Genomic DNA, 56,228 nt, shown 5'->3' on the forward strand with positions numbered 1-56,228 from the left:
GCACGGCCGCGGCGCCGTGCGCCACCGCGGAGGCGAGGGCCTCGGGTCCGCTGCCCCCGGCGATCAGGAACCCGGCGAGGGAGGAGTCCCCCGCGCCGACGTTGCTGCGGACGGCGTCCACGCGGGCGGTGCCGAACCAGGTGCCGGCGTCGTCCACCAGGAGCTGCCCGTCGGCGCCCAGGCTGGCCAGCACCGCGCGTGCGCCCATCGCCCGCAGTTCCTCGGCCGCCTTGACCACGTCGCCGACGGTGAGCAGCGGGCGGCCGACGGCCGCGGACAGTTCCTCGGCGTTGGGCTTGACCACGTCGGGCCGGGCGCGCAGCGCCTCCAGCAGGGCGGGGCCCGAGGTGTCCAGGGCGATGCGGGCGCCGCCGGAGTGGGCGCGGGCGACGACGTCCGCGTACCAGGAGGGGGCGAGGCCGAGCGGGAGGCTGCCGCAGCAGGCGATCCAGTCGGCGTCGGCCGAGTGGGCGCGCACGGTGTCGAGGAGCGACTTCTCCTCGGCGGCGGTCAGTTCCGGGCCCGGCGCGTTGATCTTGGTGAGGACGCCGTCCGTCTCCGCGAGCGCGATGTTGGAGCGGGTGGCCCCGGCGACCGGCACGGGCGCGACCTCGATGCCCTGGGCGTCGAGCAGTTCGGCGACGAGGGCGCCGGGCGCGCCGCCGAGCGGCAGCACGGCGAGGGTGCGGCGGCCGGCGGCGGCGACCGCGCGGGAGACGTTGACGCCCTTGCCGCCGGGGTCCATGCGCTCGCCGGAGGCGCGGATGACCTCGCCGCGCTCCAGGGCGGGCACCTCGTAAGTGCGGTCCAGGGACGGGTTGGGGGTGACGGTGAGGATCATGCGCGTACCACTTCCGTGCCGCCGCGCTCGATGACGGCCGCGTCTTCGGGGCTGAGGCCGGTGTCGGTGATGAGCAGGTCGACGTCGCTCAGGTCGCCGAAGCGGGCGAAGTGCTCCTGGCCGTGCTTGGCGGAGTCGGCGAGCAGGACGACCCGGCGGGCGGCCGCGAGGGCGGCGCGCTTGACGGCGGCCTCGGCGAGGTCGGGGGTGGTCAGGCCGTGCTCGGCGGAGAAGCCGTTGGCGGCGACGAAGGCCACGTCGGCGCGGATCTCGCCGTAGGCGCGCAGGGCCCAGGCGTCGACGGCGGCGCGGGTGCGGGTGCGGACGCGGCCGCCGACCAGGTGGAGCTGGAGGCCGGGGTGGTCGGCGAGGCGGGCGGCGGTGGGCAGGCTGTGGGTGACGGCGGTGAGCGTCGCCTCCAGCGGGATCGCCGCGGCCAGCCGGGCCACCGTGGTGCCCGCGTCGAGGACGACCGTGCCGTCCACGGGGAGTTCGGCGAGGGCCGCCTTGGCGATGCGGTCCTTCTCGTCGGCGGCGGTGGCCTCGCGTTCGCTCAGGTCGGGCTCGAAGTCGAGACGGCCCGCCGGGATGGCCCCGCCGTGCACCCGGCGGACCAGGCCGGCCCGGTCGAGCGCCTTCAGGTCACGGCGGATGGTCTCCGCCGTGACCTGGAACACCTCCGCGAGCGACAGCACGTCCACCCGGCCGCCGTCCCGGGCGAGCCGGAGGATCTCCTGCTGCCGCTCCGGTGCGTACATGTCCGACTGCCTCCGAGTCTCCGTCCCTCGCCCGGAACTCATGCCCGAACGTGTGGTTTCTCTGGAGACTACGACCGGAGGTCCGGAAAGTAAACGGGTTCGGACTTCATTCGGACATGAACGGAACTCGGGCGGGTGTGCCCCTCAGGACACCAGCTCCGGCTCCCGCGCCCCCTCGGGCAGCTCGGTGCCGCCCTCCACGTGCTGTGCCGGGTGCTTGGGCAGCGCGGACATCAGCAGGAAGATGACGCCCATCACCCCGGCCACCCACCACAGCGCGTGCTCGAAGGCGTTCACGAAGGCCGGGCCCACCTGCTCCCGGGTCAGCCGGTCGGCGATCTGCCCGAAGAAGACCACGGACACCAGGCCGAGGCCGAGCGCGTTGCCCATCTGCTGCACGGTGTTGATCAGGCCGGAGGCCGACCCGGCGTGCTCGCGCGGCACCCCGGAGAGGATCGCGTCGGTCAGCGGGGCCACGATCAGGCCCATGCCCGCGCCCATGACGACCAGCGGGAGCGCCATCTGCCAGGAGGTGATGGCGAGGCCGTACCGGTCGGACTCCCAGATGTAGACGAGCACGCCGAGCCCCATCACCAGGGCGCCCGTCTGCAGCACCTTGCGCCCGAAGCGCGGCACCAGGAACTGCACCGACATCGCGGCGGCGGTCGACACCGCCAGCGAGAAGGGCACCCCGGTCAGCCCGGCGCGCAGCACGCTCCAGCCGAGCCCGATCTGCATGTACAGCGTCCAGACCAGGAAGAAGACGCCGAGCGCGACCCCGAACACGGTCTGTACGGCGATACCGGCGGCGAAGCTGCGCACCCGGAACAGGGACAGCTCGACCAGCGGGGAGCCGTCGCGGGCCGCCTTGCGCCGCTCGTACGCCACCAGCACGGCGAAGACGAGGAGGGAACCCGCCATCAGCAGGTGGCCCCACAGCGGCCAGCCCAGCTCGCGGCCGCGGGTGAGCGGGTAGAGCAGCATCAGCAGGCCGAGGGTGACCAGGGCGACGCCGACGAGGTCCAGCTTGAGGGCGCGCGGGGCGCGGGACTCGGTGATGTAGCGGCGGCCGAGCAGCACGGCGGCGATGCCGACGGGCAGGTTGATGAGGAAGATGGGCCGCCACTGGAGGCCGAACAGGTTCCACTCCGTCAGCAGCGCGCCCAGCAGCGGCCCGGAGACCGCGCCGAGGCCGACGACGGCGCCGAACAGGCCGAAGACCTTGCCGCGTTCGTGGGCGGGGAAGGTGGCGTGCACGATGGACAGCACCTGGGGGACCATCATCGCGGCCATGCCGCCCTGCAGGATGCGGGCCGCGACCAGCATCGCCGGGTCGACGGCGAGGCCGCACAGCGCCGAGGCGATCGTGAAGCCGCCGACCCCGAGCAGGAACAGCCGCCTGCGGCCGTGGATGTCGCCGAGCCGGCCGCCCGTGATGAGCCCGGCCGCGAAGGCCAGCGCGTATCCCGCGGTGATCCACTGGATCTGGCTGAACGAGGCGCCCTCGTCCCGCTCGATGGAGGGGATGGCTATGTTCACGATCGTCACGTCGACGAGGTCCATGAAGGCCGCGGTCATCACGATCGCGAGCGCGAACCAGCGGCGGCGGTCCGCGCCGGAGGTCTGTTCCGTTGAGGTCATGTGCTCCACGCTAGTGACCCAGTAGGACAGAACATGTCCTAGATGTGGGGCATGCTCGGACGCATGACGACGGACACCCCGGCTCGGCTGCTGACGCTCCTGTCCCTCCTCCAGACCCCCCGCGAATGGCCCGGCGGCGAACTGGCCGGCCGTCTCGGGGTGTCCCGCCGCACGGTCCGGCGCGACATCGACCGGCTGCGCGAGCTGGGCTATCCGGTGCAGGCCAGCAAGGGCGCGGAGGGCGGGTACCGGCTGGTCGCGGGCAAGGCGATGCCGCCGCTGGTGCTGGACGACGAGGAGGCCGTCGCCATCGCGGTCGGCCTGCGCGCGGGCGCCGGGCACGCGGTCGCGGGCGTGGACGAGGCGTCGGTGCGGGCGCTGGCCAAGCTGGAGCAGGTGCTCCCGGCCCGGCTGCGCCGCCAGGTCGCCACCCTCCAGGCCGCGACCACCCCGCTGACCAGCGGCGACGGCGCGACGATCGCGCCGGAGACGCTGACCGTGATCGCGTCCGCCATCGCCGGCCACGAGCGGCTGCGCTTCGCCTACCGGGCCGGTGACGGCAGCGACTCGCGCCGGCTGACCGAGCCGCACCGGCTGGTGTCCACCGGGCGGCGCTGGTACCTCGTCGCCTACGACCTCGACCGGGAGGACTGGCGCACCTTCCGCGTGGACCGGGTCGGCGACCCCTTCGCCACCGGCGCCCGCTTCACCCCGCGCGAGCTGCCCTCCGGCGACGCGGCGGAATTCCTGCGGCGCTCGATCCAACGGCGCAGCGAGACCTGGGAGTTCAGCGTCCGCTTCGCGGCCCCCGCCGATCTGGTCGCCGCCCGCCTCCCCCACTGGTTCGGCGCCCCGGAGCCGGACGGCCCCGGCCACTGCGTCCTGCGCGGTTCCACCGGGGACCCGGTGGAGTGGCTGGCGATGCGGCTGGCGACGGCGGGGCACGCGTTCACGGTCCAGGGGCCGGACGCCCTGGCCGGGGCCGTACGGGAACTGGGGGCGCGGCTGCTGAGCGCGGCCCCTCAGCCCTGAGGCGCTTCCCAGCCGAAGTCGCCGAGGGCCACCAGGTTGCCGAGGGCCAGCGCGGCGGGACCGGCCGGGCCGGTGGGCGGCGCCTCGGTGAGGGCCCAGGTCTCCACGGCGACCCGCACGGCCGCGCCCGCGACGGCGGCGGCGAACCGGAGGTGGGGAGTGGCCGCCTCGGCGGTGTCGTCCTCGGCGGTGCCGTCCGCGTCGGTGCCGGGCGACAGCCGGGCGGCCAGCGCCTGCGCCAGTTCCGTCTCGGACGCCTGGCAGACCTCCGCCCAGACCTTGCGCAGGGCCGGGCTGGTGTGGGCCATGCGGATGAGGGTGCGGGCCCACTCCCAGGCGGACGCGGAGACTCCGACCCCGGGGGCGAGGGTGCGGTCGACGGCGTGCCGCAGGGCCTCGGGGAGGGCGAGGTGGGCCGGGGCCTCGCGGACGGCCTCGGTCCAGAGCTGGGCGCCCGCCGCGTACAGCGGGGCCACCGCCTCCTCCTTGGAGGCGAAGTAGCGGTAGAAGGTGCGCGGCGCGATGCCGGCCGCGTGGGCGATGTCCTCGGCGCGGGTCGCCCGCAGGCCCTGCCGGACGAAGAGGGTCGCGGCGGCGGAGGCGATCTCCATCCGGGTCTCGGCCTTACGGCGTTCGGTGAGGGAGGCCGCCGGAGACGCCGGGTAGGAGCGCCTTCGGGCGGTGGTGCCGGTGTTGCCAGAGTTACGGGTGGTACGGGGGGTGCTCACCTCGGCAGGCTATGCCCCTGTGGCACAATCTGCCATTCGGCGGGTCACCCCGTGGTTCAGGTGCGGGGTGGCCCGCTCTGTCATGCCCGCGGTCATGCCCCCGCGGCCCTGCACGCGGCCTTGCCCGCAGTCGCGCACGCGGCCCTGCCCGCGCCCGAGACGCTCCCGGCACGAAAAAGCCGGGCTCCGGCGCCGGGGGGGTGGCGCCGGAGCCCGGCGGGAAGTCCCGACGCCGGGGGGGATGTGACGTCGGAACTGGTCGGTGACCCGCCCCGGAGGGCGGGTGCGCACGGCGGTGGGGACGCCGTGCGGTACTCGGCGGGAGTGCGGCCTCCGGAGCCTCGGCCCCGGTGCCCGCAAGGGTTGTTCCCTCGCACCGGGGCCTTGAAGCGACGGGACCACGCCATGTTGGCGCCGCATTCCGCCATCATCGCGCCGCCGCACCACCCCGGGCGCCCCCCCTGGGGGCCCTGGGGGCCTACGCCGCCGCGTCGAACCCGGTGTCGCGGGCCAGCTTCTTCAGTTCCAGCAGCGCGTGCTTCTCGATCTGCCGGATCCGCTCGCGCGTCAGTCCGTGCTCCTTGCCGACCTCGGTGAGGGTCCGCTCGCGGCCGTCCTCGATGCCGTACCGCATCTTGATGATCGAGGCGGTGCGCTCGTCGAGGCGGCCGATCAGGTCGTCCAGCTCCTCGCGGCGCAGCAGGCTGAGCACCGACTGCTCGGGGGAGACCGCGGAGGTGTCCTCCAGCAGGTCGCCGAACTGCGTCTCGCCCTCGTCGTCCACCGACATGTTCAGCGAGACCGGGTCACGGGACCAGTCGAGCACGTCCGTGACGCGCTCCGGCGTGGACGCCAGCTCGGCGGCGATCTCCGCGGGCTCCGGGTCCCGGCCGTGCTCCCGGTTGAACTCGCGCTGGACGCGGCGGATGCGGCCCAGCTCCTCCACCAGGTGGACGGGGAGCCGGATGGTGCGGGACTGGTCGGCGATCGAGCGGGTGATGGCCTGGCGGATCCACCAGGTCGCGTACGTGGAGAACTTGAAGCCCTTGCGGTAGTCGAACTTCTCGACCGCGCGCACCAGGCCCGCGTTGCCCTCCTGGATGAGGTCGAGCAGGGGCAGGCCGCTGCGCGGGTAGCGCCGGGCGACGGCCACGACCAGGCGGAGGTTGGAGCGGATGAAGACGTCCTTGGCCCGCTCGCTCTCGTCGAACAGTGCCTGAAGCTCCTCGCGGGACGCCTCGGCGGCGGTCTCCTCCTGGCCGTCGAGGACCTGGCGCGCGAACACGCCCGCCTCGATCGTCTGGGACAGCTCGACCTCCTTGGCGGCGTCGAGCAGGGGCGTACGCGCGATCTCGTCGAGGTACATGCCGACCAGGTCGCGGTCGGCTATCTCGCCGCCGCGGACGCGGACGCTGCTTGCCCTGTCTGCCGTCTGTCCCCCAGAGCCCGGAGCCTGGGAGGTGCCCCCATTGGCGGACTTACGACGGGCGACGGCGCGGGTTGCCATGCGTGCTCCCTTGCGGTGGTGGCTGGCAGGTGGTCCTGACGAACGCTCGGCACTCCGGACCCTCCCTCGGGACTCTCCTCGGGTGCCCTGCATCCGTGGGAAACAACGACTGGAATCCGGACAGAATTCCCAACCCGCCCCCCGATTTTTCTGATCATGCAGTACCCTGTGGCGCCACATGGGGAGGTGCGATGCCGTCCAGTCGTACAGAGGTGCAGGTCAGGCCAGGGACCGAGGCCGATCTGGATGCCCTCACGGCGCTCTACAACCACTACGTACGTGAGACGGCCATCACATTCGACACGGCCCCTCTCACCCCGACGGAGCGCCGCCCCTGGCTGCTCTCCCACCCGGAAGACGGCCCGCACCGCCTCCTGGTTGCCACGGAGGCGGATTCCCGCCGCGTCCTGGGTTACGCCACCTCGGGTCCGCACCGCCCGAAGGCCGCCTACGCCCCCTCGGTGGAGACCTCCGTCTACCTCGCCCCGGACGCCACCGGCCGCGGCGTCGGCACGCTGCTCTACGCCGCCCTCTTCGCCGCACTGGCCGACGAGGACGTGCACCGCGCCTTCGCCGGCATCGCTCAGCCCAACGAGGCGTCGATCCGGCTGCACGAAGGCTTCGGTTTCCGGCACCTGGGCACGTTCGGCGAGGTGGGCCGCAAGTTCGGCCGCTACTGGGACGTGGCCTGGTACCAGAAGGACCTGAAGTCCGGCTGAGTCGCCGACCGGGTTTCAGCCGAACTGGACGGACCGCTTGGCGAGCCCCATCCAGAACCCGTCGATCACCGACCGGTGCGCGTCCGCGCCGGCCGCGCCGAGCGTGACGAACAGTGGCGCGAAATGTTCGGTGCGCGGGTGCGCGAGCTTCCCGGCCGGCGCCTTGGTCTCGAAGTCCAGCAGCGCGTCGAAGTCGCCCGCGTCCAGCGCGGCGCGGCCCCAGTCGTCGAACTCGGCGGACCAGCCCGGCACGCCCCCGGCGTGCCGCAGGGCGGCCAGGTTGTGGGTGAAGAATCCGGAGCCGACGATCAGCACACCCTCGTCACGCAGCGGCGCGAGCCTGCGGCCGATGTCGAGCAGGCGGGCCGGATCGAGGGTGGGCAGGGAGATCTGGAGGACGGGGACGTCGGCCTCGGGGAACATCTCGACGAGCGGGACGTAGGCGCCGTGGTCGAGGCCGCGGTCGGGGACGTCCTGGACCGGCATGCCGGGGGCACGCAGCAGCTTGCGCACGGAATCGGCCAGTCCGGGGGCGCCGGGGGCCTCGTACCGCACGCGGTAGTAGTGCTCGGGGAAGCCCCAGAAGTCGTAGACCAGCGGGAGGGTGCGGGTGGCGCCGAGGGCGAGGGGGGCCTCCTCCCAGTGGGCGGAGACCATCAGGATCGCCTTCGGGCGGGGCAGCTCCGCGGACCAGGCGGCGAGCTGGCCGGGCCAGACGGGGTCGTCGGCGAGCGGCGGGGCGCCATGACTGAGGTAGAGAGCGGGCATGCGTGCGGCGGCGGACGGCTCGGCGGTGTCGTGCATGGCGTCTCCTCCCGGGCGGGCCTCGGGGCGACCCACCGTGGCCCGAACTTTGCTTTAACTCTCAAGCATTACGCCTCAGGTTACGCCCAGCTTGTTCAATTTTCAAGAAGGTGGCTCGTACAGTGGAAGACATGAACTCGGCATCCACCCCGGCAACGGCGCCGGCCCCCGGCCACCGCTGGCTCACCGACGAGGAACAGCGCGTCTGGCGGGCGTATCTGCACGCGACGACCCTGCTGGAGGACCATCTCGACCGGCAGCTCCAGCGCGACGCGGGCATGCCGCACATCTACTACGGGCTGCTCGTCACCCTCGCCGAGGCGCCGCGCCGCCGGCTGCGGATGACCGAGCTGGCCCGGAAGTCGAAGATCACCCGCTCCCGGCTCTCGCACGCCGTCGCCCGGCTGGAGAAGAGCGGCTGGGTGCGCCGCGAGGACTGCCCCTCGGACAAGCGCGGCCAGTTCGCGGTGCTCACCGAGGACGGCGCCGAGGTGCTGCGCCGTACCGCGCCCGGTCATGTCGCCGCCGTACGGCAGGCCATGTTCGACCGGCTGACCCCGGCACAGCAGAAGGCCCTCGGCGAGATCATGGAGATCGTCGCCGAGGGCCTTCAGCCGAGCGAGGCGGGCGCGGACCTGCCCTGGCTCCGCTGAACTACCGCGAGGTCAGTGGGCCACCACCGGCACCGGGACCTCGTCCTCGGCGCCGTCACCGGAGGCGACCTTGGTGGAGCCCGGCCTGCCCGCGTTGACCATGGTGAACGCGATCAGCGAGGCGACGGCCAGGATGCCGACGGCGAACCAGATGGCCGAGCTGTATCCGTGCACCATGCCCTGCAGCTTGACCAGCTGCTGCTGCGGCGCGGCGGTCGCGGACGCGATGTGGTCCTTGACGTACGAGGTGGTCGCGGACGCGGCGATGGTGTTCAGCAGGGCGGTGCCGATCGCGCCGCCGACCTGCTGCGAGGTGTTGACCATGGCGGAGGCGACACCCGCGTCCCGGGGCTCGACGCCCTGGGTCGCCAGCGACATCGCCGGCATGAAGGCCGTACCCATGCCGAGGCCGAGCAGCACCATCGCGGGCAGCAGCAGCGCCGCGTAGGAGGAGCCGATCTCCAGCTGGGTCAGCAGCAGCATGCCGACCGCGGCGAGCGCGAAGCCGGGGCCCATGAGCAGCCGGGCCGGGACCCGGATCATCAGGCGGGCGCCGATCTGGGTGGAGCCGGTGATCATGCCCGCGACCATCGGCAGGAACGCGAAGCCGGTCTTGACCGGGGAGTAGCCCTTCACGACCTGGAGGTAGTAGGTCAGGAAGAGGAACAGGCCGAACATGCCGATGATGGCGAGGCCGAGCGAGAGGTAGATGCCGCCGCGGCTGCGGTCGGCGACCACGCGCAGCGGCAGCAGCGGAGCCTTGACCCGCTGCTCGACCAGGACGAACGCCAGCAGCAGCACGACGGAGGCGACGAACATCGAGATGGTGACCGCGTCGCTCCAGCCGTCGGACTCGGCGCGGGTGAAGCCGTACACCAGGGCGACCAGGCCGAGGGTGGACAGGACCACGCCGGGGATGTCGAGCGGGGAGCGGTTGCGGCCGCCCTCGGGCTCACGGATCACGAACCAGGCACCGGCCGCGGCGGCGATGGCGAACGGGACGTTGACGAAGAAGGTCCAGCGCCAGTCGAGGTACTCGGTGAGGAAGCCGCCGAGGATCAGGCCGACGGCACCGCCGCCGCCCGCGATGGCGCCGTAGATGCCGAACGCCTTGGCGCGCTCCTTGGCGTCGGTGAACATCACCGCGAGCAGGGACAGCGCGGCCGGGGCGAGCAGGGCGCCGAAGACACCCTGGAGGGCGCGGGCGCCGAACATCATCACGCCGGTGGTGGCGGCGCCGCCGAGCGCGGAGGCCGCGGCGAAGCCGGCGAGGCCGAGCAGGAAGGCCCGCTTGCGGCCCCACAGGTCGGCGATGCGGCCGCCGAAGAGCAGCAGACCACCGAAGGCGAGGGCGTAGGCGGTGACGACCCACTGCCGGTTGCCGTCGGATATGCCGAGGTCCTGCTGGGCGGAGGGCAGCGCGATGTTCACGATGGTGGCGTCGAGGACGACCATCAGCTGGGCCAGCGCGATGAAGACGAGCGCCTTCCAGCGGTTGGCGTCGCCGCCGGGCGCGGCGGCCGCGGGCGGCTTGGTGGCTGTTTCGGACATGGGGGTACCCCGTTCGGGACTTCGGTCGGACGTATCGGTCATGCGGGGCGCGGCCGTACGCGGCACTGCGTACGCGCACAGGGCGTGCGGGGCCCCGCCGGCTCGCCCTCGTCGGCGGCCGGGTGGCAAAGAAGAGGCTTCTGGTTCCGGGGTGCGGGCCCGGCGGACGTGCGGGTCTGGCGGTCGGGCGGTCAGGTCGGTCGGGTCAGGACGTGCGCAGGTCCTCCATGGTCACGGCCGTGCCGGGCAGGACGGAGCGGGCCGGTGCCCGCAGTCCGTCGAGGAAGAGTTGGAGATGGCGGTGCACGAACCGGTCGGCGTCGAAGCAGGCCGTACCGGCCGGGGGCCGGCTGAGCTGCGCCGCGGCGACCATCAGGTCACCGACACCGACGTCGCCGCGGAGCTGGCCGGCCGCCTTGGCGCGGTCCATGACCTCGGCGATCAGCGCCTCCACCCGCTCCCGTGCCGCCTCCAGGTCGGGGTGGCTGTGGTCGAAGGTGCTGGAGACCATCGGGCACAGCGCGCTGATCCGCTCCTCGGCGGCGGCGTGCGCGAAGCGCTCCAGCGCGGCGAAGGCGTCGCCGGTCTCGGCGAGCGCGCATTTCGCCGCCTCGGCCGTGCGGTCCATCACGGAGCACAGGACCTCCCGGACCAGGGCCTCCCGGTCCGGGAAATTGCGGTACAGCGTGGCGTTGCCGACGCCCGCGCGGCGGGCGATCTCGTCGAGCGGCACCTGGGGGCCGTGTTCGACGAGCATCTCCCGTGCGGCGGTGACGATCCGCTCCCGGTTGCGGAGCGCGTCGGCACGGGGCCGGGGCGACGCCCTGCGGGCGGGGGGTGCGGTGCGCACGGCGGACACGGCGGACTCCACATCTGTACGGGTCGGGAAGCGGACGGTGGGCGTCCGGTGATCCGGGGAGAAGCTCCCCGTTTCGCGCGGACACAGGTCTAAACGGGGAGACCCTCCCCGCTTATTTCCCGCTCCGGCGAAATCGCGTGTGACCTGGCTCACAGCATGACTCGGCGCGTCACTGCCCCGCCCCCGGCCGGACGATTCATCCCCACAGTATGCGATTCACACCCACTCCTGCCGAAATCCCACGATCGGCCTCCCTCAGCGCGCGGCACCGGCCCCGGCGACACAGGGTGAGGCCAAGGACGCAGCCGGGTAACGGGGGCTGCCGTGGAGCGGGAGGTCCGTGTATGCAGCCGCCATCGCCCCGCCGCCGCATACGCCCGCGCCGCGTGGCCGCCCTCGCCTCGGTGACCGCGCTGACCTTCGCGGTCAGCACCTCGGCCGGGTCCGGGCAGCTCACGGCGCGCACCACCTCCGGGCCGATCGGCCTGATACGCACGGCCGCCCTGGCTCCCTGCATGATCCAGGGGGCGGCGGAGGTCCAGATGACCGAGGGCTTCCCCACCTCCACCGGCTACTCCCGCTCCACCGGCACCGTCCATGCCCTGACCCTCATGGTCGACTTCCCGGACACCCCCGGCGAGGGCAAGGCGATGGACCGCTTCCACGAGTTCTTCCCGAAGACCCAGGAATGGTTCGCCAAGGCGTCGTACGGCCGGCTCGACTACCGCGCCGAGACCCCGATCACCTCCTGGCTGCGGATGCCCAAGCCGTTCGAGGACTACGGCATAGAGCGCGGCGCCCCCTTCGACCCCGGCTACCGGCAACTGGTGCGCGACATCGTCTCCGCCGCCGACCCGGACGTGGACTTCCGCTCGTACGACCTGCTGAACGTGCTCGTCACTCCGAACGCCGGCCCCTCCGCCCTGGACACGGTCCTGTCCGTGACCTTCGCCGGCAACGGCGAGGCCCCGGTGGCCGACGGCACCCCGGTCGCCAACGCCTCCTTCGTCTACTCCCGCCAGGACGACGGCTCCGGCGCCTACGCGGAGACGGGCTACCGGGTGCTGCCGCACGAGAACGGCCACACCTTCGGACTGCCGGACCTGTACACGCAGGAGGGCGGCAGCGCGGTCGGGCACTGGGACATCATGAGCGAGGACTGGGGGGCCAACAACGACCTGCTGGGCTGGCACAAGTGGAAGCTGGGCTGGCTGCCGGCGGGCCAGGTCGGCTGCGCGACGGCCGCGGGCAGCCAGGAGTACACCCTCTCCCCGCTCTCCCGGAAGGACGGCGGCAAGCTGGTGATGGTCCCGATCGACGACCGCACCGCGTACGCGCTGGAGCTGCGGGCGGAGGGCGGGAACGACGAGGCCGTCTGCAAGCCCGGCATCCTCGTCTACAAGGTCGACGCCGCCGTCGACACCGGCCGCGGCCCCATCACCGTCTACGACGCCCACCGGGACAGCGGCGGCTGCACCCGCAGCCCCAACGTCCACGCCGAGCTCTCCGACGCACCTTTCTCCCCCGGCGAGACCTTCAAGGACCCGGCGCACGGCATCACCGTCCACGTGGTGAGCGCGGACCTGGACGACAGGTACCGGGTACGGGTGACCCGCACGCACGCGGCGAAGAACAGCACGGCGGCGGCAGGGCCGGTCCGGCCAAGTGACCGCTGAACCGGCCCCTTTGACCGCCCGCGCCCCGCTCGCCCACCACCCCACCCCTGATCCGCTACCCTGTCAGGGGCAGCCACCCAGGTGGCCGTCGTACCCCGCCTTCGTAGCTCAGGGGATAGAGCACCGCTCTCCTAAAGCGGGTGTCGCAGGTTCGAATCCTGCCGGGGGCACAGAGAAAGACCAGGCCAGAGGCCCTTTCGTTCGGTGAGCGGGAGGGCCTTCGCGCTGCTCGGGGTCACTTCTTCGCGGCGGGGCGCCGCACGCCCTTGCCCGTGCCGCCGCGGGCCGGCTTCGCGGGCTCGCTCTTGCGCGCCGGGGTCTGCGCCGCGGGCGCCTGCGCCGGCCGTTTCCGCGTGGTCGGCCACTTGAACTCGATCTCCAGCTCGACCTCGCCGTCGCCGATCTCGATCTCCACCTCGCTGCGGAGGTCGTCGGGGATGCGCAGGCTCAGCGTCGCGGAGCCGAGTTCCAGTTCGGCCTCCCCGCCGTCGCGCAGCGCGGCGGCGAGTGCGGCGAGCTGGTCGGCCGCCTCGCGGCGGGAGAGCGAGCGCTTCTGCTCGAACCTGAGGTCCTTCATGGGTGTCTCCCGTCCCGGGCGAAGACCGGCGGTCACTGCCGCGACCGGTCCGCTCCGGCCGGTCGGGCTACTTCCAATCTCGCCGTCCCGGATGCCCCGCGCACCTCGGCACGCCTGCCGGTGAGCGCGCCATGCAGACGGCCCGGATGGGTCCTACGGTGGGAAGAAGGCGCCCGTCGGCGGAAACGCGGTCCGCTTCCGCCCCATCTCCCCCGGGCCCGACTCACCAGGAAGGCAAGCGCCATGTCCACCGCATCGGACACCCCTGTCCTGGACACCCTCGCCGCCATGACGGTCGATTCGATCGAGCGCTGCGGGCTGCCCCCGGACATGCTCATCCTCACGCGTATCGCGGCACTCGCCGCCTCGGACGCCCCGCCGCTCTCCTACGCGGCCCATATCGATCCCGCCCTGGAGACGGGGGTGACCGCCGAACAGCTCCAGGACGTCCTGGTCGCCATCGCCCCCATCGTCGGCACCGCCCGCGTCATGACGGCGGCGGCCAACATCGCCACGGCTCTCGGCATCGCCATCGCGGTCGCCGACGCCGACATCTCGGCCCGGGGCTGAGAGCGGACTCCCGTCCGGCCCGGTGGTCAGCGCGGCCGGACGGGAGCGACGGCCGCCAACGCGACGTACAGGTAAGCCACTTGCGTGAACGGCGGCCTCTTCGGCCGCGCACCGGCCGCCTTCGCCGAGCCGTACGCCGGTCACCACGAGCGCGACCACCGGTCCCCGAGCAACGCCGCCGGGCCGGGTGCGCCAACCGGTCGATGTGCACGGCGGGTCACGGAGCGGCCTCCGGAGCTGCTGGGACGATGCGCGCATGGCATCCGGAGCAGGTACCTCCGAGAAATCGGGCACGGCGCGCATCGTCCTGCTGGCACTCGCGGCGGGGCAGTTCCTGATGGCGCTCGACAGCTCCGTCATGAACGTCTCCATCGCCACGGTGGCCGAGGACGTGGGCACGACGGTGTCGGGTGTGCAGGGCGCGATCACGGCCTACACCCTGGTCATGGCGATGTTCATGATCCCCGGCGGCAAGGTGGGGGCGCTGATCGGCCGCAAACGCGCGTTCATGATCGGCTGCGTCGTCTACGGGTGCGGTTCCCTCATCACCGCGCTCGCGCCGAACCTGCCCGTGCTGCTGCTCGGCTGGGCGTTCCTGGAGGGGATCGGAGCCGCCCTCATCCTGCCCGCGATCGTGGCGCTCGTGGCGAGCAACTTCGCCGCCGAGCGCCGCGCCGCCGCCTATGGTCTCGTCGCGGCCGCGGGAGCCGTGGCGATCGCGGTCGGGCCGCTCGTCGGGGGTGTCGCGACGACGTACTTCTCCTGGCGGTGGGTCTTCGCCGGTGAGGTCGTGATGGTGCTCGGCATCCTGGGGCTCGCCGGCCGCATCGCCGACGCGCCGGTCGGCGAACGCCCCCGCATCGACCTCGTCGGCGCCGTGCTCTCCGCGCTCGGGCTCGGGCTCTTCGTCTACGGCGTGCTCCGCTCCGACGAGTGGGGCTGGCTCCAGCCGAAGCCCGGCGCGCCCTCGGGGCTCGGGGTCTCGCTGGTCGTGTGGCTGATGCTGGCCGGGCTCTCCCTGGTCTGGCTCTTCCTCCGCTGGGAGGCGCGCGTGGTCCGGCGGGGCGGGGAGCCGCTCGTCGACCCGGGCATGCTGCGCGTACCGCAGTTCACCGGCGGACTGACGATGTTCTTCTTCCAGTACCTGGTCCAGATGGGCGTCTTCTTCGTCGTACCGCTCTACCTGTCCGTCGCCCTGGGGCTGTCCGCGCTCCAGACCGGCGCCCGCATCCTGCCGCTGTCCGTGACGCTGCTGGCGGCCGCCGTGCTGATCCCCCGGCTCCTCCCGGACGTGTCTCCGCGGCGGGTGGTGCGGCTCGGGACCCTCGCGCTGCTCGTGGGCGCGGTGGCCCTGATGGGCGCGCTCGACGTGGAGGCGGACGCGGCGATCGTGACCGTCCCGCTGCTGCTGATCGGGCTGGGCATGGGGGCGCTGGCCTCCCAGCTCGGGTCGGTCACCGTGTCCGCGGTGCCGGAGTCGCGGAGCGCGGAGGTCGGCGGCGTGCAGAACGCCGTCACCAACCTCGGCGCCTCGATCGGTACGGCGCTCGCCGGGTCGATCATGATCGCCGCGCTGACGACCTCCTTCCTCACCAGCGTGGAGCGGAACCCGGCGATCCCGGCCGAGGTCAAGAGTCAGGCGAACGTCCAACTCCAGAGCGGTGCGCCGTTCCTGTCGGACGCTCAGCTCAAGTCCGCTCTCGAAGAGGCGGGCACCGGGGCGGAGGTCGCGCGGGCGGCGCTCGACGCGAACACCGAAGCCAGGATCGACGGTCTGCGGGCCGCGCTCGCCGTCCTCGCCTTCGCCGCGGTCCTCGCCCTGTTCTTCACCTCGCGCATCCCGGCGACCCAGCCCCGGTCGGCGGCCAACTAGTCGCTGACCGGCCGGAGGTGCGCCTTCTTCGCCCGGCGGTGAAGGCCGTCCGCCTCGCCCTTATGCGGGACTTACTTTTCGTGTAACGTGCGCGCGTTCGATTCTTCATGAAACTCTCAGAAAGTCCGACGATGAGCGCTCCGACGCCCCCCGCCGCCCCGCAGGACCCCCAGTTCCAGCAGGGTCAGCCCTTCCAGGGGGCCGCGCCCGTGCCCGCCGCCGCGCCCGCCAAGCCGAGCAAGGTGAAGAAGTTCCTCAGCATCGTGGCTCTGCTCGTCGTCGCCGTGGTGGTGAAGGTCGGCATCGCGTACGTCTTCAACTCCCCGGTGCACGCCGAGGCCGGCGACTGCGTCCGGGTGACCGGTGGCGACAACGACCCCGAGGTCGACACCAAGGACTGCACCGACAAGGACGCCAACTACAAGGTGATCAAGGTCGTCAAGGACACCTTCGACGTCAACGCCTGCACCGTCGGCGAGGCCGCGCTCGCGCAGGAGTGGGACGCGGAGAAGTTCGTGCTCTGCCTGGACCCCGTGAAGAAGTAGCCCGTGGGCTGGGCGGCCGTCAGCCGTCCAGCCGCGAACGCCGGTTCATCCACGCGGCCACCGCCGCGCCCGACACGTTGTGCCAGACCGAGAAGACCGCGGCCGGCAGCGCCGCCAGCGGGTTGAAGTAGGTGGCCGCCAGCGACGCGGCCAGGCCCGAGTTCTGCATCCCGACCTCGAAGGCCATGGCCCGGCTCGCCGCGGGGTCGAGCCGTGCCGCGCGGGCGGCTCCGTAACCGAGGGCCAGGCCGAGGGCGTTGTGCAGGACCACCGCGAGCAGGACGAGCGCGGCCGCGTCCTTCAGCGCGGAGGCGCTCGCGGCCACGACGATCAGGACGATGACGGCCACCGTCCCGGCCGACAGCCAGGGCAGCGCGGGCAGGCAGCGGCGCGCGAGGCCCGAGGCCAGGCGCCGGACCAGCAGGCCCGCCACCACCGGGACCAGGACCGTCTTGAGGATGTCGACCATCATCGGGCCCGCCTCGACGTCCAGCATGTGCCCCGCGAGCAGCAGGACCAGGTACGGGGTGACCAGCGGGGCGATCAGCGTGGAGACCGTCGCCACCGACATCGACAGGGCCACGTCACCCCTGGCGAGGAAGGTCACCACGTTGGACGCCGTGCCGCTCGGCGTGCAGCCGACGAGGATGACGCCCACGGCCAGCGCCGGGGGCAGGTCCAGCAGCCCGGCGATCGCCCAGCCGAGGCCCGGCATGATCACGTAGTGCGCGACCAGACCGAGCGCGACCGCCCAGGGGCGCCTGGCCACACCCTGGAAGTCCTCCGACGTCATCGTCAGCCCCATGCAGAACATGACGACCCCGAGCAGGTACGGAACAGCCGTCTTCCCCCCGGCGAAGGCCGACGGCATCACCATCCCGAGGGCACCCGCGGCCAGCACCAGCAGGGGGAAGACGGTCACGGCCCGTCTCGCCGCGCGGCCGGCATCCGCCGTGTCCGCCAGGTCAGTTGTCACGTCGGCCGGGGCGACCCGGTCCTCTGAGTGCTGCACTTACCGCTCCCGCGTCCGCCGTCCCGTCGTCGCGCGCGGCAATCCGCCCGCCCGCCGATCGTGCCAGACGCCCCCCCCGTCCGTGTATGGGGCACCTATCGCGGCGCCGCCCCCGCGCACCCCACGCACTGCGTGGTAGCCGGGCGGATGTCCAGGCGTTCCGGCGAGATCTTCGTGCCGCAGGTCTCGCAGATGCCGTATCCGCCCTCCGCGAGGCGGGAGAGGGCCTCGTCCAGGTGGTCGAGGTGGGTGCGGGCCTGGGTGAGGAGGGAGGAGACGTGGGCCCGTTCGAAGGCGGTGCTGGAACCGTCCGGATCGTGTTCGTCGTCGACGGCGACCAGGGCGTTGGCCTCCACGATCGCGGTGAAATCCCTGTTCAGGGCCTCGATCTGGGTCTGGGTGGCGGCGCGCTCGGCCAGGAGACGGGCCTGGATCGCGGCCGCGTCCGGGGCATCGCCTGACGCGTCCGGGACATTGCCTGACGAATCGGTCATTCATACGTCAGCGTCCAGCCGGGCGGGCGTATTCCGGGCCCCCGCCCCGTCCGTCCGGCCCGCCAGCGCCAGCCCCGCCGTCACCGCGACCGACGCCCCGGCCATGACCGTCATCCCCGTCGCCGGAGAGGTCAGTTGGGCCAGTGCTCCCGCCAGGCCCGCGCTCACCCCCTGCATGGTCAGCATCCCCGCCGAGTGCAGCCCGAGGGCGTGGCCGGACAGGTCGCCCGGGGTCAGGGACATCAGGCGTTCCTGCTGGACCAGACTCGCGCCGAAGCCCACCGAGGCGAGCGTCACGCACAGCAGGGCCACCGGCAGCGGAGGGCGGGCCGCGAAGGCCAGGTACGGCACGGCGAGGAGGAGCAGCAGCGGAGTGGCCAGGCGGGCGCGGACCGGGGCGGGCAGGAGCCGGCCCACCGTCACGTCCCCCACCAGCATCCCCACCGCCGCGCAGGCGAACAGCGTGCCCGCGGCGTCCGGCGCGTACGACACGTACAGCGACTCGCAGCCGACGACCAGGCCGTTGGGCACCCACAGGCCCAGGTAGGTGAGCCGGCGGGGGCGCGAGGACCACAGGACGGCGTTGGTGTGCCAGGTCGCCGCCACGGACGGGCGGCCGGTGGCGCGGGGCGGCCGGGCGGTGAGGCCGGTCCGGAGCAGCAGGGCGGCGGTCAGGTACAGGGCGGCGGCGAGCAGCAGGCAGGTGCGCGGGGAGACCGCGGTCAGCAGGGCGCCGCCGGTCGCGTACCCGGCCGTCTGGGTCAGACCGCTCATGATGTTGAAGAGGGAACGGCCCTGCAGGTAGCCGTCCCTGGTGAGGATCTCGTTCACCAGGCCCCAGCGCACCCCGCCGCCCAGCGCGGCCACCAGGCCCAGCAGGAACACGGCCCCCAGCAGGACGCCCGGCGGCAGACCCGGAACCGCCTGGAACGCCGTGCCGGCCGCGAAGACCGCCGCGATCGCGGACAGGGCGGTGCGCGGGGGCAGCCGGTCGGAGCCGGAGAGCAGGAAGGTCGCGCCGAGGACCTGGGCCAGCGACGGGCCGAACATGCTCAGCGCCGAGAGCAGCGGGGAGCCGGTGGCCCGGTAGACGAGGGTGCCCAGGGCGAGCCCGCCCATCGTCTGGGCGGCGGTCTGCGCGGAGGAGGCGAGGAAGAGGGGGGTGAACTCCGGGGTGCGGAACAGGGATCTGTAGCTCGGCATGCGGGAAGTCTCGGCGGGGCGGTGAGGGGCTGGTTATTGTTTCGCCGGACCGCGAAAGACCGGGGGGTGACGCGTATGGGCTGGTGGCTGCTCGACGCCGACACGCTGGCCCGCAGCCGCTTCGTGATCTCCCCCTTCGCCGAGACCTTCGCCAGCCTCAAGCTGCTGAACGCGGCCGCGCCCACGCACCCCGGCGAGCGGGAGTGGCTGCACACTCATCTGCCCGCCTACCGGGCCCTGTTGGCAGCGGACCCGGTCACCGCGCGGCTGGTGCGCGCGGGGCTGGGCCGGGACTGGATCGCCGACTTCCTCACGCCCGCCCCGCGGGACGGGGAGACCGTCGCCGAAGGGCTCGCCCGGGTGCGGGCCGCCCGTCCCGCCGACGCCCGCGCCCACCTGCTGCTCTCCCTCGGCGGGCCGCCGCTGCCCGCCGTGCTGGACCGGGACGACCTGCCCGAGCGGGCGGCGGCACTGCTGGAGTGGGTGTGGGAGGAGACGGTGCGCCCGCACTGGGAGCACCGCAGACGGGTGCTGGAGACGGACGTCCTGGCGCGTACCGCGCGGATGGGCCGGGGCGGCTGGGCCGGGGTGCTGGACGGCCTGCGCCCGGGGACGCGGTGGCTCGGGGAGAGCCGGTTCCAGGTCAACGCGCGCGCCTACCCGCCCCGCGAGATCTCCGGCTCCGATCTCGTCCTCGTCCCGGTGACCCCGCAGCGGCAGGGCTGGGTGTCCTGGGAGGAGCGGGAGCGGTACGCGGTGATCTACCCCTGCGCCGGGGCGCTGGCCGGGCAGGCCGACCGCCCGGTGGCCGCGAGCCTGGGCGCGCTGCTCGGTCCGGCCCGCGCGACCGTCCTCACCCTGCTGGACTCCCCCCTGAGCACCACCCAGCTCACCGCGCTCACCGGACAGACCCTCGGCTCGGTCGGCCGTCACCTGAAGGTGCTCCGCGACTGCGCCCTGATCTCCCGCCGCCGCGCGGGCCGCTCGGTGCTGTACACGCGCACCGCCGCCGGCGAGGTACTGGTGGAGGCCGCCCGGAAGGGCCCTGGTTAGGCTGCCCACCATGACGACCAGCGATCACACCTCCTCCCCCCTCGACGTCGAGATCGGCGCGCTCAAGGGCGGCTCCGCAGAGCTCTCCCAGTACGCCGGACAGGCCGTGCTCGTCGTGAACGTGGCCTCCAAGTGCGGGCTGACCCCGCAGTACACGGGTCTGGAGCGGCTCCAGGAGCGGTTCGGCCCGCGCGGGTTCACCGTGCTCGGCGTGCCGTGCAACCAGTTCATGGGCCAGGAGCCCGGTTCCGCCGAGGAGATCGCCGAGTTCTGCTCGGCGACGTACGGCGTGACCTTCCCGCTCACCGAGAAGGTCGAGGTGAACGGCGACGGCCGGCACCCCCTCTACGACCGGCTGACCGGCTTCGCCGACGCCGAGGGCCACACCGGTGACATCCGCTGGAACTTCGAGAAGTTCCTGATCGGCCGCGACGGCGAGATCGCCGCGCGCTTCGCCCCGCAGACCGAGCCGGAGTCCGCCGAGGTCGTGGCGGCCGTCGAGGCGCAGCTCGGCTGACACCGGCGCCGCCGGCACCCGCGCGGCCGGCATGAGTGAAGCCCCCTCGGCAAGGACGGCGACCGGACGAGGGGGCTTCTCGGGTACTGCTTGTGCTGTTGTGTTCGGCGAAGCATCGGTCGGTGCTTCCGCGCGGTGGGACCGGAGGGGTCCCTACTTGACCGAGGCCACGAAGGCGTTCCACGCCGTGGCGGGGAACGCCAGGACGGGACCCGCGAGGTCCTTGGAGTCACGTACGGCGAGTTCGGCGGGGGTCGGCGACTGGACCTCGACGCAGGCGCCGTTGCCCGCGGAATAGGAGGACTTCATCCACGTCTCCGTCGCGCCCTGGATCAATGCCATGTCCACTCCTGTTGCGAGTTGCGGTGGTGCGGTTCGCGCCAACCCTTCCCAGCGGCTGGCGTGATCGACGCTACCGGTCAACCCCCTTGCTCGCAGGAGACGTTCACCCGAGCGGATGGCATATTCCAACTGAGCAGTCAGGGGAACGGGGCGCCGTGTACGATCCCTCGCCCCACGTACTCCCGGCCTACTGGGCGAACCTCTTGGCGGCGTCCTGGATGAACCGCTGGGACTGCTCCACCGGGAGCGCCTGGGCACGCAGGTGCTCGTACATCACGGCGTACTTCTGCACGTCCGGAGCCTTCTCCAGGTACAGGTCGCTGGTGACGCCCTCCAGGTAGACCACGCTGGAGTCGGCCGCGTCGGCGAACTCAAGGATGGCGTACTGGCCGTTGAGCCCGGGGTGCGCGCCCACCTCGAAGGGCAGCACCTGCACGGTGACGTGCGGGAGCTGGGACAGCTCGGCCAGGTGCTCCAGCTGCTCGCGCATGATGAGCTTGCTGCCGACGACCCGGTGCAGCGCGGCCTCGTCCAGCACCACCCAGAGCCGCAGCGGGTTGGCCTCGTCGGTGACCCGCTCCTGGCGGCGCATCCGGACCTTGACGCGCTTGTCGATCTCGGCGGTCGAGGTCTCCGGCAGCGCGCCACGCACCAGCGCCTCCGCGTAGGCACGGGTCTGCAACAGGCCGGTGACGAGCTGGGGTTCGTACACCCGCAGCGACTGCGCGTCGGTCTCCAGACCGATGTAGACGCTGTACGGGATGTCGCCGAAGGTGTGCCACCAGCCCTGCTGCCGGGAGTCACGGGCCATCTCCATCAGCGAGTCGACCACCCTCTGGTCCTCGACCTCGTACACCCCGCACAGATCGCGGACGTCACGCTGGCTGATGCTGCGGCGGCCGTTCTCCAGCCGGCTGATCTTGGACTGCGACACCAGCAGGCGGTCGGCGACCTCTTCGGCCGTCATGCCCTTGAGCTCGCGGAGCTTGCGCAGCTCCTGGCCCAGCCGACGCCGCCTGACGGTGGGATTGACATTGGACGCCACGGGACGCGCACCTCCGGCCGGCTGCCTTTATCTGACGCTTTGTGTATCTGCTGTTGAGCAGACTGCCACCAAGGTGGTTCCTACCGCTGGGAAACGTCGGATATGCGGCGCGTACGCGTCAGTTCGCTGATATTGACCGGCCCCGGTCCGGCGTGCGCGCGAGTGGTGGAGCGGGGCGGGGGACCCCGTCGGTCCGCCCGCCCCGCTCCTCGACCAGCCCGTCACCGGCGGGAGTCGGCCCCTGCCGGTGCTCCGTTCAGTGTGCCGCCACGCGGGCCATCGGCCCGTGGTGCGGCTGCATCGGGACCCCGCGCGCGGGTTCCCCGGCGACCCTGGCCCCGGGGCCGGGCTGCCGGCCCACGGGTCCCTGACCGCGCCTCGGCTGCGCGGCCACGCCGTTCTGCACGTCCATCACCGCGTGCGCGACCAGGCCGCCCATCGGGTCGTGCCGGATCAGGTCCCGCAGCCGGGAGCGGGACGAGCGTCCCTCGTTGCCCGGATACAGGTGCTTGCCCAGCCCGACCGCGTGGGCCAGCGCGGCCAGCGCGGCGGTCCGGGGGTCCGGTGGTACGCCGGTACGGATCGCGGAGTCGAGCCTCCCGCGGATCTCCCGGCTGATGGTGGTGTCCGTCGCCTGGTACCGCGTGGTCGGCAGCACGCCGCACATCTGGCCCGGGACGGCGGCCACCATGCCGCACCTCTCCAGGTGCGACAGATAGGTCTGACGCAGGCCCAGCCGGGGCCCGCCTATCCAATGGACGGCCCGTACCGGAGCGCCGCGCCTTCGCAGCAGCTCCAACGCGCAGTCCAGAGTCGGATCTCCTGTCGGCCGTGGCACCACCACGGCGATACGATCCCCGTCTGGGGCTATCCGTCCGGCCAGCGCCAGCTCCACTAGCTGCGCACCGGCCAGACCGAGGTCGAGCGACTGCGGCTGCGCAGTGGTACCCGTGGCCGGGTCCAGTGCGAGCATCAGAAGCTCTTCCGGAAGTGTTCTGCGGCTCCTGCCCATCCATGCCTCCCCGCGTGGATGAATGACAGGGTGACGCCTCTCACATTCATCTGTCGAGGGTGCGTGCCCGGTTCGTGGGGGAACCGGCAGGTATGTCGTTCTCGTCTGCCACTACGGGCGAACCCCCACACAGGACACTGGTACATGGTTCGGACAGGGCGCGCGAGTGCGCGTGCGGCGCATCAAGGAGGCATCGGTGGCGGGCGAGTCCCCCGACAGGTCGAAGCAGCACGAAGCGTCGGCGGAACCGACGTCGGGGAGCGCGGGCACCGTTCCCGCGGCCCGCGAAGCGGACTCGGCCGCACCGGCCGAGGTGACCGCCGGCCCGGCGGCCCCCGTCGAGGACGAGGAACTCCGCGAGGCGGTCTCGGCGTGGGTCCGCTCGGCGGACGATGCTTCCGCCTCCGGCGGTTCGGCGAAGGGGAAGCCTTCGGCCAAGGGCGGCTCGGGGACGGCGGGTTCATCCGGCGGCCCGGAGGAGGACGCTGCTCCGGCTGAGGGCGACGGCGCCGACGACGACAGCGACGAGGGCGAGAGCGCTCCGGCCAAGGCCGTTGTCCCTTCGGGTGGTTCGGACACGGAGGCCCCCGAGGCCGACGCCGTCGAGGACGCCCCTGCCGGTGCCGAGGACGCTCCGGAGGAAGGTTCCGGCACCCCGGAGGCCGAGGACGGCTCCGAGGGCGCGGAGAAGGCCGCCAGCGGCTCCGAGGACGCTTCTGACGACGCGTCCGGGGACTCCGGGGCCGAGGAGGCCCCCGAAGCCCCTGTCGCCGCCCACGAGGACACGGACGGGGATGCGGCCCCCGAGGACGCCCCTGAGGGCGCCTCCGGCTCCGCCGCGGACACCGTCGAGGACTCCGAGGGGGACGCCGAGGAGGGCGACGCCGGGTCCTCCGACGAGGCCAAGTCCGAGACCGGTTCCGAGGCTGAGGCCGAGGCCGCCCCCGAAGCGGACGCCGACGCTGACGCCGACAGCGACGCCGAGGACTCCGCGAAGGACGTCCCCGCCCCGGCCGCCAAGGATTCCGAGGACTCCAAGGACTCCGAGAAGCGCACCCCCCTCCCCGCCGCCGAGGACGACGCGGAGTCCGACACCGAGTCCGACGGTGACGACACCGGCGAGTCCGGCGAGGACACCCCCGCCGACGCCGTCGACCACCCCACCACCGTCTTCAAGGCCCCCCGGCCCAAGAAGCCGGAGGTCGACCAGCCCACGACCATGCTCAAGCTCGGCGGGAAGCCGAAGCCCGCCCCCGCGAAGCCCTCCCCCGCCGAGCGGGACGCCGAGCGGACCAGCAGGTTCGTCGCGCTGAAGCCGGACCTCAAGGCGCCTTCGCCGAGGGCCGAGGAGACGCGGGCCGTGCCCCAGGTGGGGCCGGAGCGCACGACCCAGCAACCGCTGCCGCCGAAGCCGCCGCTGGACCTGCTGGCGGAGCTGACGAACACGCCTCCGCCGCCGGAGACCCCGGTGCGCACGCTGGTGCGCCGGGTGAAGATCTGGACGCCGCTGGTGATCCTGCTGGTGGTGATCCTGGGCGTCGTGCAGGCCACGCGCGCGCTGCCGCAGCCCACGCTGGCCCTGACCGCCGAGGACAGCCACACCTTCGGGGGCGGCAAGGCGGACATCCCGTGGCCCGCCGACGGCCAGGCCGCGCTGGACGTGCAGGGCATCGGCTCGTTCGGCTCCTCCGGGTCCGGCAAGCCCGTCCCGATCGCCAGTGTGGCGAAGGTGATGACCGCGTACCTGATCCTGCGTGACCACCCGCTCAAGAGCGGCGCCGAGGGCCCGAAGATCAAGATCGACAAGGCGGCCCAGGACCAGTCCAGGGCGGGCCAGGAGTCCACGGTCGACGTGACCGAGGGTGACGCGATCACCCAGCGCGAGGCGCTGGAGGGCGTGCTGATCGCGTCCGCGAACAACGTGGCCCGGCTGCTCGCCCGCTGGGACGCCGGTTCGGAGAAGGCGTTCGTGGCGAAGATGAACGACGCCGCCAAGGGCCTCGGCATGAGCGGGACGACCTACACCGACCCCTCGGGGCTGACCAACTCCACCGTCAGCACCGCCGCGGACCAGGTGAAGCTGGCCAAGGCCGCGATGCGCATGCCCGCGTTCCGCGAGGTGGCGGCGATGATGTCGTACACCGACTACAAGGGCACGTACCACTCCAACTGGAACCAGCTCGTCGGGCACAACGGCGTGGTCGGCATCAAGACCGGTACCACCACCTCGGCGCTCGGCAACCTGGTCTTCGCCGCGAAGCAGGACGTCGACGGCGAGACCCGGATGATCATCGGCGCGGTGCTGCGGCAGCCTCCGGGCGGCCGGGAGAACACCATTCTGAGCGCCGCGCTGGACCACAGCGACGCGCTGATCCGGGCCGCGCAGGGCGCGCTGAAGTCGGAGACGCTGCTGAAGAAGGGCACGGTCGTCGGGTACGTGGACGACGGCCTGGGCGGCCGCACGCCGGTCGAGGTGACCGAGGACGTGAAGGCGGCCGGCTGGGCGGGCCTGAAGGTGCGGCTCTCCTTCGACTCGGACACGGTCCCGCACACCGCGAAGGCGGGTACCCAGGTCGGCTCGCTCACCGTGGGTGACGGCACCGCCGCCGGTGCCGTGAAGGTGCCCGTCGCGCTCCGCGACGACCTGGCCGAACCGGGCCTCGGCAGCAAGCTGACCCGCCTCGGCTGACCCCCGGCACGCCCCGTCCGCACACCCCGCCGTCCGCGCTCCCGCCACAGGAGCCGGGCGGCGGGGTGCGTGCTAGCGTCACGAATCGGGGCAGGTCACCTTCGGACCGCACCCGGGCCGCGCAGGGGGCCGAGAACGGAAGACGGGACACGGGGAGTGCCTGACGTGGCGACAACCGAGCCGAAGCGCGCCGACGACGCCGAGCCCGACGCGGCGTCCGGTCCCCGGATACCGGTCGCGGCCCCGGAAGCCCCGGACAGCCTGCCGGCCGTCGCGTCCCTGCGGGCCCGGGTGCGCCGTCATCCCGTGCTGTCGGTGACCCTGCTCGCCGGTGTCCTGCACGTCATCTGGTTCTTCACGTTCGCCAACAGCGGCGGCGACCTCGCGGCGCAGGACGCCTGGGCCGAGTTCGTCGGCCGGCACCCCGGCTCGGCGTACAACCTCGCCTGGTACGGGGGCATGCACCCGGTGTCGTACAGCGTGGTGTCGCCGTATCTGATGTCCGTGCTCGGGGTGCGGACCACCATGATGATCGCCGGCACCGGCTCGGCCGCCCTGCTGACGACGCTGCTGTACCGCAGCCGGGCGGTGCGCAATCCGCTGTGGGCCGCGCTGGCCGGGGTGTTCGCGCTGCTGGGCAACGCGGTCTCGGGCCGGGTGACGTTCGGCCTCGGCACGCTCTTCGCGCTCTGCGCGGTGGCGGCGGTGTTCTGCTGGCCCTACGAGGGCCGGTACGCGCGCTGGGGCACGCCGCTGGCGGCCGCGCCGCTGGCCGCGCTCGCCGGGCTCTTCGCGCTGCTCGGCGGCGCGGTGTCCGGGTGGGTGGCCTACGGGCTCGCCGCGCTGTTCGCCGCGGGCGCCGTCGCGGTGGTGTGCTGCTGGCCCTACCGGGGCCGGTACAAGCGCTGGGCGAAGGCGCTGGCGGCCGCGCCGATGGCCGCGCTGGCCACGATGGCGTCGCCGGTGGCGGGGCTGTTCGTGGGCCTGGTCGCGGTCGCGCTGTTCCTGCAGAAGCGGCGGCCCGGCGCGTGGGCCCTGGGGCTGGCTCCCGCGGCGGTGGTGGCCATGTCGGCGTGGCTGTTCCCGTTCTCCGGCACCCAGCCGATGACGTTCGGCTCGGTGATCATGCCGCTGCTGTACGGGCTGCTGTGCGTGGTCCTGGTGCCCAGGGAGTGGGTCACCGTACGGCTGACGGCGGGTGTGTACAGCCTGAGCGTGGTCCTGGTGTGGCTGATCAGTTCACAGATCGGCTCGAACATCTCGCGGCTGCCGATGCTGTTCGCGGGGGTGGCGCTGACGGCCGCGCTGCCGTTCGCGGCGCCGCGCTCGCGCCGCTGGTACGCGACGGTGCTGGCGCTCGCCGGGTTCGTCGGGTGGATCGGCTTCAAGTCGGTCGACGACGTGGTCCACACGACCCCGGCCGCGTCCTGGGCGCGTGAGCTGGCGCCCCTGGTGCACCAGTTGCAGCGGGCGGACGCGGTGCAGGGCCGGGTGGAGGTCATCCCGGTCCGCTCGCACCGGGAGGCGTCCGCGCTGGCGCCGTACGTGAACCTGGCGCGCGGCTGGAACCGCCAGGCCGACATGGAGCGCAACCCGCTCTTCTACGACGACACCCTCAACTCGGCCAACTACCACGAGTGGCTCCAGCGGTGGGCGGTGCGGTACGTGGTGCTGCCGGCGGTGGACGACCCGGACGGCGACGGCGGGGTGCGCGAGCGGGAGCTGGTGCTGCGCGGGATGCCGTACCTGGAGCGGATCTGGGGCGACTCCAACTGGCAGCTCTACCGGGTGACGGACCCGGCGCCGCTGGCCGAGCCGCACGCGGTGGTCCGGCGGGCGGAGCAGGGCGAGATGACGCTGGAGGTCAGCGCGCCGGGACGGATTCTGGTCCGGGTGCCGTACTCGCCGTGGCTCAGCGTGGTGGACGAGCAGGGCAGGAGCCTGACGCCGCCGCAGGAGACCGAGGAGTCCAAGCGCCGCCCCGAGGGTTCGCCGAAGTCGTACGTCAACGTCGACGGCTGCCTGAGGGAGACCCCGGTGGACGCGGCGGGCGACCGCTGGACGGTGCTGCTGGCGCCGAGGGCGGGGACGTACCACCTCGCGGCGCCGTACCAGCTGCCGCGCGGGACGCCCTGCCCGGACGAGCTGAAGTAGCCGCCCAACCCGTCGGGTCGTTCACATCGAGCTGTTCACATCTCTGAACCAAGGTCAGAGAACCGAACGATTTTACTTTCCCTTGACGTGACGCTTCCTTGCCGCGCGTCCATGTTCAAACCCAGAGTTCACATGCCTGACTGGCTGACGCCGGTGGCCGGACCCTGGGAGGGCAGACATGAACGGTCTCGACTGGGCGGTGCTGATCGGCTACTTCGGCGTGATGGTGGCGATCGGTCTCTGGTCGCACCGGCGCGTGGACGACGTGGGGGACTTCTTCACGGCCGGGGGCCGGATGCCGTGGTGGCTGTCCGGCATCTCGCACCACATGTCGGGCTACAGCGCGGTGATGTTCACCGGGTACGCGGGCATCGCCTACACCTACGGGGTCACCTCGTACGTGACCTGGTCGTTCCCGATCGCGCTGGGCATCGCCATCGGCTCCCGGCTGTTCGCGCCGCGCATCAACCGGCTGCGCTCACGGCTCGGGGTGTCCTCTCCGCTGGAGTACCTGAAGAACCGGTACGACCTCACCACGCAGCAGGCGCTGGCGTGGTCGGGGATGCTGCTGAAGATCGTGGACGTGGGCGCGAAGTGGGCGGCCATCGCCACCCTGCTGTCGGTGTTCACCGGGGCGTCCCTGAACCAGGGCATCCTGATCACCGGCGCGGTGACCGCCGTGTACTGCACGATCGGCGGGCTGTGGGCGGACGCGCTGACCGAACTCGGCCAGTTCGTCATCCAGTTGCTGGCCGGGGTGGCGATGTTCGTGGCGGTCGTCCTGAAGCTCGGCGAGAAGGACATCGGGGTGTTCGGCGCCCTCGACGAGCCGGCGCTCAAGGGGCACGGGGAGCCGCTGGCGGGCCCGTACGGGACGGTGTTCCTGCTGGCGTTCCTGTTCATCAAGCTCTTCGAGTACAACGGCGGCATGCTCAACCAGGCCCAGCGGTACATGGCGACGAGCGGCCCGCGCGAGGCGGCCCGGTCCGCGCGGCTCTCGGCGCTGCTGTGGCTGGTGTGGCCGGTGGTGCTGTTCTTCCCGATGTGGATGGCCCCGCTGCTGGTGCGCGCCCAGAAGCCGGACGGGTCGGACGCCTACGCGCTGATGACCGAACAGCTCCTCCCGCACGGGCTGCTGGGGCTGGTGGTGGTCGGGTTCTTCTCGCACACCATGGCCATGTGCTCGTCCGACGCGAACGCCATCGCGGCCGTGTTCACGCGGGACGTGGCGCCGGTGCTGTCCCGGCGGGCGCGCGGGTGGGGCGCGCGGACCGGACTGCTGGCGGCGCGGGTGACGACGGTGGTCTTCCTCGGGCTGTCGATGGCGGTGGCGACCCAGGTGGACTCCCCGGCGTTCAAGGACATCATCACGGTCGTCATCAAGTGGGTGGCCGGGCTGATGGGGCCGATCGCCATCCCGATGATGCTGGGACTGCTCCGCCCCTTCCGCCGCTCCGGGCCGACGGCCGCGCTCACCGCCTGGGCGGCCGGCCTGCTGGCGTTCTGGCTGGTCAACTACCCGCTGAACTGGCAGGTGGAGGGCGGGGTGCCGCTCCAGTACCAGGTCTCGGTGCCCCTCGCGGTGTCCCTGCTGCTCTACGCCGGGATCGGCTGGATCAAGCCGGAGGACACCCCCGAGCGGCTGGCGGTCATCGACCAGGTCAACTCCGACGGCGGCGGCGCGGCGACCGTCCCGGCGCCGGGTCCGGCGGGCGACGACGTGCTGGGCGCGCCCCGGAAGGAGTGAGGCGTCAGGCGCGGGGATAGCGGGCGAGCCAGCCCGGCGCGGAGCCCGCGGGGCCGTGCAGGGCGGGGCCCTGGGTCATCTCCATGGCGAAGTCGTCGGCGAGTTCGAGGATCGTGGGGCGGCCCTCCAGCTCCGGCAGCCAGGCCGGGGGGAGGGCCGTCTCGCCGTGCAGGGCGCCGAGGAGGCCGCCGGTGAGGGCGCCCGCGGCGGCGGAGGGCCCGTCCTGGTTCACGGCCAGGCACAGCCCGTGCCGCACGTCCTCGCCGACCAGCGCGCAGTACACGGCGGCGGACAGCAGGCCGTCGGCCGTGCCCTCGCCGGCCAGCTCCGCCACCCGCGCCGGACTCGGCAGACCCTGCCGTACGGCGCCCAGGGCGCGCTGCAGGGCGCCGGTGACGGGCTCGTGGCCGGGGCGGGCGGCCAGCAGCGCGAGCGTGCTCTGCACGGCGCCGTCCAGGCTCTCCCCGCGCGCCAGGGCGTGCACGACGACGGCGTACGCGCCCGCCGAGAGGACCGCGACGGGATGGCCGTGGGTCTGCGCGGCGCATTCCAGGGCCAGTTGGACGACGAGCTGGGGCTCCCAGCCGACCAGCAGGCCGAAGGGGGCCGAGCGGGCGACGGCCTCCGGGCCCGTCTCGCCGGGGTTTTTCGGGCGTTCCAGCGTGCCCATCACGTCGTTGCCGAGCCCCAGCATCAGGGCGCGGGTGGGGCCCCGGCGGGCGTACAGCCACTCCTCGCGGGCGAGCCAGCCGTCCTCCTCCCGGCGCTCGTCCGGGCCCCAGTCCCGCTGGGTGGCCGCCCAGCGCAGGTAGGCCCGGTGCAGGTCGGTCGGCGGGTGCCAGGCGCCGGTGTCCCGGCGGACCTGCGCCCGGATCAGGCCGTCCACGGTGAACAGGGTGAGCTGGGTGTGGTGGGTGACCGTGCCGCGCCTGCCCTGGCCCGGGGCGAGGTCGGTGAGACCGGCGGGGCCGTGGGCGGCGCGGATCTGATCCAGTCCGAGCGTGTCGACCGGCGCGCCCAGCGCGTCCCCGATCGCGGCGCCGAGCAGGGTCCCGCGGACCCGGCCGCGGAAGTCCTGCTGTTCGGCACGACCCCAGACGGCGCCGCTCGCCGCACTCATCCCGCCTCCTCGCGCCACCGTCCGCCCGCACGACGGTCAGCACTGTAATGGAACCGGAACGCTCCGATCGGCGAGCCGAACGGTCTTCACCGGACACATACCGGTCAGGTCCGGACGCTTCCGCTCCACCGCGCGGGGACCGGCCCGCGGGCGGGCCCGCGCCCGGCGTCCGAAAGCCGTTCGTGTCCGGCGGAGGTCGGGAAGACTCCCGGTCATGACCATGACCGATTCTGCGGCCCCCGCCGACTCCACCCGTGCCGCGCGCACGGGCCTCGCTCTCGCCGCCACCGTGCTCACCGGTGTGCTCGCGCTGTACATCGCCCTCGTCGCCCTCGGGAACATCACCGACTTCGGGACGAACCAGCAGTACGTCCGGCACGTGCTGGCGATGGACACCACGTTCAAGGACGACCACCTGATGTGGCGGGCGATCACCAGCACCGCGCTCCAGGACACCGCGTACGTGGCGGTCATCGCGTGGGAGACCGCGGCCGCGGCCGTGCTCGTGTGGGGCACCTGGCTGTGGGCCCGGCGCGACACCGTCCGCGCGCGCCGGTTCTCCACCTACGGCCTGCTGATGCTGATCCTGCTGTTCGGCGCCGGGTTCATCGCGATAGGCGGCGAGTGGTTCGCCATGTGGCAGTCCAAGACGTGGAACGGGGTGGACGCGGCGACCCGCGTTTTCCTGCTCAGCGGGATCGCCCTGATCGTCAACCACCTGCCGGACCGCACCGGACGGTAACGGCCCGGTCTATTCGACGACCGAGACCTTCGCACCCGGGTCGCCGAAGGCCCACAGCGCGGCTCCGTCCTCCTTGTGGAGGCGGATGCCGCCGGTCCGGGCGCCGTCGGCGGGCGGGGGCGAAGAGCCGTCGACGGCGTTGGAGAAGCCTATGTTCACGCCGGACACGGCCGTGAAGTAGACGATGTGCTCGACCTGCACGCCGTCGGAGCCCGTGGTCGCGGCCGTGCGCGCGGTGACCGAGTACCGGCCCGGCTGCGGCTCCACCGTCCCCGGCCACACGGTGAACGTCCGGGAGGGCTCCCCGGTCGCGTCCACCAGCCACACCCGGTGCGTCCGGACCGAGTAGACGATCCGCCGGCCGATCCCCGACGCCTCCGGCACCGCGGGCGGGCCGGAGGGGGTCGGGGCGGCGGTCGGGGTGGGAGAGGCCGAGGCGGTGGGGCGCGCGTGCGCGGCCGGGGCCGCGGGACGCGGACCGTGGTCGGCCTGTACGGCCAGGGCGACGACGGCGGCGGTCGCAGCGACCGTCAGTCCGGAGACCCAGGCCCACGAGGGCAGTAGGGCAGCCACGGGTTACGCATCTCCTCCGCTGTGGGGCCCCCTTCTCAGATCCGGGGTCGGATCATCGTACTCAGTCCACGAGGGGCAACAGCTCCGGCAGGTGCCCGTCGGAGGCACGGGCCGCCGACCGCCGCTCCTCGGACACCTCGCCGTACAGCGTGGTCCGGGGTTTCGACGGCCGTCCGGCCGCCTCCGCGACGGCCTCCAGGTCGCGTACGGACTTGTACGAGCCGTACGACGAGCCCGCCATCCGGGAGATCGTCTCCTCCATCAGCGTGCCGCCCAGGTCGTTCGCGCCGGACCGCAGCATCTCCGCCGCGCCCTCGGTGCCGAGCTTGACCCAGCTGGTCTGGATGTTGGGGATCAGGCCGTGCAGCAACAGCCTCGCCATCGCCGTCACCGCGCGGTTGTCGCGCATGGTCGGGCCGGGGCGCGCGATGCCCGCGAGGTAGACCGGCGCGTTGGTGTGGATGAAGGGGAGGGTCACGAACTCCGTGAATCCGCCCGTCCGTTCCTGGATTCCGGCGAGCGTGCGCAGGTGGCCCAGCCAGTGCCGGGGCTGGTCGACGTGGCCGTACATCATCGTGGAGGAGGAGCGGATGCCCAGTTCGTGGGCGGTGGTGATGACCTCGGTCCAGGTGGCCGTGGGCAGCTTGCCCTTGGTCAGCACCCAGCGCACCTCGTCGTCCAGGATCTCGGCCGCCGTGCCGGGGACGGAGTCGAGCCCGGCCTCCTTGGCCGCCGTCAGCCACTCCCGGATGGACAGGCCGGTACGGGTGGCCCCGTTGACGACCTCCATCGGCGAGAAGGCGTGCACGTGCATACCGGGCACCCGCTCCTTCACCGCCCGCGCGATGTCGAAGTAGGCGGTGCCGGGCAGGTCCGGATGGATGCCGCCCTGCATGCAGACCTCCACCGCGCCCACGTCCCACGCCTGCTGGGCGCGGTCGGCGACCTGGTCCAGAGAGAGGGTGTAGGCGTCGGCGTCGGTGCGCCGCTGGGCGAAGGCGCAGAAACGGCAGCCGGTGTAGCAGACGTTGGTGAAGTTGATGTTCCTGGTGACGATGTACGTGACCTCGTCCCCCACCACCGACCTGCGCACGTCGTCCGCGATCCGGCACACCGCGTCCAGCGCCGGGCCGTCCGCGTGCAGCAGCGCGAGCGCCTCGGCGTCGGTCAGCTTCGTCGGATCGTCGGCGGCGGTGCGCAGGGCCTCGCGGACGTCGGTGTCGATGCGCTCGGGGGCCATGCCGGGGGCGGCGGCCTCGCGCAGCTCGGCCCAGTCGCCGTACACCTCGTCGAAGTCGTCACGCCGGTCGGAGGTGCGGCCCTCGGTGTCGATGGAGGCGTGCAGGTCGGTGCGGCCGGTGGCGGTGAAGACCTCTTCCGGCTCCTGCCAGGGCAAGCCCTTCGGGAGTACGCCGGGCCGGGCGAGGCCGGTCTCCGGGTCCGCCAGCGCGGCGACGTGCGGGCGCAGCCGGGGGTCCAGCCAGGGCTCACCCCGGCGGACGAACTCCGGGTACACGCAGAGCCGTTCGCGCAGCTCGAAGCCCGCCGCGCGGGACCGCTCGGTCAGCTCCTCGATCTGCGGCCAGGGGCGCTCGGGGTTGACGTGGTCGATGGTGAGCGGCGAGACCCCGCCCCAGTCGTCGATCCCGGCACCGATCAGCCGCTCGTACTCGCTGTCGACGAGGTTGGGCGGGGCCTGGAGGCAGGCGGCGGGGCCCATGATGTGCCGGGCGACGGCGACGGTGGCGATCAGTTCGTCCAGTTCGGCGTCCGGCATGCCGCGCATCGCGGTGTCCGGCTTGGCGCGGAAGTTCTGGATGATCAGTTCCTGGATGCCGTGGTAGGCGCGGGAGACCTTGCGCAGCGCGAACAGCGACTCCGCGCGCTCCTCGTAGGTCTCCCCGATGCCGATCAGCAGCCCGGACGTGAAGGGCACGGAGGAGCGGCCGGCGTCCTCCAGCACCCGCAGCCGTACGGCGGGTTCCTTGTCCGGGGAGCCGTGGTGCGGGCCGCCGGGCTCGGACCAGAGGCGCTCGGCGGTGGTCTCCAGCATCATGCCCATGCTCGGCGCGACCGGCTTCAGCCGCTGGAAGTCGGTCCAGCTCATGACGCCGGGGTTGAGGTGGGGCAGCAGGCCGGTCTCCTCCAGGATGCGGATGGAGATGGCGCGTACGTAGGCGATCGTGTCGTCGTAGCCGTGCGCGTCGAGCCACTCGCGCGCCTCGGGCCAGCGGTCCTCGGGCTTGTCGCCGAGGGTGATGAGGGCTTCCTTGCAGCCGAGCGCGGCACCCTTGCGGGCGATGTCCAGCACCTCGTCGGGCGACATGAACATCCCGTGGCCCGCGCGGCGCAGCTTGCCGGGGACGGTGACGAAGGTGCAGTAGTGGCACTTGTCGCGGCACAGCCGGGTCAGCGGGATGAAGACGCTTTTCGAGTACGTGATGACCCCGGCCCGCCCCGCCGCCTCCAGGCCCGCGTCGCGCACCCGTGCGGCGGAGGCGGTGAGGTCTTCCAGGGCCTCGCCGCGGGCCTGGAGCAGCACCGCCGCCTCCGTCACGTCGAGCGCGACACCGTCACGGGCACGTTTGAGGGCGCGACGCATGGAGTTCTCGGTGGGGCCGGTTCCGGGGGTCGCGGAAGTCGTCATCCAGAGAGCATACGTTCGGCCTGATCTGGGGCTACGGCCGCTTTCGGGCAGGTCACGGCGACGCCATCCGGTGCCGCGCGGCACCACCGGCGACACCACCGGTGGCGCCGCTTGGCGCCATTCGGTGCCACGTGATGCCAATAAGGCTTGCCATGGCGCCACAATGGTGCCAAGCTAACGCCATGGACCTCACCCCGTATGTCGACACCCTTCGCCGTGAACTCGCGGTGGCCGCCGAGGCCGGTGGCGAGGAAGCCCGCGAACTGGCCGAGCGGCTGACCGCTCCGCTGGAGTCGGCGACCCGCCTGACCATGCTCCACGTGCTCTCCGCCGCGATGGACGAGATCACCCGCGAGCTGGCCCCCGGCTCGGTCGACGTGCGACTGCGCGGTCTGGACCCCGAGTTCGTGGTCTCGGCGCCCGCCGCCGAGGCCGCTCCGGCGGAGGCGGCCGCCGCACCGGTCGCGCCCCAGCCGGCCGCCGAGGGCGACGAGGGCGGCACCGCCCGCGTCAACCTCCGCCTCCCGGCGCACCTCAAGACGCGCGCCGAGGAGGCGGCGGGCCGCGAGGGCCTGTCGGTCAACGCCTGGCTGGTGCGGGCCGTCTCGGCCGCGGTCGACGGCGGCGCGCGACCGCGTCCGGCGGAGAAGACCCGCACGATCGGACAGAGCTTCACGGGCTGGGTGCGCTAGCACTCGCGCCCGCTCCACTTCTCACCCCCTTCACGTCCCCCACCTGCGGGGACGACCTGACGAGCCAAGAGGACGGGACAGCCATGCCTTCTTTCGACACCCCTCAGCCCATCGCGGTCACCGCCCACGTGGGCGCCGGTTCCCTCCGGTTCGCCGCGAGCGACCGTACGGACACCGTGGTCGAGGTCGCGCCCCGCGACCCCAAGCGGGACAAGGACGTCCGGGCCGCCGAACAGACCGACGTCGGCTTCGCCTCCGGCGCCCTGACCGTCCGGACCCGGGAGCGCCTGCTCATCGGCCCCTCCGGCCTGGTCGACGTGACGGTGCACCTGCCGGCCGGCTCCTCCGCCGAGGTCACCGGGTCCTGGACCCAGGTGCTCGGCGAGGGCCGCCTGGGCGAGGTCCGCGTGAAGACCTCCACCGGCGACGTACGCCTCGACGCCACCGGCCCGCTGAAGCTGACCGTGGCCCACGGCTCGGTCACCGTGGACCGGGTCGCGGGCGCCGCCGAGATCAGCAGCAGCAGCGGCACCATCCGGGTCGGCACCATCGACGGCCCGGCCGTCCTGAAGAACACCAACGGCACGACCGTCGTCGAGGCCGTCACCGGTGACCTGCGGGTGAGCGGCGCCAACGGCGGCATCGACATCGGGCGGGCCGAGGCGTCCGTCGCCGGCACCACGTCCAACGGCCCCCTGCGCGTCGCCGACGTCGCGCGCGGCGAGGTCCGGCTGGAGACCGCCAACGGCTCCATCGAGATCGGCGTCCGCGAGGGCACCGCCGCCTGGCTCGACGTCAGCTCCAGCCACGGCCAGGTGCGCAACGCGCTCGCCTCGTCCGGGGCGCCGGCGCACACCGACGACACCGTCAAGATCCACGCCCGGACCAACTGGGGCAACGTCGACGTCCTGCGCGCCCGCGCCTGAGCGCGACCGCTCCGCCCCCTCTCCCCCCTCTCGCTCCCCCTCTCCTTCGCTCTTCCTCACCTAGGCCCTCAGGAGGGCTCCATGGCTTCGTCTGTCATGCCCACGCCCAGGCAAGCGCCCGAGTCGCGGCCCGCAGCCGTCTCCGTCACCGGACTGCGCAAGTCCTACGGCGACAAGACCGTGCTGGACGGCATCGACCTGAGCATCCCCGCCGGGACCGTGTTCGCCCTGCTGGGCCCCAACGGCGCCGGCAAGACCACCACCGTGCAGATCCTCTCCACCCTCATCGCCGCCGACGGCGGCCGGGCGCTCGTCGCGGGCCACGACATCTCCACGGCACCGGACGGCGTGCGCTCGGCGATCGGCGTCACCGGCCAGTTCGCCGCGCTGGACGACCTGCTCACCGCCGAGGAGAACCTCCTCCTCATGGCCGACCTGCTGCGCCTCGGCAAGCGCGAAGGGCGGGCCCGTACACGGGAGTTGCTGGAGCGATTCGACATCGCGGACGTGGCGGGCAAGCGGGCCGCCACCTTCTCCGGCGGCATGCGGCGCCGGCTCGACCTCGCCATGACCCTGGTCGGCGACCCCCAGGTGATCTTCCTGGACGAGCCGACGACCGGGCTCGACCCGCGCAGCCGCCGCACCATGTGGGACACCGTGCGCACGCTGGTCGCGGGCGGCACCACCGTCTTCCTCACCACCCAGTACCTGGAGGAGGCCGACCAGCTGGCCGACCGGATCGCCGTCCTGGACGGCGGCCGGATCGTCGCCGAGGGCACCGCCGACGAGCTGAAGGCCCGTATCCCCGGCGCCCACGTGCGGCTGCGGTTCAACGGCCCCGACGAACTGGACCGGGCGGCGGCGGCCTTCCCCGGCTCCGCGCGGGACGACGAGAACCTCGCCCTGCGGGTGGCGGGCGACGGCGGTCTGGACGCGCTGCGCGCCCTGCTCGACCGGCTCGACGCCGCCGGGGTCTCGGCGGCCGGCTTCTCCGTGCACACCCCCGACCTGGACGACGTCTTCCTCGCGCTGACCGGCCAGGGCACCACCGGCACCCCCTTCACCTCCCTCCACGTCGACGCCGACACCCACGTCAAGGAGAACCAGCGATGAGCACCCTCGGCTACGCCGTGCACGACTCGATGACGATGCTGCGGCGCAACATCAAGCACGCGATCCGCTATCCGGCCGTCTCGCTCGGCAGCTCGATGATGCCGATCCTGATGCTGCTGCTGTTCGTGTACGCCTTCGGCGACGCGATCGGCAGCGGGATGGGCGGCGGCCGCGGCGCCTACCTGGAGTACCTGACCCCCGGCGTGATCGTCATGGGTGTGGCGGCCGGCGCCATGTCGACCTCGATCGCGGTGTGTTCGGACATGACCGAGGGCATCATCAACCGCTTCCGGACCATGAACATCACCCGGTCGTCGTTCATGACCGGGCATGTCATCGGCAGCGTCCTGCAGACGATGGTGAGCCTCGTGCTGGTGGTGGCGGTGGCGCTCGCCCTCGGCTTCCGGCCGGACGCGAGCCCGCTGGAGTGGCTGGCCGCCGCCGGGTTCCTCGCCGCCATCGCGTTCGCGGTGACCTGGCTGTCGGTGGCGCTCGGTCTGATCTCCAAGACCGTGGAGTCCGCCAGCAACAAGCCGCTGCTGGTCCAGTTCCTGCCGTTCCTCGGCTCCGCGTTCGTGCCGGCCGGGTCGATGGCCCCGGGCCTGCGCTGGTTCGCCGAGCACCAGCCGTTCACGCCGATGAACGAGACCCTGCGCGGTCTGCTCACCGGCTCGGCCATCGGGAACAACGGCTGGATCTCGCTCGCCTGGTGCGCGGGCATCGCCCTGGTCGGCTACGTCTGGTCGCGCTCGCTGTTCAACAGCACGACCAAGCGCTGAGCCGGCGAATGCGAAAACTCCGTGAAGTCCCCTGCGCCGCCTTGTGATCGGCGTCTCGCACGGCTGACGCAACAGCCGTGAAGAAGGCAAACTGGCCCGGGAAGCCGGATTGCCTAGGGGGCGAACGCATGGACGGTGGGCCGCGGGTGCCTGAGCAGCGGGGCTCGGCCATGCTGCGGTTCGCGGTACTCGGGCCGGTGCGGGCCTGGCGCGGTCAAGCGCCGGTCCCCACCGGCTCTCCGCAGCAACGGGCCCTGCTGGCCGCCCTCCTGCTGCGGGAGGGCCGTACCGCCACGGCGGCCGAACTGATCGACGCGCTCTGGGGGGCCGAACCGCCCCCCAGAGCGCTCGCGGCTGTCCGGACGTACGCCTCCCGGCTCCGCAAGGTGCTGGAACCGGGGGTGCTGGTCAGCGAGTCCAGCGGATACGCCGTCCGGACGCACGCCCCGCTGGACCTCACCGTGGCCCAGGAACTGGCCGTACGGGCCGAGAAGGCCCGTGGCGCCGGGGAGCCGGGCGAGGCGCGCCAGACGCTGAACCGGGCGCTGGCGCTCTGGGACGGCGAGGCCCTGGCGGGAGTCCCCGGCCCGTACGCGGAGACGCAGCGGGTGCGGCTGGAGGAGTGGCGGCTCGGGCTCCTGGAGTCCCGCCTGGACATGGACCTGGAGCAGGGCAGCCACGCCGAGGCCGTCTCGGAGCTGACCGCGCTGACGGCCGAGCATCCGCTGCGCGAGCGGTTCCGCGAGCTGCTGATGCTGGCGCTGTACCGCGGCGGCCGGCAGGCGGAGGCGCTGGCGGTGTACGCGGACACCCGGCGGCTGCTGGCCGAGGAGCTGGGCGTGGACCCGCGGCCGGGGCTCAGCGACCTCCAGCAGCGCATCCTGCGGGCCGACCCGGCGCTCGCGGAGCCCTCGGCGGGGACCGGGGAACCTCCCGTGGTCCTGGTACGCCCCGCACAACTTCCGGCCACGGTCCCGGACTTCACCGGCCGGTCGGCGTTCGTGACGGAGCTGAGCGACGTGCTGGCCTCGGCCTCGGAGGCGGAGGGCCGGGTGATGGCGGTCTCCGCGCTGGCCGGGATCGGCGGCGTCGGCAAGACCACCCTCGCGGTGCATGTGGCCCACCGGGCCAGGGCCGCCTTCCCCGACGGCCAGCTCTACGTCGACCTCCAGGGCGCGGGCCCGCGTCCGGCGGAGCCGGAGACGGTGCTCGGCTCGTTCCTGCGGGCGCTCGGCACGGCGGACTCGGCGGTGCCGGAGTCGCCGGAGGACCGGGCGGCGCTGTACCGGTCGGTGCTGGACGGGCGCCGGGTGCTGGTGCTGCTGGACAACGCCAAGGACGCGGCGCAGGTCAGACCGCTGCTGCCCGGCACCGAGGGGTGCGCGGCGCTGGTGACCTCGCGGGTGCGCATGGTCGGGCTGGCCGGGGCGCATCTGGTGGACCTGGACGTGATGTCGCCCGAGGAGGCGCTGTCGCTGTTCACGAAGATCGTCGGCGAGGAGCGGGTCGCGGCCGAGAAGAAGGCCGCGCTGGACGTGGTGGCCGCGTGCGGCTTCCTGCCGCTGGCCATCAGGATCGCCGCCTCCCGGCTCGCCGCCCGCCGCACCTGGACCACCTCGGTGCTCGCGGCCAAGCTGGCGGACGAGCGGCGCCGGCTGGACGAGCTGCAGGCCGGCGACCTCGCGGTCAAGGCCACCTTCGAACTCGGCTACGGCCAGCTCGAACCGGCCCAGGCGCGGGCGTTCCGGCTGCTGGGCCTGGCCTACGGCCCCGATCTGTCGCTGGCGGCCGCCGCGGCCCTGCTGGACCTCGGCCCGGAGGACACCGAGGACCTGCTGGAGTCGCTGGTCGACACCTCGCTGCTGGAGTCGGCCGCGCCGGGCCGCTACCGCTTCCACGACCTCGTACGGCTCTACGCGCGTGCCTGCGCCGAGCGGGACGAGCGCGAGCCCGGCGAGCGGGCGGCCGCACTCTCCCGTCTGCTGGACTTCTACCTGGCCACGGCCGCCCGGGTGTACGCCATCGAGCGCCCCGGCGACCGGACCGTGGAGCACCTGCACCCCTACGACCACGAGGGGCTGTCCTTCGCCGGGCACCGGGACGCGCTGGACTGGCTGTACGCGGAGGCCGACTGCCTGCTGGCCTGCGTACGGCAGTCGGTGGCCGAGGGCAGCCTGCGGCGGGCGGTGGACCTGCTGCTCGTCGCCAAGGACCTCGCCGAATCGGGCGCCAACGCCCACCAGTTCGGGGCGGCGGCCACCGTCGTGCGGGACGCGGCGGCGAAGGCCGGGGACGCGCTGGTGGAGGGCCGGGCACGCACCACGCTGGCACAGGTGCACATCAACGCGGGCCGGTTCGACGAGGCGGAGGCGGAGGCCGAGCGGGCGGTGGAGCTGGCCGGGGCGGCCGGGGACCCGTGGATCGACTGCAACGCACCCAGCGAGCGCGGGATCGTGGCCGCGTACCGCAGCCGGCACGCCGAGGCCGAGACCTACCTCCAGCGCACCCTGACCGCCTACCGCGCCGACGGCAACCTGCCCGGCGAGGCGAGCGCGCTGTGCAACCTGTCGCGGGTGCACCTGTCGATGGGCCGGGTGGACAGCGCGGTGGAGCTGGCCGGGGAGGGTGTCGCCGTCTACCGGCACCTGGGCCTCACCGTCCGCCTGGCGAACGGGAGTTACGCGCTCGGGCTGGCGCTGGCCGAGTCGGGGCGCACCGAGGAGGCGGAGGCCCGTCTCACGGAGGCGCTGACCATCTTCCGGGACAGCCGGCAGCGGCTGTGGGAGGGCATGACCCTCTTCCGGCTCGCCGGACTCCGGCTCGCGGACCGGCCGGCGGCCGCGGCGGCGCTGGCCGAGCAGTCCCTGTCCGTCCTGCTGCACGTGGGCGGCGACTGGCGCCGCGCGGGCGTGCTGACCGTCCTCGGCAAGTCCCTCGCGGCCCTGGGCGAGTCGGACCGGGCCCGCGCCTGCTGGACGGACGCGCTGGCCGTCTTCGACCGGCTGGGCTCCGCGGAGGCGGCCGACGTACGGGAGTTGCTGTCCCCCGCGCCCGCCGGGTGAGCCGCCGGTCCGCGGAAATCCGCGGGACCCGGCGTTCATCGTTCGTTTATCGTGCCGGTGCAGTCTTCTTGCCAGCCGATTCGCCGACTCGGGGGCGGGCGGGTCGGCAGTGCCGTCGGTCGCCGCAGCGGTGACCGGCTGTGACCGGGTCCGTCCGGAAGCCCTCGGGGGAGCGGCCGGGCGGCCCGGCCACCACAGCACACCTCAGAGCAACGGAGTCCGTCGATGAGCGACGCCAAGAAGTCCGACGAAGTCACCACGCAGGAGAGCCACATCACCGGCGGGGGCGCCGAGGCCGCCGCCGCACCGGTGGCCACTCCCGACGAGAGCCACATCACCGGCGAGCAGAAGGCCAAGGACGAGCTGGACGACGTCACCACGCTGGAGAGCCACATCACCGTCGGCGACCCGCGCTAGACCGGGGGAACACACGGGGGGGCGTGGACCGCGGCGGGCGGAGGGGAGCCGCCGCGGTCCGCGCGGGAACAGGGAACGGCCGGGTCGGGGGACCCGGCCGTTCCGCTGTTCCCGCTCGGTGCCGTCCTCGGCGCCTCAGGCCGTGCGGGCCGTGCCGGTGCCCTTCTCCGCGTCCAGCGCGTACACGCACCGGTCCTTGCTGCACGCGTACACCACACCGTCCTTGACCACCGGTGAGCCGGTGATCTCGCCGCCGGTGGCGAGCTTCCAGCGCAGCCGGCCGTCGTCCGCCTTCAGGGTGTACAGCAGGTGGTCGGTGGAGCCGAAGTGGATGCGGCCCTCGGCGACCGAGGGGGCGCCCACCACGTCGCCGCCCGCCTGGAAGCGCCACTTGGGCGTGCCGGTGACCGCGTCCAGCGTGTACAGCCCCTTGCCGCTGCCGACGTGCACATGCCCGGCGGCGACCAGCACCGGTTCCACCGAGGAACGGGCCTCGGTGGCGATGCGCCAGCGGTCGCGCCCGTCGGCGGCGTCGAGGGCGTAGACGGTGCCGAGGTAGTCGGCGAGGTAGACCCCGCCGCCGGTGACCGCCGGGCCCGGCACGAAGGCGGGCGGCGACAGGAACACCGCCGGGGCCTCGAAGTGCCAGCGCACCCGGCCGGTGGACACCTCGATGGCGAGGACCCGGCTGCCCGCGCTGACGTAGACGTGGCCGTCCTGCGCGGGCGTGACCCGCACCGGCACCCCGCCGCAGGAGGCGGCGTCGCCGATCGGGTACGACCAGCGCTCGTCCCCCGTACGGGCCTCCAGGGCGCGCAGCCGGGCGTCCTGCCAGACGTAGACCGTGCCGTCGTGCACGGCGGGGCCGGCCTCGGGCGACTCGAAGTCGGTCTGGCAGCCGGAGATCTCCCAGAGCTTCTGCCCGGCCGCCGCCTCCCACGCCTGCACGCCGCCGCCGCGGGTGCCGGTGACGACCGTGCCGTGGTCGGCGTGCAGGGAGTACACCCAGGCGTCGGTGTTCAGCCGCCACAGGTCGGTGCCCTCGCGGGCGTCCAGCGCGAACAGGGTGGGGCCGTCGGAGGCGTGGATACGGCCGTCCGCGACCGCCATCGACCAGGCCACGTCCCGCGTCTTGAAGCGGCGGCGCCCGGTGGCCACGTCCAGCGCGTGCACCTCGAAGGAGGTGACGTAGACGAGGTCCCCGGCGACGGCCGGGGTGCCCCACACGTCGTTGGACATCCGGAACCGCCACGGCCGCCAGCCCGCCGCCGTCTCCGGCGGCTGCGGCGGCAGCGGGGGTACGGCGGGGTCGGCGCCGTTGACGCCGGCGCGCGGCCGGGACCAGTTGGCGACCAGCCCGGCCTCCGGCGGCGGCGCCTTCACGGCGGCCGCGCGGGCGTCGGCGACGCGCGGACCGGGCCCGATGGGCACCTTGACCCCGGCCAGCCGGAGGGGCCCGGTGTCGGGGCCGCCGGACGGCACGGGCGCCGGGGACGGGACGGCCGGGTCGTAGGACGGCGGCGGGGGCACGGCCGGGCGGCCCGAGCTGCGCGGGCCGGGCGGCAGCGGGGCGGGCTTGGCGGGCGGCCGGCCGCCCCGGCGGGACTCGATGAGGGCGACGGCCTTCTCCGGCAGCCAGGCGGATGCGGTGCCGGAGTCGTCGGAGCCGGAGCCGAACAGATGCGGGGCGAGCTGGGCCTGGAGGTCGGCCGGGGAGGGCCTCCCGGCGGCCTCCATCTTCATGCACGCCTCGATCAGCGGGCGCAGCTCGTCGGGCAGACCGGTGACGTCCGGACCCTCGCGCAGCAGCATGAACACCGTCTCGACCGGGTTGGCGCCGTGGAACGGCGGGTGGCCGGTGGCGGCGAAGACCAGGGTGGAGCCGAGCGAGAACACGTCGCTGGCGCCGGTGACGCTGCGGGAGTCCTTGGCCTGCTCGGGCGACATGTAGGCCGGGGTGCCCACCGCGACGTTCGTCATCGTCAGCCGGGTGTTGGACACCCCGGAGGCGATGCCGAAGTCGATGACGCGGGGGCCGTCCTCGACCACCAGCACGTTGGACGGCTTCATGTCCCGGTGGACCAGTCCCGCGCCGTGGATGGACTGCAGCGCCTCGGCCACGCCCGCCGCGAGCCAGCGCACCGCCTGGGCCGGGAGCGGCCCGCACTCGTTCACTATCTCCTCGAGCGAGGGCGCGGGAACGTACGCGGTGGCCAGCCAGGGCACCGCCGCGCGCGGGTCGGCGTCGACCACGGCCGCCGTGTAGAAGCCGGACACCGCGCGGGCCGCCTCCACCTCACGGGTGAAGCGGACCCGGAAGAGCTGGTCCTCCGCCAGCTCCGTGCGGACCGTCTTGATGGCCACCCGCCGCCCCGAAGCCGAGCGCGCCAGATAGACCAGCCCCATGCCGCCGGCCCCCAGCCGGCCCAGCACCTCGAACGGCCCGATCCGCCGCGGATCGTGCTGCGTAAGCTGATCCACCACTTGCCTGCCACCTCCCCGTACGAGCCGCGTCTTCCGCCTTTGGACGCGACCGAAGTGCAGCGTCTCACCACCGCACCGCCATGGCGGCACGCACCCCGATTCTTCCTGGCCGGGCGGCCGGTTGCGAACCCGGTGGCGAATCGGGGTGTCTCGTGCCCTATCCCGTCATTTCACCGCCTCCACTTCCGTCCCGTCACCGGGTCAGCAGCGCGAAAGAGGCCCCTTGATTGTCCGTGACGACCGCCACTCGTCCGTACGACGCGTCGAAGGGCGGCACCTGGACCCGGCCCCCGAGCCGCCGCACGGTGGCGAGAGCGGTGTCGAGGTCGCCGACGCGGAAGTGGACCAGGAAGTGCGGGGGCATCTCGGCCGGGAAGACGTCGGTGATCAGGGCGCGGCCGAAACCGGGGTCGGCGCCGGGGCCGAAGAGGGCCTCGTGGAAGAGGTCGCCGTAGAACGTGTTCGCGGCGGCGGGGTCGGGGGTGTACAGCTCGGTCCACACGAACGTGCCCTCTTCGTGGCGCCGTCCGAAGCCGGGGTGGCCGTCGGACTGCCACAGCCCGAACACCGCCCCCTGGGGGTCGGTGACCAGGGCGGCCGCGCCGAGGTCGGCGACGGCGAAGGGCCCGGAGATCAGGCGGCCCCCGGCGTCGGTGATCCGGCGGACCAGGGCGCGGGCGTCGGGGGTGGCGAAGTACACCGTCCACACCGTGGGCATCCGGCCGTCCGTCTTGGGCGCGAGAGAGGCGACCGGTTCGCCGTCCAGCCGGGCCCAGACGGAGCCGCCGGGGGCGTCCTCGCCGTCGAAGGTCCACCCGAACAGCTCGCCGTAGAACCGCTTGCCCGCCTCGACGTCGGGGAGCTGGGCGTCCGCCCAGCAGGGGGTGCCCTCTCCGTACGTCGATGCACTGTTTTCGGCCATGTCGTCAAAGTAACCGGGACCCGCGCACCCCGCAGGACCAGGGAAACGTTGCCCGCACCCCATTTGCAGTCGGCCGAATCGCGCTCCTGCCCCCCGTCGGTAAGCTGACGGCATGACAGGACAAGTGCGTACCGTCGACGGCCGCGTGGCCGGCCGGCGTGGGCAGGCGACCCGCCAGAAGCTGCTCGACTGCCTCAGCGAGATGCTCAGCTCCTCCCCGTACCGAGATGTCAAGGTCATCGATGTCGCGCGGAAGGCGGGCACCTCGCCCGCGACCTTCTACCAGTACTTCCCGGACGTCGAGGGCGCCGTCCTGGAGATCGCCGACACGATGGCCGCCGAGAGCGCCGGTCTCACCGAGCTGCTGGCCGGGCGTTCCTGGACCGGCAAGGCCGGCTGGCAGACCGCGCAGGACCTGGTGGACGGCTTCCTGGACTTCTACCGGCGCCACGACGCGATCCTGCGCGTGGTCGACCTGGCGGCGGCCGAGGGCGACAAGCGGTTCAACAAGCTGCGGATGAAGATCCTCAACGCGGTGAACGGTTCCCTCACCGAGGCCATCACCGAGCTGCGGGCCAAGGGCCGGGTGGACAAGGACGTGAACCCGGCGGCGGTCGCCGGTGCGCTCGTCACCATGCTGGCCTCGGTCGCCGCGCACCAGAAGGGCTTCACGGCCTGGGGTGTGAAGCAGGCCGAGATCAAGCCGAACCTCGCGCTGCTGATCTGTCTGGGAGTGACCGGCAAGAAGCCCGTGAAGTAGCGTCCGGCGCCCGTACCGGCCCCAAGTCCTGTCTGGCAGGCGGTGGTCCACCTCAGCGTGGGCCACCGCCTGTCGCCGTCTCCGGGCGCGCACGCGGCGGCGGATACTCGGCCCATGGCACATGAGGCACCTGAGACACCCGACGAACTCGACGGACTGCTGCGCTCCCTCAAGGTCTGGTCCCCGGACACCACCGACCTGCGCCCCTTCGACCCGGACACCGCTCCCCCGACCCCGCTGCCCCTGTTCACGACCTGGCTGGCGGAGGCCGCGCGGGCCGGCCAGCCGGAGCCGCACGCCATGTCGCTGGCGACGGTCGACGGGGAGGGCCGCCCGGACGTGCGCGTCCTGCTGCTGCACGGCGCCGACGCCGACGGCTGGACCTTCGGCACCCACGCCACCAGCCGCAAGGGCCGCGACCTGGCCGCCGGTCCGTACGCAGCCCTGGCCTTCTACTGGCCGGTGCTCGGCCGCCAGGTGCGGGTGCGCGGACCGGTGACGGCGGCCCCGGCCGAGGCGGGCCGGGCCGACCTGCGCGCCCGCTCCACCGGCGCCCTGGCGGCGGCCCTGACCGGCCACCAGAGCGAGGACCTCCCCTCGCTGGAGGACCTGCGCCGGGCCTCCGAGGCGGCCTGGGAGCAGGCCCGCGACAACCCGGAGGCCGCGGCCCCCACCTGGACGCTGTACCGGCTGCACCCCCGCTCGGTGGAGTTCTTTCAGGGCGACCCCGACCGCCGCCACGTCCGCCTGGAGTACCGCCGCACCGAGTTCGGCTGGGAACGGGGGCTGCTGTGGCCCTAGGCACAAGTACCCGGCGCGCGTACGGAATTGGCGTTCCGGTGGGGTCTGTCCACATGACGTCCACAGCCGTGATCAATCCGCAACCGATTCCGGTCTTGACCGAGACCCATCAAGCGGGTGCATGAATACGCTCGCGCTATGGCCGACTCGCGTCCCTCTTTCACCGACCTCTCCGCGACCCCCGCGGACCGCCCCGTCTACGTCATCGGGGCGGGTCCGGGCGGGCTGGCGGCGGCGTACGCGCTGCGCGCCCGCGGGGTGCGGGCGGTGGTGCTGGAGCGGAGCGAGCGGGTGGGCGCGTCCTGGCGGCGCCACTACGACCGGCTGCGGCTGCACACCACCCGCCGGCTCTCCGCCCTGCCGGGCCTCGCGATACCCCGCAGGTTCGGGCGCTGGGTGGCCCGGGACGACGTGGTCCGGTACCTGGAGAAGTACGCCGAGCACCATGAGCTGGAGATCGTCACCGGGGTCGAGGTGTTCCGGGTGGAGCGGGCCGCGGACGGCGCGGGCTGGCTGCTGCACGCCTCCGGCGGCCGCGAACTGACCGGCGCCGCGGTGGTGGTCGCCACCGGCCACAACCACACCCCGCGCCTGCCGGAGTGGCCCGGCTCCGACGGCTGGGAGGGCGAGCTGCTGCACGCCTCCGCCTACCGGAATCCGGAGCCGTACGCCGGGCGGGACGTGCTGGTGGTCGGGGTCGGCAACACCGGTGCGGAGATCGCCGTGGACCTGGTCGCGGGCGGCGCCTCGCGGGTGCGGCTCGCGGTGCGGACGGCGCCGCACATCGTGCGCCGCTCCACGGCCGGCTGGGCGGCCCAGTACACCGGGATCGTGGTGCGGCGGCTGCCGGTGCGGCTGGTGGACCGGCTGGCCCGGCCGCTGGCCCGCGTCAGCACCCCGGACCTGTCCGAGCACGGGCTGCCGCGTCCGGAGGCCGGGCTGTACAGCAGGGTCCGGCAGGGCGCGATCCCCGTGCAGGACGTCGGCCTGATCGACGCCGTGCGCACCGGCAGGGTGGAGATCGTGGCCGCCGTCGAGGGGTTCGAGGACGGCGAGGTGGTCCTCGCCGACGGCACCCGGATCGCGCCGGACGCGGTGATCGCGGCGACCGGGTACAGCCGGGGCCTGGACTCCCTGGTGGGCCACCTGGGCGTGCTGGACGAGCGCGGGCGGCCCACCGTCCACGGCGCCCGCACCCCGAAAGACGCCCCCGGCCTGTACTTCACCGGCTTCACCAACCCCATCAGCGGCATGTTCCGCGAGCTGGCGATCGACGCGGAGAAGATCGCCAGGGCACTCGCCCGGCGCCTGCGCTAGGCAGGGGCGCCCTCTAGGGCCTCCACCGCGGGGCGGCGCCGGATCACCAGGGACATCAGCGCCGCCGCCGCGCACAGCGAGCCGGACGCGTACCAGACCATGTCGTAGGAGCCGAAGACGTCGCGGGCGAAGCCGCCGAGCCAGGCGACGAGGGCCGCGCCGACCTGGTGCGAGGCCAGCACCCAGCCGAAGACGATCGCGCTGTCGTCCCCGAACCGCTCCCGGCACAGCGCCAGGGTGGGCGGCACGGTGGCCACCCAGTCCAGGCCGTAGAAGACGATGAAGAACACCATCGGCACCTGTACGGCCGGCCCGAGAAGCATCGGCAGGAACAGCAGGGAGACCCCGCGCAGCGCGTAGTACACGGCGAGCAGCCGCCGGGAGTCGAAGCGGTCGGTGAACCAGCCGGAGGCGATGGTGCCGAGCACGTCGAACACGCCGATCACCGCGAGCAGCGAGGCCGCCGCCCGTACGGGCATGCCGTGGTCGTGGGCGGCGGGCACGAAGTGGGTCTGGATCAGGCCGTTGGTGGACGCCCCGCAGATGGCGAAGCTGCCCGCCAGCAGCCAGAACTGGCCCGTGCGCACGGCGGAGCCCAGCACGGTGAGCGCGCGCCGCGCGGCCCCGGTCACCGGGGGCGGCTTGGGCACGAACTCCGTCGCCCCGTAGGGCTTCAGGCCCACGTCGGCCGGGTGGTCGCGCAGGAACAGCCAGACGAACGGGACGACGGCGAGCGCGGCCAGCGCGACCGTGACGGCGGCCGGGCGCCAGTGGTGGTTCTCCACGATCCAGGCGAGCAGCGGCAGGAAGATCAGCTGGCCGGAGGCGGACGCGGCGGTCAGGATGCCGCTGACCAGGCCGCGCCGCTCGGTGAACCAGCGCCCGGTGACGGTGGCGGCGAACGCCAGCGCCATCGACCCCGAGCCCAGCCCGACGAGCAGGCCCCAGCAGAGGATGAGCTGCCAGGGCGCCGTCATCCACACGGTCAGCCCGGCACCGAGCGCGATCACGGTCAGCGCGACGGCGACGACCCGGCGGATGCCGAAACGGTCCATCAGCGCGGCCGCGAACGGCGCGGTGAGCCCGTACAGGGCGAGGTTGACGGAGACGGCCGCGCCGATGGTGCCGCGCGACCAGCCGAACTCCGCGTGCAGCGGGTCGATGAGCAGTCCGGGCAGCGAGCGGAAGGCGGCCGCGCCGATGATCGTGACGAAGGTGACGGCGGCGACGAACCAGGCGCGGTGCACGCGACGGCGCGGCGCGTCCTGGACGGGGGCGGGAGCGGGACGGGTCTGAGTCACGCGCTCCAGCGTCCCGGCACCGGTCGCGCGCAGCGAGTGGCCCGAAGGACAGTGTTCGCTAGGATCGGGCCATGACCGCTGAGATCCCGCCGGTGGACGGCGGATTCCGCCCGCACCGCGTCGTCGTCCTCGCTCTGGACGGGCTGATCCCCTTCGAACTCGGCATCCCCCACCGCATCTTCGGCCGCCCGGCGGACCCCGAGGGCCGTCCGCTGTACGAGGTGGTGACCTGCTCGGTGCGGCCGCCGGGCCCGGTGGAGACCAGCGCCGACTTCGCGGTGGACGTGCCGCACGGCCCTGAGGCCCTGGCGACGGCGGACACGGTGATCGTCCCGGCGTCCTACGAACTGGGACCGGTCTTCGAGGAGGGGCGGCTCACCCCCGAACTCGCCGCCGCCCTGGCCCTCGTCCGCCCCGGCACCCGCTGGGCCTCCATCTGCGTCGGGGTGTACGTCCTCGCGGCCGCCGGTCTGCTCGACGGCCGCCCCGCCACGACCCACTGGGCCGACGCCGACCGGTTCCAGCGGCTGTTCCCCCGGATCAGGGTGGACGCCGACGTGCTCTTCATCGACGACGGGGACGTGCTGACCTCGGCGGGCGTCGCGGCCGGGATCGACCTGTGCCTGCACATGGTGCGCCGCGACCACGGCACCGCGGTCGCCAACGAGGTGGCCCGGCGCACGGTCGTCCCCCCGCACCGCGCCGGCGGTCAGGCCCAGTACGTCCACCGCCCGGTGCCCGACCCGCAGTTGGCCACCACCACGGCCGCCCGCGCCTGGGCGCTCGGCCGTCTGCACGAACCGCTCCAGCTACGGGACCTGGCCGAGCGGGAGGCGATGTCGGTACGGACCTTCACCCGGCGTTTCCGCGAGGAGGTCGGGGTGAGCCCCGGTCAGTGGCTCACCGCGCAACGCGTGGAGCACGCGCGGCAGTTGCTGGAGTCGACGGATCTCTCCGTGGACCAGGTGGCGCGGGACTCGGGGTTCGGCACGGCCCAGTCGATGCGCCAGCATCTGCAGCAGGCGCTGGGGGTGACCCCGAGCGCGTACCGCCGGACCTTCCGCGCGGGCGCCGGAGCCGCCGGAGCCGGGTGAGGCCGCGCGCGAGTCAGCGCGCTGCTGTGGACCGGCCGACGGCGCACCCCCTCGCGCCCCCGCGTCACCGCCGGCCGGTGCGACCCACACTCGACGAGGACTCGCCCCCGCACGTCCTCGCCGTCCCCTCGCGGCGGAATCGCCGTCCCCAAGCCTCCGCAACCCGTGCGCCAACCGTCAACACAGGTACGGCGATTCATGCCGAATGCCCTCTTCACGCCGGGCGCGCACGGGAGCACACCCGGCGCACGGCCGCGGCATCGGCTAGAACGCCTCGAAGAGAAGATCCTCGTAGGCGGCCGGCCGGTCCCCGTACGCCGGGGTCGCGCCCTCACCGGGCTGCGCACACCGGTCCAGCTCGCACCAGATGCTCTTGCCGGCGCCCTCGGGGCTCCAGCCCCAGCGGTCGGCGAGGCAGTCGACGAGGGCGAGCCCCCGGCCGCCGGTGGCGTCCCGCCCGGCACAGCGCGGCACGGGCGCGCGGGAGCTGGCGTCGGCCACCTCCAAGCGTACGGTCACCGAGGCCACCGGGCCCGCGTCCGAGGGCTCCGCGACCGGGGCGCCGCCGGGCAGCGACAGCCGCAGCAGGGCCGGACGGCCGGTGTGCACCACGGCGTTGGTCACCAGCTCGGACACGAGCAGGATCAACGTCTCGGCCAGTGGCTCGTCGGCCGTTATGCCCAGCCCGGCGAGCCGCGACCGGGCCCATTTCCTCGCCCGCCCCACCTCTTCGGGGTCGGGCCGGATCTCCAGTTGCACTTGAAGCACCTGCACCGCTCACACCATCCGAACCGGCGGACACATGACCGCACGACGACCCGCCGCCGCGGCGCGAACCGCGACGAACCGCACGACGAGGGCCACGATCGTAGCCATTCTCTGCATGGCCAGAACAACGGCCAGAGCAAGCGTTACGGAACGTGATTCCCTTACGAGACAGCATGGTTGACGTACAGTCACCCCAACAAGCGCTTCGGGCATATTCCCGCGCGAAGGAGTACTCGTGCGGCATACTGTGCGACGCACTCGCCGGGGACTCGAACAGGTGGGGCGCGGGGCGCCCGGCACCCTGCGAGCAGCGGCGCGCACCTCGTGATCCGGCGACACCCCAGGGGCCTCACCGGCGGCGCTCGCGCTCGCGGTCACTCGCATCCCACACAAGGTACCGGAGCGGCCGGCCGACTCCGGGCCGTGACGAGTCACAGTCGGGGCACGGGAGTCGTCTCCACGCTGCGTGACACGTTCTCGCCACGATCCGCGACATCCATGGCCACGCATCATGGCACTCGGGGCGTCCGCGCCACTCAGGCCGACAGCGACCCGGCCTCGTCGGCGGTGGCGGAGGCCACGTCCGGGCGCACGTCGAAGAGGCGCCGGACGCCGAGCGCGCCGAGGACGCGGTTCACGTGCGACCCGTCCTCCGCGCCCCGGTCGGGCAGGATCAGCCGCAGCCTGCCCTGGCAGGAGCGGATCAGTCTCCGGGCCGCGATGAGCACGCCGACGCCGCTGGAGTCGCAGAAGAAGACCTCGGAGAGGTCGAGGACCAGGCTGTGGTGGCCCTCGGCGACCACGTCGTGCACCCGCTGCCGCAGCACGGGCGAGGTCACCAGGTCCAGTTCGCCGGCCACCTGGAGCACGGCCCATTCGCCCCGTTCGGTGCCGGTCACTTCGAAAGCCACGGCCACACCCCTCCGCTCGGCGGATCTTGCGGAACCACCCGGAAATGGAAGCAGTTCCTACGGTTCTTTCCGCGCGGCTGCCCAGCGGCCGTTTCCCTGAAACACGGAACCGCAAACCGCGGGGGATCGACAGAGGGCTTGTTTCGGTCACTGTCGATCGGGTTCGATCGTACTTCGATCGAAGATGGACCCGAGATAAGTGAAGACGGTGTGAAGGACCCCCTACCACCTGCGGCGCTGCCGGGGGCGCGCATTGACACAAAGGGGCGCGCACCGCAGGACGTGCCGACTACATTCGAGGGGACGCCGGGGACACCCTGGACACGGCGAGGGGAGGGAACCGCATGCCGGCCAAGAACGCACCACCCCGCTGGGACCGCGCGATGCAGCAGCGGCTCGCGCGCGGTGAGGCCGCCGCCCTGGGCGAGCTGTACGACCGGTTCGCCTCCCTCGTGCGCGGACTGGCCCACCGGGTGCTGAGCGACGAGTCGGCCGCCGACGCCGTGACCCGCGAGGTCTTCGCCCACGTCTGGGAGCACCCCGACACCTACGACCACCGGCAGGGCCCGCTGCGCACCTGGATCGCCGCCACCACCCAGCGGCTGGCCGTGCAGCGGCTGCGCGAGAGCGAGACGGCCGCGCTCGGCGGCGGCTCCCCGGAGCAGCTGGCGGCGCTGGAGAGCCGGGTACGGCACGCCTCCGTCGCCGCCCGCGCCGACTGGATCGTCCACTCGATGCCGCATCCGCTGCGCGCCGCGCTGGACCTGGCCTACTTCCAGCGGCGCGACTACCGCCAGGCGGCCGCCGACCTCGGCGTCACCGAGGACGAGGCCCGGCGCCGGCTCCGCCTCGGCCTGCAACTGCTCTCGACGGCCCACGACGCCGGGGCGCCACCGGGGCCGGGAGGTACGCGATGAACGGCCCGGACCGCTCCGGGGCCCCCGGCGGGCCCGAGGACGAGACGGCGGAGCGCGCGCCCGCGCGGCGCGGCCCGGCCGGCGAGGCCGCGCGCGTGCCCGCGCCCCGCTCCCCCGCCGGGGCCGAGCGGCTCGACCTCCCGCACGAGGTGCTGCGCTCCCTGCTCGGCGCCTGGGCCCTGGCCGCCTGCTCGGCGGCGGAGACGGAGGCCGTGGAGGAGCACCTCGGCGAGTGCGGGGCCTGCGCGGACGAGGCACGGAGGCTGCGCGAGGCGGTCGGCCTGCTGCACCGCCCGGAGAGCCTGGAGGTGGACCCCACCCTGCGCAACCGGGTGCTGGAGAACTGCCTGCGCCGCCGCCCGCCGCGCATCCCGGTCCCCGACTGGGCCGCGTCGTACGACGCGGAGACCGCCCGGCTGGACGCGCTGCTGCGCGACTTCGGGGACGCCGAGTGGCACACCCCGGTGCGGCTGCGCTGGTTCGAGGCGGGCGTGCCCGCGACCCGCCGGACGACCGTCGCCGGGGTGATCGCCCATCTGCTGTCGGTCGACGGCATGGTGGCGACCGCGCTCGGCCTGGAGGACCCGCTGACGGAGACCGCCGCCGGGGCCGGACCCGGACCGGGCGCCGCCGGGCCCGCCGAGCGGACCGAGGCGTTCTGGCGGGCCTCGCACTTCCCGCAGACCCGCGCGGTGCGCGGCCGGTGGCGCGACCAGAGCCACCGGCTCCTGCGCACGGTGTCCTTCACCGGCGGCGCGGGCGGCCTGCCGGTGGGCTACGGCGACTTCACGCTGCCGCTGCGGGACGCGATGGTGGACCGCGCCTTCGAGTGCTGGGTGCACGCGGAGGACATCGCCAACGCGGTGCACTACCCCTACGACCCGCCCGCGCCACGGCACTTGAGCAGCATGATCGAGCTGGCGGCCCGCATGCTGCCGCTGGCGGTCGCCGCCCACCGCGGCGCGGCCCCGGCGCGGACGCCCGCCCGGAGCCTGCGTCTGGAGATCGAGGGCGCGGCCGGCGGCCAGTGGCTGATCCCGCTGGACTCCCCGGCGGGTCCCGTCCCCGAGCACGAGGTGGCCCATGTGGCCCTGGACGGCGTCGAGTTCTGCCGCCTGGCGGCCGGCCACCTCACCCCGGAGGAGACGACGGCGGGCCAGCGGGGCGACCGGGAGGCGATCCGGGACGTCCTGACGGCCACGGCGTCACTGAGCCGGATGTGACAACAGGCTCCGCCCCAGCGAAGCAGCGCTATGCGAACACCACGGTCCGGCGCCCGTTGAGCAGAATCCTCCGCTCCGCGTGCCACTTCACGGCCCGCGCCAGCGCCTGGCACTCCACGTCCCGCCCGATGGCGACGAGCTGCTCCGGCGTCGAGTCGTGCCCCACCCGCTCGATCTCCTGCTCGATGATCGGGCCCTCGTCGAGGTCGGCGGTGACGTAGTGGGCGGTGGCCCCGATCAGCTTCACACCGCGCTCGTGCGCCTGGTGGTAGGGCTTCGCCCCCTTGAAGCTGGGGAGGAACGAGTGGTGGATGTTGATGATCCGCCCGCTCAGCTCCTTGCACAGGTCGTCCGAGAGCACCTGCATGTACCGGGCGAGCACGACCAGCTCGACCCGCTCCTCGCGCACCAGCTCCAGCACCCGCGCCTCGGCCTGCGCCTTGGTGTCGCGGGTCACCGGGATGTGGTGGAAGGGGATGTTGTACGACCCCACCAGCTCCTGGAAGTCGGTGTGGTTGGACACCACGGCGGCGATCTCCACCGGCAGCGCCCCGATGCTGGCGCGGAACAGCAGGTCGTTCAGGCAGTGCCCGAACCTGCTGACCATCAGCACGATCCGCATCTTCTGGTCGGCCCGGCTGATCTGCCAGTCCATGCCGAAGGAGTCACCGATCGCGGCGAAGCTCGCCCGCAGCTTGTCCAGCGTCACGGGGGCGTCGGCCGAGAAGTGGACGCGCATGAAGAACAGGCCCGTGTCGTGGTCGCCGAACTGCTGGCTGTCCTCGATGTTGCAGCCGGTCATGAACAGATAGCTCGACACGGCGTGCACGATGCCCTTTTTGTCCGGGCAGGAAAGGGTGAGGACGTACTGGTCCGCCGGGGTGTCGGCCGCGGCGCCGGCGCGGCTGGGCTGCTCGTTCATGCAGGACACGATCTCACGCCGGACTGCCGCGCGCCGGGGCGGGCGTCCGGCAGGCGGACCTCAGATCGCCGTCGTCAGGATGCGCAGCGCTTCCAGGGTGCGCGGGGCGGCCGCCGGGTCGTCGCCGTCGCTGGCGGCGAGGCGCAGATGGGCGTCCTGGGCCGCGCGTACCGCCTCCGGCCACTGGGGGTGCTGGAGGTAGACGGCGACCGGCGCGTCCGGGCCGACCTGGTGCATGATCCGCAGCACCCGCAGCACGGCGGTGTCCACCAGCGCCGCCTCCTGGGAGTCCCGGAAGATCGTGCCGACGTATTTCTCCGCCGACCAGTTGTCCAGCCAGGTGTCCTCCACCAGCCGGTACACCGCGTCGGTGACGTCCCCGTACCCCTCCACCCCCGCGAGCCACACGTCGCGCTGGAAAGCCTGGTCGGAGAGCATGTGCAGCGCGGAGCGCACGTTGCTGCGCCAGCGCCACCACGGCATGTCGTTTAGCGGCATGCCGCCCATGGTGGAGGAGCGACGGCCGCGACGGGAAGAGTTCTCCGAACCTTGCACGGTCATCGATCGTACGTTCCGCGCCACACCGGTGACATCCGCCCCCGCAATTCACCCGCGCGTCACCCGTGGTCGACCGGCTGTCACTCCCCGGTTGGCGATGTGGGGGAATCGTGGCGGCCCATGACCGGCAGGCGAGGCACCCCCGACAGCTCCCCCACCTCCTCCGCGCGGCCGTCGCGGACCGCCCGGCACGCGGGCGCCCTGGCCGCCTGCGCCGCGCTGATCGCCGGCTGCGGGACCACGCCGGGCACGGACGGCGGCTCCGACGACGGCACGGTCCGGGTGATGACCTGGGCACCGGAGAACACCGGCGCCACCAACAAGCCCGGCATGCCCGCGACGGCCCGCGCCTACGCGAAGTGGATCAACCGGCACGGCGGGATCGGCGGCCGCCGCCTGACCGTCCTGACCTGCAACGACCACAACGACAGCGTCGGTGCGGCCAAGTGCGCGCGGCGCGCGGCGGCGGAACACGTGGTGGCGGTCGTCGGCTCCTACAGCCAGTTCGGCGACTCCTTCCTCGCCCCGCTGGAGAGCGCGGGCATCCCGTACATCGGGGGCTACGGCGTCACCGCCG

General features: G+C 73.1%; 51 protein-coding genes and 1 tRNA gene (2 of these 52 cut by a window edge). 27 read left to right on the plus strand and 25 right to left on the minus strand.

Annotated elements, in window-relative coordinates:
• The 3 genes from pfkB to ABZ898_RS19955 form a co-directional block, all read right to left on the minus strand.
• Positions 1–841, minus strand: the 5' portion of a protein-coding gene (pfkB, locus tag ABZ898_RS19945) for a 1-phosphofructokinase (RefSeq protein WP_361660255.1). Its footprint begins 107 nt before the window's first position; 841 of the gene's 948 nt are visible here — the first part of the coding sequence; its start codon is at positions 839–841; the stop codon falls past the left edge of the window.
• Positions 838–1,599 (minus strand): DeoR/GlpR family DNA-binding transcription regulator, encoded by a 762-nt coding sequence (locus ABZ898_RS19950; protein WP_361660258.1) that lies wholly within the window; start codon positions 1,597–1,599, stop codon positions 838–840. The genes pfkB and ABZ898_RS19950 overlap by 4 nt, the downstream gene beginning before the upstream one ends.
• Before the next feature lie 144 nt (positions 1,600–1,743).
• Entirely contained in the window at positions 1,744–3,240 is a 1,497-nt protein-coding gene (locus ABZ898_RS19955; protein ID WP_361660261.1) for an MFS transporter, read from the minus strand.
• A 63-nt stretch (positions 3,241–3,303) separates the two neighbouring features.
• On the opposite strand from ABZ898_RS19955, the gene ABZ898_RS19960 reads away from it, so the two are divergent.
• Entirely contained in the window at positions 3,304–4,272 is a 969-nt protein-coding gene (locus ABZ898_RS19960; RefSeq protein WP_361660264.1) for a YafY family protein, read from the plus strand.
• Here ABZ898_RS19960 and ABZ898_RS19965 read toward each other — a convergent pair.
• The gene (locus tag ABZ898_RS19965) at positions 4,263–4,883 is read right to left on the minus strand and encodes a TetR family transcriptional regulator (protein ID WP_361660524.1); all 621 of its coding nucleotides are present in this window, start codon (positions 4,881–4,883) and stop codon (positions 4,263–4,265) included. The two genes, ABZ898_RS19960 and ABZ898_RS19965, sit on opposite strands and share 10 nt — an antisense overlap.
• Positions 4,884–5,478: 595 nt before the next feature.
• Positions 5,479–6,507: a sigma-70 family RNA polymerase sigma factor gene (locus ABZ898_RS19970; RefSeq protein WP_361660267.1), complete on the minus strand. Its 1,029-nt coding sequence runs from the start codon at positions 6,505–6,507 to the stop codon at positions 5,479–5,481.
• Between the two features lie 191 nt (positions 6,508–6,698).
• Between ABZ898_RS19970 and ABZ898_RS19975 the strand changes: the two genes are divergently transcribed.
• Complete coding sequence (locus tag ABZ898_RS19975) at positions 6,699–7,226, plus strand: N-acetyltransferase family protein (RefSeq protein WP_361660270.1); 528 nt, start codon at positions 6,699–6,701, stop codon at positions 7,224–7,226.
• A gap of 15 nt (positions 7,227–7,241) precedes the next feature.
• On the opposite strand, the gene ABZ898_RS19980 is transcribed toward ABZ898_RS19975, so the two are convergent.
• Positions 7,242–8,030, minus strand: a complete 789-nt coding sequence (locus ABZ898_RS19980; protein WP_361660273.1) for a class III extradiol ring-cleavage dioxygenase — start codon at positions 8,028–8,030, stop codon at positions 7,242–7,244.
• Between the two features lie 131 nt (positions 8,031–8,161).
• Between ABZ898_RS19980 and ABZ898_RS19985 the strand changes: the two genes are divergently transcribed.
• A complete protein-coding gene (locus ABZ898_RS19985; protein ID WP_361660276.1) occupies positions 8,162–8,683 on the plus strand; it encodes a MarR family transcriptional regulator in 522 nt (173 codons plus the stop codon).
• 12 nt (positions 8,684–8,695) lie between these two features.
• Here ABZ898_RS19985 and ABZ898_RS19990 read toward each other — a convergent pair whose 3' ends face one another.
• Positions 8,696–10,234 carry an MFS transporter gene (locus ABZ898_RS19990; protein ID WP_361660279.1) on the minus strand — a complete coding sequence of 513 codons (1,539 nt, stop codon included), beginning with the start codon at positions 10,232–10,234 and terminating at the stop codon, positions 8,696–8,698.
• Positions 10,235–10,439: 205 nt separating this feature from the next.
• The gene (locus tag ABZ898_RS19995; protein WP_361660527.1) at positions 10,440–11,084 is read right to left on the minus strand and encodes a helix-turn-helix domain-containing protein; all 645 of its coding nucleotides are present in this window, start codon (positions 11,082–11,084) and stop codon (positions 10,440–10,442) included.
• A gap of 353 nt (positions 11,085–11,437) precedes the next feature.
• Here ABZ898_RS19995 and ABZ898_RS20000 point away from each other — a divergent pair, with 353 nt between their 5' ends.
• Together ABZ898_RS20000 and ABZ898_RS20005 are read left to right on the plus strand one after the other, a co-directional pair.
• Positions 11,438–12,769: a M6 family metalloprotease domain-containing protein gene (locus ABZ898_RS20000; protein ID WP_361660282.1), complete on the plus strand. Its 1,332-nt coding sequence runs from the start codon at positions 11,438–11,440 to the stop codon at positions 12,767–12,769.
• Positions 12,770–12,866: 97 nt separating this feature from the next.
• Positions 12,867–12,939, plus strand: a tRNA-Arg gene (locus ABZ898_RS20005).
• 65 nt (positions 12,940–13,004) lie between these two features.
• Here ABZ898_RS20005 and ABZ898_RS20010 read toward each other — a convergent pair.
• A complete protein-coding gene (locus ABZ898_RS20010) occupies positions 13,005–13,346 on the minus strand; it encodes an amphi-Trp domain-containing protein (RefSeq protein ID WP_361660285.1) in 342 nt (113 codons plus the stop codon).
• 243 nt (positions 13,347–13,589) lie between these two features.
• On the opposite strand from ABZ898_RS20010, the gene ABZ898_RS20015 reads away from it, so the two are divergent.
• From ABZ898_RS20015 to ABZ898_RS20025, 3 genes are all read left to right on the plus strand, one after another.
• A complete protein-coding gene (locus ABZ898_RS20015; RefSeq protein ID WP_361660288.1) occupies positions 13,590–13,916 on the plus strand; it encodes a carboxymuconolactone decarboxylase family protein in 327 nt (108 codons plus the stop codon).
• Between the two features lie 256 nt (positions 13,917–14,172).
• Positions 14,173–15,789 (plus strand): MFS transporter, encoded by a 1,617-nt coding sequence (locus ABZ898_RS20020; protein WP_361660291.1) that lies wholly within the window; start codon positions 14,173–14,175, stop codon positions 15,787–15,789.
• 131 nt (positions 15,790–15,920) lie between these two features.
• Entirely contained in the window at positions 15,921–16,334 is a 414-nt protein-coding gene (locus tag ABZ898_RS20025; RefSeq protein ID WP_361660293.1) for a hypothetical protein, read from the plus strand.
• A gap of 19 nt (positions 16,335–16,353) precedes the next feature.
• On the opposite strand, the gene ABZ898_RS20030 is transcribed toward ABZ898_RS20025, so the two are convergent.
• From ABZ898_RS20030 to ABZ898_RS20040, 3 genes are all read right to left on the minus strand, one after another.
• Positions 16,354–17,310: a bile acid:sodium symporter family protein gene (locus tag ABZ898_RS20030; RefSeq protein ID WP_361660530.1), complete on the minus strand. Its 957-nt coding sequence runs from the start codon at positions 17,308–17,310 to the stop codon at positions 16,354–16,356.
• 131 nt (positions 17,311–17,441) lie between these two features.
• Positions 17,442–17,840, minus strand: coding sequence for a TraR/DksA C4-type zinc finger protein (locus tag ABZ898_RS20035; protein WP_361660296.1), 399 nt, complete (start codon positions 17,838–17,840; stop codon positions 17,442–17,444).
• Positions 17,841–19,043, minus strand: a complete 1,203-nt coding sequence (locus ABZ898_RS20040) for an MFS transporter (protein WP_361660299.1) — start codon at positions 19,041–19,043, stop codon at positions 17,841–17,843.
• A 75-nt stretch (positions 19,044–19,118) separates the two neighbouring features.
• On the opposite strand from ABZ898_RS20040, the gene ABZ898_RS20045 reads away from it, so the two are divergent.
• Positions 19,119–20,096 carry a winged helix-turn-helix domain-containing protein gene (locus tag ABZ898_RS20045; RefSeq protein ID WP_361660533.1) on the plus strand — a complete coding sequence of 326 codons (978 nt, stop codon included), beginning with the start codon at positions 19,119–19,121 and terminating at the stop codon, positions 20,094–20,096.
• Positions 20,097–20,106: 10 nt separating this feature from the next.
• The gene (locus ABZ898_RS20050; RefSeq protein WP_361660302.1) at positions 20,107–20,613 is read left to right on the plus strand and encodes a glutathione peroxidase; all 507 of its coding nucleotides are present in this window, start codon (positions 20,107–20,109) and stop codon (positions 20,611–20,613) included.
• Between the two features lie 153 nt (positions 20,614–20,766).
• On the opposite strand, the gene ABZ898_RS20055 is transcribed toward ABZ898_RS20050, so the two are convergent.
• From ABZ898_RS20055 to ABZ898_RS20065, 3 genes are all read right to left on the minus strand, one after another.
• The gene (locus ABZ898_RS20055) at positions 20,767–20,955 is read right to left on the minus strand and encodes a DUF397 domain-containing protein (protein WP_361660304.1); all 189 of its coding nucleotides are present in this window, start codon (positions 20,953–20,955) and stop codon (positions 20,767–20,769) included.
• Between the two features lie 187 nt (positions 20,956–21,142).
• Positions 21,143–22,000, minus strand: coding sequence for a helix-turn-helix transcriptional regulator (locus ABZ898_RS20060; RefSeq protein ID WP_361660307.1), 858 nt, complete (start codon positions 21,998–22,000; stop codon positions 21,143–21,145).
• Between the two features lie 256 nt (positions 22,001–22,256).
• Positions 22,257–23,012: a GPP34 family phosphoprotein gene (locus ABZ898_RS20065; RefSeq protein ID WP_361660311.1), complete on the minus strand. Its 756-nt coding sequence runs from the start codon at positions 23,010–23,012 to the stop codon at positions 22,257–22,259.
• Positions 23,013–23,208: 196 nt separating this feature from the next.
• On the opposite strand from ABZ898_RS20065, the gene ABZ898_RS20070 reads away from it, so the two are divergent.
• From ABZ898_RS20070 to ABZ898_RS20080, 3 genes are all read left to right on the plus strand, one after another.
• Complete coding sequence (locus tag ABZ898_RS20070; protein ID WP_361660313.1) at positions 23,209–25,701, plus strand: D-alanyl-D-alanine carboxypeptidase; 2,493 nt, start codon at positions 23,209–23,211, stop codon at positions 25,699–25,701.
• A gap of 165 nt (positions 25,702–25,866) precedes the next feature.
• Positions 25,867–27,855, plus strand: a complete 1,989-nt coding sequence (locus ABZ898_RS20075) for an MFS transporter (protein WP_361660316.1) — start codon at positions 25,867–25,869, stop codon at positions 27,853–27,855.
• Between the two features lie 178 nt (positions 27,856–28,033).
• On the plus strand, positions 28,034–29,602 hold the full coding sequence (locus ABZ898_RS20080) for a sodium:solute symporter family protein (protein ID WP_361660319.1): 1,569 nt from the start codon (positions 28,034–28,036) through the stop codon (positions 29,600–29,602).
• Between the two features lie 4 nt (positions 29,603–29,606).
• Here the strand turns inward: ABZ898_RS20080 and ABZ898_RS20085 are convergent, their stop codons facing one another.
• Entirely contained in the window at positions 29,607–30,722 is a 1,116-nt protein-coding gene (locus ABZ898_RS20085; protein WP_361660321.1) for an ADP-ribosylglycohydrolase family protein, read from the minus strand.
• 220 nt (positions 30,723–30,942) lie between these two features.
• Between ABZ898_RS20085 and ABZ898_RS20090 the strand changes: the two genes are divergently transcribed.
• Complete coding sequence (locus ABZ898_RS20090) at positions 30,943–31,464, plus strand: DUF2165 domain-containing protein (protein ID WP_361660535.1); 522 nt, start codon at positions 30,943–30,945, stop codon at positions 31,462–31,464.
• Between the two features lie 9 nt (positions 31,465–31,473).
• Here ABZ898_RS20090 and ABZ898_RS20095 read toward each other — a convergent pair whose 3' ends face one another.
• Together ABZ898_RS20095 and ABZ898_RS20100 are read right to left on the minus strand one after the other, a co-directional pair.
• Positions 31,474–32,037, minus strand: a complete 564-nt coding sequence (locus ABZ898_RS20095) for a hypothetical protein (protein WP_361660325.1) — start codon at positions 32,035–32,037, stop codon at positions 31,474–31,476.
• 61 nt (positions 32,038–32,098) lie between these two features.
• Positions 32,099–34,684 carry a bifunctional FO biosynthesis protein CofGH gene (locus tag ABZ898_RS20100; protein WP_361660328.1) on the minus strand — a complete coding sequence of 862 codons (2,586 nt, stop codon included), beginning with the start codon at positions 34,682–34,684 and terminating at the stop codon, positions 32,099–32,101.
• A 182-nt stretch (positions 34,685–34,866) separates the two neighbouring features.
• Between ABZ898_RS20100 and ABZ898_RS20105 the strand changes: the two genes are divergently transcribed.
• The 6 genes from ABZ898_RS20105 to ABZ898_RS20130 all read left to right on the plus strand — a co-directional run bounded on the left by ABZ898_RS20105 (position 34,867) and on the right by ABZ898_RS20130 (position 41,673).
• A complete protein-coding gene (locus ABZ898_RS20105; RefSeq protein ID WP_361660331.1) occupies positions 34,867–35,376 on the plus strand; it encodes a hypothetical protein in 510 nt (169 codons plus the stop codon).
• 83 nt (positions 35,377–35,459) lie between these two features.
• The gene (locus tag ABZ898_RS20110; RefSeq protein WP_361660334.1) at positions 35,460–36,302 is read left to right on the plus strand and encodes a DUF4097 family beta strand repeat-containing protein; all 843 of its coding nucleotides are present in this window, start codon (positions 35,460–35,462) and stop codon (positions 36,300–36,302) included.
• Positions 36,303–36,383: 81 nt separating this feature from the next.
• Positions 36,384–37,415, plus strand: a complete 1,032-nt coding sequence (locus tag ABZ898_RS20115; RefSeq protein WP_361660337.1) for an ATP-binding cassette domain-containing protein — start codon at positions 36,384–36,386, stop codon at positions 37,413–37,415.
• Complete coding sequence (locus tag ABZ898_RS20120) at positions 37,412–38,194, plus strand: ABC transporter permease (RefSeq protein WP_361660340.1); 783 nt, start codon at positions 37,412–37,414, stop codon at positions 38,192–38,194. Before ABZ898_RS20115 ends, ABZ898_RS20120 begins: the two co-directional genes overlap by 4 nt.
• Positions 38,195–38,322: 128 nt before the next feature.
• A complete protein-coding gene (locus ABZ898_RS20125) occupies positions 38,323–41,256 on the plus strand; it encodes a BTAD domain-containing putative transcriptional regulator (RefSeq protein WP_361660343.1) in 2,934 nt (977 codons plus the stop codon).
• A 225-nt stretch (positions 41,257–41,481) separates the two neighbouring features.
• Positions 41,482–41,673: a hypothetical protein gene (locus tag ABZ898_RS20130; RefSeq protein ID WP_361660346.1), complete on the plus strand. Its 192-nt coding sequence runs from the start codon at positions 41,482–41,484 to the stop codon at positions 41,671–41,673.
• Positions 41,674–41,808: 135 nt separating this feature from the next.
• On the opposite strand, the gene ABZ898_RS20135 is transcribed toward ABZ898_RS20130, so the two are convergent.
• Positions 41,809–44,157 carry a serine/threonine-protein kinase gene (locus ABZ898_RS20135; RefSeq protein WP_361660349.1) on the minus strand — a complete coding sequence of 783 codons (2,349 nt, stop codon included), beginning with the start codon at positions 44,155–44,157 and terminating at the stop codon, positions 41,809–41,811.
• Positions 44,158–44,350: 193 nt separating this feature from the next.
• Positions 44,351–45,079, minus strand: coding sequence for a VOC family protein (locus ABZ898_RS20140; RefSeq protein WP_361660352.1), 729 nt, complete (start codon positions 45,077–45,079; stop codon positions 44,351–44,353).
• Positions 45,080–45,191: 112 nt separating this feature from the next.
• Between ABZ898_RS20140 and ABZ898_RS20145 the strand changes: the two genes are divergently transcribed.
• The 3 genes from ABZ898_RS20145 (at position 45,192) to ABZ898_RS20155 (ending at position 47,957) form a co-directional block, all read left to right on the plus strand.
• The gene (locus ABZ898_RS20145) at positions 45,192–45,839 is read left to right on the plus strand and encodes a TetR family transcriptional regulator (RefSeq protein ID WP_361660355.1); all 648 of its coding nucleotides are present in this window, start codon (positions 45,192–45,194) and stop codon (positions 45,837–45,839) included.
• A 114-nt stretch (positions 45,840–45,953) separates the two neighbouring features.
• Positions 45,954–46,640 (plus strand): pyridoxal 5'-phosphate synthase, encoded by a 687-nt coding sequence (locus ABZ898_RS20150; protein ID WP_361660357.1) that lies wholly within the window; start codon positions 45,954–45,956, stop codon positions 46,638–46,640.
• Between the two features lie 138 nt (positions 46,641–46,778).
• Positions 46,779–47,957 carry an NAD(P)/FAD-dependent oxidoreductase gene (locus tag ABZ898_RS20155; protein ID WP_361660360.1) on the plus strand — a complete coding sequence of 393 codons (1,179 nt, stop codon included), beginning with the start codon at positions 46,779–46,781 and terminating at the stop codon, positions 47,955–47,957.
• Here ABZ898_RS20155 and ABZ898_RS20160 read toward each other — a convergent pair.
• Positions 47,954–49,258, minus strand: a complete 1,305-nt coding sequence (locus ABZ898_RS20160) for an MFS transporter (RefSeq protein WP_361660362.1) — start codon at positions 49,256–49,258, stop codon at positions 47,954–47,956. The two genes, ABZ898_RS20155 and ABZ898_RS20160, sit on opposite strands and share 4 nt — an antisense overlap.
• A gap of 71 nt (positions 49,259–49,329) precedes the next feature.
• Between ABZ898_RS20160 and ABZ898_RS20165 the strand changes: the two genes are divergently transcribed.
• A complete protein-coding gene (locus ABZ898_RS20165) occupies positions 49,330–50,352 on the plus strand; it encodes a helix-turn-helix domain-containing protein (RefSeq protein ID WP_361660365.1) in 1,023 nt (340 codons plus the stop codon).
• Positions 50,353–50,616: 264 nt separating this feature from the next.
• Here ABZ898_RS20165 and ABZ898_RS20170 read toward each other — a convergent pair whose 3' ends face one another.
• Together ABZ898_RS20170 and ABZ898_RS20175 are read right to left on the minus strand one after the other, a co-directional pair.
• Positions 50,617–51,111 (minus strand): ATP-binding protein, encoded by a 495-nt coding sequence (locus ABZ898_RS20170; protein WP_361660538.1) that lies wholly within the window; start codon positions 51,109–51,111, stop codon positions 50,617–50,619.
• A gap of 545 nt (positions 51,112–51,656) precedes the next feature.
• Positions 51,657–52,037, minus strand: coding sequence for an STAS domain-containing protein (locus ABZ898_RS20175; protein ID WP_361660367.1), 381 nt, complete (start codon positions 52,035–52,037; stop codon positions 51,657–51,659).
• Positions 52,038–52,375: 338 nt separating this feature from the next.
• Here ABZ898_RS20175 and ABZ898_RS20180 point away from each other — a divergent pair, with 338 nt between their 5' ends.
• Together ABZ898_RS20180 and ABZ898_RS20185 are read left to right on the plus strand one after the other, a co-directional pair.
• Entirely contained in the window at positions 52,376–52,948 is a 573-nt protein-coding gene (locus ABZ898_RS20180) for a sigma-70 family RNA polymerase sigma factor (RefSeq protein WP_361660370.1), read from the plus strand.
• On the plus strand, positions 52,945–54,171 hold the full coding sequence (locus tag ABZ898_RS20185; RefSeq protein ID WP_361660373.1) for a maleylpyruvate isomerase N-terminal domain-containing protein: 1,227 nt from the start codon (positions 52,945–52,947) through the stop codon (positions 54,169–54,171). The genes ABZ898_RS20180 and ABZ898_RS20185 overlap by 4 nt, the downstream gene beginning before the upstream one ends.
• 28 nt (positions 54,172–54,199) lie before the next feature.
• Here ABZ898_RS20185 and purU read toward each other — a convergent pair whose 3' ends face one another.
• The gene (gene purU / locus ABZ898_RS20190) at positions 54,200–55,093 is read right to left on the minus strand and encodes a formyltetrahydrofolate deformylase (RefSeq protein WP_361660376.1); all 894 of its coding nucleotides are present in this window, start codon (positions 55,091–55,093) and stop codon (positions 54,200–54,202) included.
• Positions 55,094–55,153: 60 nt separating this feature from the next.
• Entirely contained in the window at positions 55,154–55,654 is a 501-nt protein-coding gene (locus ABZ898_RS20195) for a hypothetical protein (protein WP_361660379.1), read from the minus strand.
• A 117-nt stretch (positions 55,655–55,771) separates the two neighbouring features.
• On the opposite strand from ABZ898_RS20195, the gene ABZ898_RS20200 reads away from it, so the two are divergent.
• Positions 55,772–56,228 carry the start of an ABC transporter substrate-binding protein gene (locus tag ABZ898_RS20200; RefSeq protein ID WP_361660382.1) on the plus strand. It continues 869 nt past the right edge of the window, so the window shows 457 of its 1,326 coding nt (coding positions 1–457); it begins with the start codon at positions 55,772–55,774; its stop codon lies off the right edge, out of view.

The organism is Streptomyces sp. NPDC046860, assembly GCF_040645115.1.
Classification (GTDB): Bacteria; Actinomycetota; Actinomycetes; order Streptomycetales; family Streptomycetaceae; genus Streptomyces.

Bases quoted from the DNA above. Each gene is read 5' to 3' on its own strand.
- ABZ898_RS19950 (WP_361660258.1), bottom strand. From the start codon at position 1,599: ATGTACGCACCGGAGCGGCAGCAGGAGATCCTCCGGCTCGCCCGGGAC.
- ABZ898_RS19955 (WP_361660261.1), bottom strand. From the start codon at position 3,240: ATGACCTCAACGGAACAGACCTCCGGCGCGGACCGCCGCCGCTGGTTC.
- ABZ898_RS19960 (WP_361660264.1), top strand. From the start codon at position 3,304: ATGACGACGGACACCCCGGCTCGGCTGCTGACGCTCCTGTCCCTCCTC.
- ABZ898_RS19965 (WP_361660524.1), bottom strand. From the start codon at position 4,883: ATGGAGATCGCCTCCGCCGCCGCGACCCTCTTCGTCCGGCAGGGCCTG.
- ABZ898_RS19970 (WP_361660267.1), bottom strand. From the start codon at position 6,507: ATGGCAACCCGCGCCGTCGCCCGTCGTAAGTCCGCCAATGGGGGCACC.
- ABZ898_RS19975 (WP_361660270.1), top strand. From the start codon at position 6,699: ATGCCGTCCAGTCGTACAGAGGTGCAGGTCAGGCCAGGGACCGAGGCC.
- ABZ898_RS19980 (WP_361660273.1), bottom strand. From the start codon at position 8,030: ATGCACGACACCGCCGAGCCGTCCGCCGCCGCACGCATGCCCGCTCTC.
- ABZ898_RS19985 (WP_361660276.1), top strand. From the start codon at position 8,162: ATGAACTCGGCATCCACCCCGGCAACGGCGCCGGCCCCCGGCCACCGC.
- ABZ898_RS19990 (WP_361660279.1), bottom strand. From the start codon at position 10,234: ATGTCCGAAACAGCCACCAAGCCGCCCGCGGCCGCCGCGCCCGGCGGC.
- ABZ898_RS20000 (WP_361660282.1), top strand. From the start codon at position 11,438: ATGCAGCCGCCATCGCCCCGCCGCCGCATACGCCCGCGCCGCGTGGCC.
- ABZ898_RS20010 (WP_361660285.1), bottom strand. From the start codon at position 13,346: ATGAAGGACCTCAGGTTCGAGCAGAAGCGCTCGCTCTCCCGCCGCGAG.
- ABZ898_RS20015 (WP_361660288.1), top strand. From the start codon at position 13,590: ATGTCCACCGCATCGGACACCCCTGTCCTGGACACCCTCGCCGCCATG.
- ABZ898_RS20020 (WP_361660291.1), top strand. From the start codon at position 14,173: ATGGCATCCGGAGCAGGTACCTCCGAGAAATCGGGCACGGCGCGCATC.
- ABZ898_RS20025 (WP_361660293.1), top strand. From the start codon at position 15,921: ATGAGCGCTCCGACGCCCCCCGCCGCCCCGCAGGACCCCCAGTTCCAG.
- ABZ898_RS20035 (WP_361660296.1), bottom strand. From the start codon at position 17,840: ATGACCGATTCGTCAGGCAATGTCCCGGACGCGTCAGGCGATGCCCCG.
- ABZ898_RS20040 (WP_361660299.1), bottom strand. From the start codon at position 19,043: ATGCCGAGCTACAGATCCCTGTTCCGCACCCCGGAGTTCACCCCCCTC.
- ABZ898_RS20045 (WP_361660533.1), top strand. From the start codon at position 19,119: ATGGGCTGGTGGCTGCTCGACGCCGACACGCTGGCCCGCAGCCGCTTC.
- ABZ898_RS20050 (WP_361660302.1), top strand. From the start codon at position 20,107: ATGACGACCAGCGATCACACCTCCTCCCCCCTCGACGTCGAGATCGGC.
- ABZ898_RS20055 (WP_361660304.1), bottom strand. From the start codon at position 20,955: ATGGCATTGATCCAGGGCGCGACGGAGACGTGGATGAAGTCCTCCTAT.
- ABZ898_RS20065 (WP_361660311.1), bottom strand. From the start codon at position 23,012: ATGGGCAGGAGCCGCAGAACACTTCCGGAAGAGCTTCTGATGCTCGCA.
- ABZ898_RS20080 (WP_361660319.1), top strand. From the start codon at position 28,034: ATGAACGGTCTCGACTGGGCGGTGCTGATCGGCTACTTCGGCGTGATG.
- ABZ898_RS20085 (WP_361660321.1), bottom strand. From the start codon at position 30,722: ATGAGTGCGGCGAGCGGCGCCGTCTGGGGTCGTGCCGAACAGCAGGAC.
- ABZ898_RS20090 (WP_361660535.1), top strand. From the start codon at position 30,943: ATGACCGATTCTGCGGCCCCCGCCGACTCCACCCGTGCCGCGCGCACG.
- ABZ898_RS20100 (WP_361660328.1), bottom strand. From the start codon at position 34,684: ATGACGACTTCCGCGACCCCCGGAACCGGCCCCACCGAGAACTCCATG.
- ABZ898_RS20105 (WP_361660331.1), top strand. From the start codon at position 34,867: ATGGACCTCACCCCGTATGTCGACACCCTTCGCCGTGAACTCGCGGTG.
- ABZ898_RS20110 (WP_361660334.1), top strand. From the start codon at position 35,460: ATGCCTTCTTTCGACACCCCTCAGCCCATCGCGGTCACCGCCCACGTG.
- ABZ898_RS20115 (WP_361660337.1), top strand. From the start codon at position 36,384: ATGGCTTCGTCTGTCATGCCCACGCCCAGGCAAGCGCCCGAGTCGCGG.
- ABZ898_RS20120 (WP_361660340.1), top strand. From the start codon at position 37,412: ATGAGCACCCTCGGCTACGCCGTGCACGACTCGATGACGATGCTGCGG.
- ABZ898_RS20125 (WP_361660343.1), top strand. From the start codon at position 38,323: ATGGACGGTGGGCCGCGGGTGCCTGAGCAGCGGGGCTCGGCCATGCTG.
- ABZ898_RS20130 (WP_361660346.1), top strand. From the start codon at position 41,482: ATGAGCGACGCCAAGAAGTCCGACGAAGTCACCACGCAGGAGAGCCAC.
- ABZ898_RS20140 (WP_361660352.1), bottom strand. From the start codon at position 45,079: ATGGCCGAAAACAGTGCATCGACGTACGGAGAGGGCACCCCCTGCTGG.
- ABZ898_RS20145 (WP_361660355.1), top strand. From the start codon at position 45,192: ATGACAGGACAAGTGCGTACCGTCGACGGCCGCGTGGCCGGCCGGCGT.
- ABZ898_RS20150 (WP_361660357.1), top strand. From the start codon at position 45,954: ATGGCACATGAGGCACCTGAGACACCCGACGAACTCGACGGACTGCTG.
- ABZ898_RS20155 (WP_361660360.1), top strand. From the start codon at position 46,779: ATGGCCGACTCGCGTCCCTCTTTCACCGACCTCTCCGCGACCCCCGCG.
- ABZ898_RS20165 (WP_361660365.1), top strand. From the start codon at position 49,330: ATGACCGCTGAGATCCCGCCGGTGGACGGCGGATTCCGCCCGCACCGC.
- ABZ898_RS20180 (WP_361660370.1), top strand. From the start codon at position 52,376: ATGCCGGCCAAGAACGCACCACCCCGCTGGGACCGCGCGATGCAGCAG.
- ABZ898_RS20185 (WP_361660373.1), top strand. From the start codon at position 52,945: ATGAACGGCCCGGACCGCTCCGGGGCCCCCGGCGGGCCCGAGGACGAG.
- purU (WP_361660376.1), bottom strand. From the start codon at position 55,093: ATGAACGAGCAGCCCAGCCGCGCCGGCGCCGCGGCCGACACCCCGGCG.
- ABZ898_RS20195 (WP_361660379.1), bottom strand. From the start codon at position 55,654: ATGACCGTGCAAGGTTCGGAGAACTCTTCCCGTCGCGGCCGTCGCTCC.